Genomic DNA, 57,671 nt, shown 5'->3' on the forward strand with positions numbered 1-57,671 from the left:
TCGACTTCATCGACATGGAGGAGAAGCGGAACAATCGCGCCGTCGAGAAGAAGCTGAACGAGTGCCTGAAGAACGACCGCGCCCGCATCCAGGTGGGACGCATCTCGCCTTTCGGCCTGCTCGAGATGTCGCGTCAGCGCATCCGTACGGGCGTGCTCGAATCCTCCTCCGTTCCCTGCGCCCATTGCGCGGGTACGGGCTTCGTCCGCTCGACGCCGTCCGTTGCCCTGCACGTGCTGCGCTCGATCGAGGAAACCCTCATCAAGAATGCCGGCTACAACCTCATCGTCCGGACCCGGATGGAGGCGGCCTTCTACATCCTGAACCAAAAGCGCGTGCATCTGCGCGAACTGGAAAGCCGCTTCGGTGTCGCCATCACCGTCATGGCGGATGACAGCCTGACCGGCACCACGACCTATATGATCGACCGCGGCGAGCCCGCTCTGCGGCTGGAACAGAAATCCGCCGCCACCGGCGTCCAGATCGACGCGATCATGCCTGTCGACGAGGCCCCCGAAGTCGAGATTGAAATCCCGACGGAGGAAGAAGACCAGGTCGAGGAAGCGCATGCCGGCGAGGAGCGCGAGGAGGAAGGCGAAGGCGAAGGCGGTGGACGCCGCCGCCGCCGTCGCCGCCGCCGCCGGGGTCGCGATCGTGAGACCGCCCGGGGCGAACTCCATGCCGAAGGCGCGGCCGGCGAGGCTCTCCAGGAAGCCGAGGGCGAAGAAGGCGAAGAAGGCGAAGAAGCAGCCGAGGCAGGCGAAGCGGTTGCCCGCGAGGCGGCCGAAGCCGAAGCCGATGGTGAAGACCGGGCCGGTCGTCGCCGTCGTCGGGGCCGTCGCGGCGGCCGCGGCCGCAGCCGCGACGAGGCTGTCGAGTTCGCGATCGAGGAAGGTTTCGTCACCCCCCGCGAAGAGGAAGCTGAATCTGCTCCCTCCGAGCCCGCTCCGACGGAAGCGGCACAGGTCGTCGAGACGATGGATCGCATCATTGCCCCGCCGTCTCAGCCGGCCGATGAACCCGCAGCCGAGGCCCCGGAGCCGGTCATTCCCGAGCCGGAACCGGTCGCCGTCGTCCTGACGCCTCCTGATCCGAACCGCCCCAAGCGCGCCGGCTGGTGGTCGAAGGCCAAGTCGGTTCTCGGCGGGTCGTAAGAGCGCCGAACCCGGACTGACGGAAGTTATTTCAACCAGGTCGCGAGGCGGGCAACCGTCTCGCGACAGTCGTTTTCGGAGCCCGCGAAGGACAGGCGCAGGTAATGCGAGCCCTCGATGGGGTCGAAATCGAGGCCGGGGGTTGCAGCCACACCCGCCTCTTCCAGCATGCGCCTGGAAAAGCCGATGGAATCGTTCGTGAAGCGGGCGATGTCGGCATAGATATAGAAGGCGCCGTCCACCGGATGCATCTCGGTGATGCCGAGCCGGGGCAGCTCTTCCAGAAGCAGCGCGCGGTTGCGGGCGTAGCCGGCCTTGACGGCTTCCAATTCGTCGATGGCATCGAAGGCTGCCAACGCCGCCACCTGGGAGAGATAGGGCGGCGAGATATAGAGATTCTGCGCCAGCCGCTCGATCGGTCGCACCAGACGGTCCGGCACCACGACCCAGCCGATGCGCCAGCCGGTCATGCAATAATATTTGGAAAACGAGTTGATCACGACCGCATCGTCGTCGGTGGTCAGGGCGGTTGTCGCGGGCTCGCCATAGGTCAGGCCGTGATAGATCTCGTCGGAGACGAACCAAAGCCCCAGGCGGCGGCAGGTTTCGCCGAGTGCGGCCAGAGCCTCGCGGCCGATCATCGTGCCCGACGGGTTGGCCGGGCTCATGGCGAGGATGCCGTGAAGCGGCCTTTCCGCATGCGCCTTCTCGATGGCCCGGGCCGTCATGATCCAGCCATCCGCCTTCGACAGCGGAATGATGACGGGCTCGAGATCGAGTGCCTCGAGGATATTGCGATAGGCCGGGTAGCCAGGCGCGGTGATCGCAACCCGTTGACCGGGATCGAAAAGGCTTAAGAAAGCCAGCACGAAGCCCGCCGACGAGCCGGTGGTCACGACGACCCGTTCGGGGGCGAGGCTCACCCCATAGGTGTCCCGGTAATGCCGTGCGATCCGCTCGCGTAGGGCAGCCATCCCGAGCGCCTCCGTATAGCCGATACGGCCGAGATCGAGGGCGGCCTTGGCGGCCTCACGGGCGGCCCGCGGCGCTGGGGCGGAGGGCTGGCCCACCTCCATATGGATGACGCTGTCCCCTCGCCTTTCTTTTGCCGCGGCCGCGCTCAATACATCCATGGCCAGGAAGGACGAGACGCGGTCCATGCGGCGCGCGACGACGGGCAGGTGAAGTTCGGGAAGAGCTTTTGTCATGAATGGGCTCGTAACCGCTTGAGGGTTAAGCCTCAAGGATCTTCATGCCAACGAAGCCGTGAATTGACGCTATGCACCCAAACTCGTAACTCTCGCCCCATATATCATCGTCCCGTCATTCGCACGCGAACGGCCTGAGGACGAAGGCTATTTTATCATCTGCCTTGGGGACCGCTTCTCCGGGCACGATCCAAGCTCCCGCAAAGGACCGTCCATGCGCTTTTCGCTCCTCAAATCCTGTCAGGCCGCCATTCTGCTCGGCGCCATGGCATTCGGTCCGTCCGCCATGGCACAGAAGGCCGAGTTCTCCGATCAGCAGCGCCAGGCCATCGGCGAGATCGTGAGGGATTATCTTCTGAAGAACCCGGAGCTGCTGCAGGAAGTCATCGCGGAGCTGGAAAAGCGCCAGGCGGAGAGCCAGCGCGTGGCGCAGGCCAGCGCCTTGAAGGAAACCCGGCAATCCCTTCTCAATGCGCCTCATTCCCTGGTCGTCGGCAATCCCTCCGGCGACGTGACCCTGGTCGAGTTCTTCGATTACAATTGCGGCTACTGCAAGCAGGCGCTCAACGACCTGCAGACACTCGTTAAGAGCGATCCCAAGCTTCGTGTGGTTCTGAAGGACTTCCCCGTCCTCGGCCCTGACTCCGTCGAGGCGAGCCGGGTAAGCTTGGCCGTGAAGAACCAGCTCCAGGGCGAGAAGCTGTTCGACTATCACGTCAAGGTCCTGGGCGCCCGTGGCCGGGTCAACGGCGAGAGGGCCATGTCCGTAGCCAAGGAGATGGGGCTCGATATGGCCCGGCTCCAGAAGGACATGGCGGGCCCCGAGGTGCTCAGCGCCCTTCAGGAGAATGCCGGTCTCGGCGACAAGCTCAGCCTTACCGGGACACCGGCCTTCATCATCGGGGACGAGGTCATTCCCGGAGCGGTCGGACTCGAGCCCCTCAAGCAGGTCGTCGCCAATGTCCGCCGGTGCGGCAAGGCCAACTGCTGATCGGGCAAGCGCCGATAGCGGCGCACCTTTCCCTATCGTCAGACTCCCGGGGAGCCGTCACGACCGCCAAGGGCCAAGCTAAGCTTTGGAAAGGCTTGGTTTTCCCCTTCCCCCGGGATCGCCTTTTGGCTAAGACGGCGTTTCGGCTCCACATCTCGGAGCTCTTTGGAACGCTCCATACGCGATGATCACCGTCCACGTCCTCAATGGACCCAACCTCAATCTGCTCGGCCGCCGGGAGCCGAATGTCTACGGCAGCATGAACCTGCCTGAAATCGAGCAGCTTGTGCGCGAGAAGGCTGATGCCTTGGGCGCGTCGATCACGTTCCGCCAGTCGAACCACGAAGGACATCTGGTCGACTGGATCCAGGAAGCGGGAGTTCAGGGAGCCGGCGTCGTCATCAATGCCGGCGCCTATACCCACACTTCGATCGCCATCAGGGACGCCATAGCCGGCAGCGGCGCCCCGACGGTCGAGATTCATCTATCGAACGTTCATGCTCGCGAAGGCTTTCGCCATCGCTCGTTTATCGCCCCGGTCTCCGTGGGCGTGATCTGCGGTTTCGGCCCGATGAGCTACCTGCTCGGCCTCGAGGCGATTCACCGCGTCATGGTCGAGCGAGCGCAGCAAGCCAAGCCCTCCACTCATTAGTTCCTCAAGAATAAGAGGTGAGCCCCATGGCCAAGGACAACCCTTTCGATCCCGATCTCGTGCGTGAGCTGGCGAACTTGATCGCCGACACCGATCTCACTGAGATCGAAGTGGAGAAGGGCGACCTACGCATCCGCGTGGCGAGAACCGTCACGGCTGCGGTGACCGTTCCCGTTGCGGCGCCTTCCCTTGCTGCCGCTCCCGCGCCGGTCGTCGCGCCTCCTCCCGTCGTCGCTGAGGCCGCGCCGAGCGCGAAATCCGCCGCCGCCCATCCGGGCGCGGTGCTCTCGCCTATGGTCGGCACTGCCTATCTCAGGCCCTCGCCGGATGCGAAGCCCTTCGTGGAGGTCGGCTCCAAGGTCCAGGCCGGCGACAAGGTTCTGCTCGTCGAGGCCATGAAGACCTTCAACGAGATCACGGCCCCCCGCGCCGGCACCGTGACGGCGATCTTCGTCGAGGACGGAACGCCTGTCGAATACGGCGAACCGCTGCTCGTCATCGAGTAATGGCGATGTTTGACAAGATCCTCATAGCCAACCGCGGCGAGATCGCCCTGCGCATCCTGCGCGCGGCGAAGGAGCTTGGCATTGCCACCGTCGCCGTGCATTCCACCGCCGATGCGGATGCCATGCATGTACGCCTCGCCGACGAGAGCGTCTGCATCGGCCCGCCCGCCGCCCGCGACAGCTATCTCAACATCCCAGCCCTGATCGCCGCCTGCGAGATCACCGGCGCTGATGCGGTCCATCCCGGCTACGGCTTTCTGTCCGAGAATGCCCGCTTTGCCGAGGTGCTGGAACATCACCACATCGCCTTCATCGGCCCGAAAGCGGAGCATATCCGCATGATGGGCGACAAGATCGAGGCCAAGCGCACCGCGAAGCGCCTCGGCATTCCCTGCGTGCCCGGCTCGGAAGGCGGCATCACGGACGAGGCCGAGGCCAAGCGCGTCGCCAAGGACATCGGCTATCCGGTGATCATCAAGGCTGCCGCCGGCGGTGGCGGTCGCGGCATGAAGGTGGCGCGGACCGAGGACGATCTCGTCCACGCGCTTGCAACCGCGAAGACCGAGGCGAAGGCCGCTTTCGGCGACGACGCGGTCTATATCGAGAAGTACCTCGAGAAGCCGCGCCACATCGAGATCCAGGTTCTCGGCGACGGCAAGGGCAACGCCATCCATCTCGGCGAGCGCGATTGTTCGCTCCAACGCCGCCACCAGAAGGTCTGGGAGGAAGGTCCCTCCCCGGCTCTCAATGTCGAGATGCGCGAGCGCATCGGCGGCATCGTGGCCAAGGCGATGCAGGACCTGCAATATGCCGGTGCCGGCACCATCGAGTTCCTCTACGAGGACGGTGAATTCTATTTCATCGAGATGAACACGCGCATCCAGGTGGAGCATCCGGTCACCGAGATGATCACCGGTATCGATCTGGTAAACGAGCAGATTCGAATTGCGGCAGGCGCGCCCCTCTCGGTGAAGCAAAGCGACATCAAGATCGAGGGCCACGCCATCGAATGCCGCGTGAATGCCGAGCATCACGCGACCTTCCGCCCCTCGCCCGGCACCATCAGCTATTTCCACCCGCCCGGCGGACTCGGCGTGCGGGTGGATTCGGCGGCCTATCAGGGTTACCGCATTCCCCCACATTACGACTCGCTCGTCGCCAAGCTCATCGTGCATGGCCGCACCCGCAACGAGTGCCTCATGCGCCTGCGCCGCGCCCTCGACGAGTTCGTGGTGGACGGGATCGAGACCACGCTCCCTCTCTTCCGCACTCTGGTGCGCAACCCGGAAATTCAGAACGGCCAGTACGACATTCACTGGCTTGAGAACTTCCTGAAAACGGGCGGCCTCGACAACGTCGAGCAGGGCTGACGCGGCACTCCCGCGCCAGTCCTCCATTATCGCCAGGCAGTGCCTCGGACTAACCCTTCAGGCTAGTCCTGAAGCAAGCTTAGCAATTCATCCGGTTAAGAGAAAAGGCTGCCAAGTTCAAAGCTTGGCAGCCTTTTTTGTCTCCGGCTGCGATGGCGTTCGGAGCGTTCAACGGGTCTTGAACGACGTGATGCTTGTGCCGCACACTACTTATTCATTCCGGCCTGACAACTTAACGCCCACGCCCTATTCTCTAAAGCTCACGCTGTCATCAGGTCTGGTTATGGATGAGTAGGGCATCTGATCGCGCTCTCGAAATTACCCCCGAGATCCTTCTCAGGGCCTACGCCGCAGGCATCTTTCCGATGGCGGAGGATGCGGACGATCCGTCCTTGTTCTGGGTCGAGCCGCGGGAAAGAGGCATCATCCCTCTCGAGGGATTTCATGTCGGGAAGCGCCTTGCCCGTACCGTGCGTTCCGATCAATTCGAGATCAGGGTGGACGAGGATTTCGACGCCGTTATTGCAGGTTGCGCCGCACCCGCTTTCGACCGGGAGAAAACCTGGATCAGCCGCCGGATCCGGGAACTCTACGGCGAACTCTTCGATGCGGGCTACTGCCATACGGTCGAAGTCTACCGGGACAATCGTCTGGTCGGCGGCCTCTACGGCGTGCGTCTGAGAAGCGCCTTCTTCGGCGAGAGCATGTTCCATGCCGAGCGCGATGCATCCAAGGTCGCGCTCGTTCATCTGGTGGCCCGCCTCCGGCGCGGCGGCTTCACTCTCCTCGATACCCAATTCGTGACGCCGCATCTGGCGCAATTCGGTGCTATCGAAGTGCCGCGTCGCAACTACAAGCAGATGCTCCGGAACGCCATGGAGTTCGACGCCGATTGGGATACCTGGCCGCAAGGCAAGATCGTCAGCGGCGAGGAAATCCTCGCCGAGATCCCGTAAACTTTTCCAGCCTTATCGGTCGTTGGAGCGGTTATTGCCGAGGATTGGCGTCGGTGGAGCGCGCCGGACCGGCTGTCGTGGCAAGGGAGCAACCTCGACCGGCGGCGGAGCGGTCTGCGCCGCAGCGGAGGGAGGGCTCATGATATCCCCGGGCCGGGTGGCTTCGACCGGCCGACGGGGATCGTGCTCGATGGGCGGCGGCTCCTCCGCAAGTTCCTTCGGCTCCGCGATGACTTCAGAGCCGCCTTTGCAGTCGACGAGCCAGATATCGTAAACCGGGTGCTCGACGCCGTGCAGCCCCGGGCTCGCGGCGAACATCCAGCCGGAAAAGACCCGGCGGGGCTTGCCATCGGTTCCCGTCTCGTCGACCTCGACGAAGGATGTGGTGTTGGGATTCTCGTTCGGCGGCTTGGTGAAGCAGACGCGCGCGGTCATCTGCAGGGCACCGAACTGCACAGTCTCGTCGATGCCGACTTCGAAGGAAACGATCCGCCCGGTGATCTTGTCGAGTCCCGAGAAGACAGCCGTCGGGTTCTTGATCCTGTCAGCCTGAGCCGCGCTTGCGCCGCCAATCACCGATGCGAGCACCAAAGCGGCCCGCGTCCAACCGAATTTCATATTGTTCGTCCACGCCGTGAATCAGCCGGCCAAGCGTGGCCGTCTTTGCGTTGCAGCCACGCGTTAACACGGTAACGGTGTTGGAAAAAGGGCAACGTGTCCGAAAGATTGGCTAGGGTCATGGATATCCTATAACCCGGCCCGACGGAAAAAATCCCTCGCGCATCCAATAGCCTATTCTCTTGCGATGGGTGCCGCCTATCGCCCGCATCTGAAAATCGGGTGGAGAGCGAATCTGCTCCGAGCCCAAGGACTGCGATAGATTTCCCGTGATTTTGTTCGTCGGCGGGATCGGTTGCACAGCATGGATTGTTCCCCCTCGGCCAGAAGTCCAGTTACGACCAGCTGCTGCCATCGCCGACGCAACAGGACCCATGACCGCCTTATCGACTTCCGAAAGAGGAAGAATGTCCCTAGACTGCGCCCTTGCCGATGGGCCTAGGAGTTTGGCCTTATCCGGCGCCTAAGATGCTCTGACATCGGCGATGCGACCGATATCATGGGGAATAGATGCCTCGCTTCCACGCGCGGGAAAATTAGCACTGTCGGATTTCGGATCGGCACGCGCCGATCCATCCTCGATGCAGACATGATGGAGCCCGAAATGAGAAAAGTCGTCTCCGCCGCTTTCGTGAGTTTGGACGGTGTCATGCAGGCGCCGGGCGGGCCGCCGGAGGACCCCACGGGCGGCTTTACTCATGGTGGGTGGACAGTCAACTATTGGGACGAGCCCATGGGGCAGTTCATGGGCGAAATCTTTTCAAGCCCCTTCGACCTCCTGCTCGGCCGCAAGACCTACGAAATCTTCGCCGCCCACTGGCCCTTCGTCGAGGGCGGCGATCCGACGGCGGAGTTGTTCAACGCCGTCACCAAATATGTCGCCACGTCCTCCACGGAGCCGCTCACCTGGAAGAATTCCGTCGCCTTGCGCGGAGACGTTGTAGCTGAGATAGCTCGGCTGAAGCAGGAGGACGGGCCGAACCTGCTGACCCAGGGCAGCAGCGTCCTGCTGCAGACCCTGCTCGCGCACGATCTGATCGACGAATTCCGGCTTTTGATTTTCCCGCTCGTCCTCGGCCCGGGCAAGCGCCTGTTCGGCCAGGGCACCAAACCGGGCGCGCTGAAGCTTGCCACAACCAAGGTGTCGACAACGGGTGTCATCATGAGCGTTTATGACCGTGCAGGCGCGATCAGTACCGGATCGTTCGAGCTGCTGCATCCCTCGGAGGCCGAAATCGCACGGCGGGAGCGAGTGAAGCGCGAGGGCTGAGATGCACTTCGAAGCGCCACGTGGTAGCGGTCGTTGTTTATGGGCTATCGTTTATGCCAGCGATTGCGGAGACTGCGACGTTGGCGCGTCGTAGGCCGTTCGGGAAGGTAAAGCCTGAATCTCCGCTTCCTGACGTGGGACTAATGTTTGCTGTTGGCGCGGAGCGGACTTCATAAGGAGGACGCTCAAGACCCGCACTAAGGATTGCCCGTGAAAACGATGTCGCCCTCCACTGCACCTGACGACTCCGTCCGGCAGCGGCTTGGCTTCCTCAGCCTGGAGGATACCGTCGCCCTGGGACGGCACGATATCGACATCCTCGACCCCTGCTCGACTCTGATATCGCCGGGAGCGAATCTGGGTCGGGGGGTCGTTCTCTGGCCCGGGACCGTGGTGCAATGCCCCCACGATTCCGGGGTCGCCATCGGCGATGGCACGGTGCTGTTTTCAGGAACCCGTATCGTTGCCATCGACGGATCCGTCCTGATCGGCGCGGGGGCCGAGATCGGTGAGGAAGGCGGCTTTACGATCAAGGCCGAGGCGGGAGCTTTGATCGAGATAGGCGACGGTGCGCGCCTGCTCGGCGGAGGATCGCTCACCCTGCCCAATCGAATCGGCCAGGGTGCTCAAATTCTCGGACCGATTCGGTGCCAGAACTGCCGCCTGGGCGACGGCGGCACCTATCGCGATTCGGAACCGGATGAACGGGGCGGCGTACTGAAAGGCGTAGGGATCGCTCGCAATATCGAGGTGCCGAAAGGCCACGTGATCCAGGCTTTCGGACTGTTCGCGGAGGCCCCGATGCACCGTCAATCCTTCTTCCACCCACTGGCGAAAGGCTGATCGATTCTCAGTCGAAGGGCGTCCGCCTCTCGAACGGGTCGGGCGCAGGCGCCGTCATCGGCGTGCCTTCCTTCTCCCGCCGGACGAAATGGGCCACGGAACAGACGGGCGAGCACAGGATTCCCCGATCCGACCAATAGGCCGCCCCCTTTTGAACCTGCCCTCCATAATAAGCAAAATCAGTGTGGCCGACAGGCAGGCCACATTCCACGCAGGCTCTGGGCTGGGATCTGGTCAACATGCCTTTGAGCGGAACAAGGCCAGGAAAGCCTTATTCTCCCGGGGTCCAGGGAACGTAATCGCCCGTCGCGGAAGGGCGCTTGCCGGTTGCGAGCATCGAGCCAGAAGGCCGATAGGCCAGAGGCGTACCCGTCATGTTGGGGACGAAAGGCTTTTCCCACTCGCGCGGCTGGTAAGGTTCCTCGCTCGGCGGCAGAGCGGAATTATGGCACATCCAGGCGCGCCAGCCGGGTGGCACCCGCGAGGCATCCGCATCGCCGTTATAGACGACCCAGCGGCGTTCGGGGCCGACGGAGCGATCGATCAGAGGGCCCAAGGCGCGATAATATTTATTGCCGAACTCGTCCGTACCCACGAACTGGCCACGGCGCCACGTGTAGAATCGGGTCCCGAGCGTCGTTCCGTTCCACCACGTGAAGAATTGAATCCAAAACTGTTTCATCGCTGCCGCCAAAGGGGTTCGTGAAGTCGCGCGGAATATGGCTTCACGCCCGCGCGAAGTCCAGCCTTACGCGCAAGGGATTCCGCGTCTGATTCTCTCTTGAGGCGCTGCCGGGCATCCGGTGCGGGATTTTCCTAGGATTATGGCCAATTTTGACGAAGGAAATCTCCCTGCGGCAAACAAGGATGCGATTTTCAAGCGTTTTGTGTCAGCAAAAAACTCCCTCTCTGTTTAGGGGGCTATTCACCTTAAAATTAAGCCGGCGAAGCTTGGCCGTCGTGACATCCGGATTTGGATTCTGAAAGGAGTCTCCGAGGCTTAGCGGAACGTCAGCCAGCTATCCACAATTTTCACAGGCCACACTATATATAGTTTGGAACCGCGCCCAACGACACAAGTTCTTGACGTAAGGCTCGCAACACGACTAGCTTGAGACAGTGCCGATCCGAGACCGGCAACCGGTCTGAAAAGGCCGGTCGTACATCCCTCAAGGACGAGCGTCAGAGCCACGCGGCAGCATTTCGCCGTGGGGCCGAATGGTGTCCGGGATGAAGCCGAACTCGGGCGTGTTGCGCGTGTGGCGGTCCGAAAAACGGACCGTGGGGGCGTCAAAAAATTGTGGGGCTGGGAGCTGCGAGGAAATTCGCAGCCCGGGGACTTATTGTCTCTAAATATAGGAATAGACTGATGCGGATCGAGCGGCGTTATACGAAAACCGGGCAGTCGCCCTACTCTTCCCTCGCCTTCCGGCTCGCCACGAGCGAGATTCGCAACCCTGACGGGTCTATCGTCTTCAAGCTCGAGAATATCGAGGTGCCGGAGACCTGGAGCCAGGTCGCATCCGACGTCCTCGCGCAGAAATATTTCCGCAAGGCCGGCGTGCCCGCGCGCCTGAAGAAGGTCGAGGAGAACGACGTTCCCTCCTGGCTCTGGCGCTCCGTGGCCGACGAGGCCGCGCTCGCCGAGGTACCGGAAGAGAAGCGCTATGGTTCCGAGATCTCCTCCAAGCAGGTTTTCGACCGCCTCGCCGGCTGCTGGACCTATTGGGGCTGGAAGGGCGGCTATTTCTCCTCCGAGGAGGATGCCCAGGCTTTCTATGACGAGCTGCGCTTCATGCTCGCCAACCAGATGGTCGCGCCGAATTCGCCGCAATGGTTCAACACCGGCCTGCACTGGGCCTACGGCATCGACGGGCCGAGCCAAGGCCACTTCTATGTGGATTACAAGACCGGCAAGCTGACCCGCTCCAAGTCGTCCTACGAGCACCCGCAGCCGCATGCCTGCTTCATCCAGGGCGTCGAGGACGATCTTGTGAACGAAGGCGGCATCATGGACCTGTGGGTCCGTGAGGCGCGCCTGTTCAAATACGGCTCGGGCACCGGCTCGAACTTCTCCAAGCTGCGCGGCGAAGGCGAGAAGCTCTCCGGCGGCGGCCGCTCGTCCGGCCTGATGTCCTTCCTCAAGATCGGCGACCGGGCAGCGGGCGCGATCAAGTCCGGCGGCACCACGCGCCGCGCGGCGAAGATGGTGGTGGTCGATGTCGATCACCCGGATATCGAGGCTTATATCGACTGGAAGGTGAAGGAGGAGCAGAAGGTCGCCGCCCTCGTCACCGGCTCCAAGCTCGGCAACAAGCACCTCAAGGCCATCATGAAGGCCTGCGTGAATTGCGAAGCGCCGGGCGATGCCTGCTTCGACCCGGAGAAGAACCCGGCCCTGAAGCGCGAAATCAAAATGGCGCGCCGGGTCATGATCCCGGACAACTACATCAAGCGCGTCATCCAGTTCGCGCGTCAGGGCTACACGGATATCGACTTCCCGATCTACGACACGGATTGGGACTCGGAGGCCTATCTCACCGTCTCCGGCCAGAACTCCAACAACTCCGTCTCGCTCACCGACGACTTCCTGCGCGCCGTGGAAACGGATGCCGACTGGCACCTGAAGGCGCGCAAGGACGGCAAGGTTCTGAAGACCCTCAAAGCCCGCGACCTGTGGGAGCAGATCGGCCACGCCGCCTGGGCCTCCGCCGATCCGGGCCTGCACTTCAACACCACCATGAACGACTGGCACACCAGCCCTGCCGGTGGCCGCATCCGGGCGTCCAATCCGTGCTCGGAATACATGTTCCTGGACGACACGGCCTGCAATCTCGCTTCCGCCAACCTGCTGCAGTTCTACAATCACGACACCAAGGCTTTCGAAGCGGATGCCTTCGAGCATGCCTGCCGTCTCTGGACGGTGGTGCTCGAAATCTCGGTGATGATGGCGCAGTTCCCGTCGAAGGAGATCGCGCAGCTCTCCTACGAGTACCGCACGCTGGGCCTCGGCTACGCCAATATCGGCGGCCTGCTCATGACCATGGGCCTGCCCTATGACAGCGAGGCTGGCCGCGCGCTCGGCGGCGCGCTCACCGCCATCATGACCGGCGTGTCCTATGCGACCTCCGCCGAGATGGCGGGCGAGCTCGGACCGTTCCCGAATTACAAGGCGAACGCGAAGCACATGCTGCGCGTCATCCGCAACCATCGCCGCGCGGCGCATGGCTTGGTCGAGGGCTACGAGGGCCTCTCCGTCAACCCGGTTCCGCTCGATCACGCCTCCTGCCCGGATCAGAGCCTCGTCGCGCATGCCAAGCGCGCCTGGGATCAGGCGCTCGAACTCGGCGAGAAGAACGGCTACCGCAACGCGCAGGCCACCGTGATCGCGCCGACCGGCACGATCGGCCTCGTGATGGATTGCGACACCACCGGCATCGAGCCCGACTTCGCGCTCGTGAAGTTCAAGAAGCTCGCCGGCGGCGGCTATTTCAAGATCATCAACCGGGCCGTGCCGGATGCGCTGCGCGCCCTCGGCTACCGTGAATCCGAGATCGCCGAGATCGAGGCCTATGCGGTCGGCCACGGCTCCATGAAGCAGGCGCCCGCCATCAACCCCGGCTCGCTCGCCGCCAAGGGCTTCACGGACGAGAAGATCGAGGCTATCGAGAAGGGCCTGAAGAGCGCTTTCGACATCAAGTTCGTCTTCAACAAGTGGACGCTCGGCGAAGACTTCCTGACGCAGAACCTCAAGGTTCCGGCGGAAAAGCTCAACGATCCGTCCTTCGAGATCCTTTCCTTCCTCGGCTTCTCGAAGGCCGATATCGAAGCGGCCAACATCCACATCTGCGGCGCGATGACCCTCGAGGGCGCTCCGCACCTGAAGACCGAGCACTACGCAGTGTTCGATTGCGCCAATCCCTGCGGCAAGATCGGCAAGCGCTATCTCTCGGTGGAGAGCCACATCCGCATGATGGCGGCGGCGCAGCCCTTCATTTCGGGCGCGATCTCCAAGACCATCAACATGCCCAACGACGCCACGGTCGAGGATTGCAAGAACGCCTACATGCTGTCCTGGCATCTGGCGCTGAAGGCGAACGCCCTCTACCGCGACGGCTCCAAGCTCTCGCAGCCGCTGAATTCCGCTCTCATCGCCGATGACGAGGAGGATGCGGATGATGCGGTCGAGACCCTGACCGCCCTCCCCGCCGCCGCGAAGGCTGCCCACCTCTCGGAGAAGATTGTCGAGAAGATCGTGGAGCGCGTGGTGGCGATCCGCGACCGCGAGAAGATGCCCGACCGCCGCAAGGGCTACACCCAGAAGGCGGTCGTGGGCGGGCACAAGGTCTATGTCCGCACCGGCGAATACGACGACGGTCGCCTCGGTGAGATCTTCATCGACATGCACAAGGAAGGCGCGGCCTTCCGGGCGATGATGAACAACTTCGCCATCGCGATCTCGCTCGGCCTGCAATACGGCGTGCCGCTGGAGGAATATGTGGAGGCCTTCACCTTCACCCGCTTCGAGCCCGCGGGCTTCGTGCAGGGCAACGAGCGCATCAAGAGCGCGACCTCGATCCTCGATTACGTGTTCCGCGAGTTGGCCGTGTCCTATCTCGGCCGCAACGACCTCGCCCATGTGGACCCGTCGGAAGCCGGCCCTACCACCATCGGCCAGGGCGAAGCCCAGTCGAAGGCGCCGGAAGCCGCCCCCGCCACGCCCTACATCTCCAAGGGCTTCGTGCGCGGCAACTCCGACCGCCTGATGCTGATCCCCGGCGGCGCCAGCCAGCAGCGCACCGGCACCACGGGCCTCACCATGGGCGCGACAGCGCTGAAGGAAGAGCCGCGTGAGGAAAAGGTCGGCGAAGCAGACCTCGCCAAACTCGGCTTCACCGCCCCCTCTATCGCCGACCGGCGCGCCGAGGCGAAGATGAAGGGCTATGTGGGCGAAGCCTGCCCCGAATGCGCAAACTTCACGCTGGTGCGGAACGGGACGTGTCTGAAGTGCGATACGTGCGGTTCGACGACGGGGTGCAGCTAATCCTCAGCTAACGATAACGGGGCAGCTTCAGCTGCCCCTTTTTTACCTCCCAACACCACTACAAGTTGATATTACAACATGTCGCTTGCGCAATTAAACGATTGGGAAGTTCGGTTGATCAAAGCATTCTGCGAGCACACCGATCTTAATGATCAACAGATTCTTGCTTACTTCACCCGCCCAAGCCGAACTATCAATCATCGAGTCATCGGCGGCTTACGCTTAAATAAGTATTTCCCAAAAGCAGAGGCTGCCTCAGAGGAAGAACTCGCACACTTTCGGGATAACTGGTTTCGTTACTCCGTCGCCAAAGGAGACGAAAAGCGGATTGAGGAGTTGATAAACAAATCGCGAGAAGGGATGCTCGCAGCGATTCAGACATTCAATAACCCGCAAGTTCACTTCCGCTCAGAGATATTTATTGTTCTATGCGTCATCGCATGGACCTATGCCCTACATGCTTTTTTGACGCAAGAAAGCATAGATATCGTTTACCGGGGCAAGGACAAGAAGCCAGTACTAACCCCTGGAGGCCAACCCAAGTACTGGGAGCTGTCGAAGTGCCTTTCTCATCCATTGTGTTCTCTTGACGCAGCAGAGAGGGCAAACCTCTTTTACTTGCTAGATATCCGTCACGAGATTGAGCATCGCTGCACCGGTTCAATCGACGCTAAAGTTGCGAGCCGCTTGCAAGCTGCTGCACTGAATTTCAACACGTACCTAACGACGCATTTCGGCGGGCAATATCGTATAGACACTGACTTTGGCGTCGCTATTCAGATGTCGTCGTTCTCCCATGATCAGGCAAAGCAACTCTACTCAGCAGTTGGCCTCGAAAGAAAAATTGAAGCTGTAATTGACGACTTGGATAAGCAGGTCGGCGAAGAAATACGAGCAAACACCAAGTTTGCGTTCAAGGTCATTTTTGTTGAACAAGCGTGCAATCACCCAGGTCAAGCTGACCAAGTGGTGAGCTTTGTACGCGCTGGAACCCATGAGGCAGAAGAGATCCAGCGCGTTCTGCTTCGAGAAATCGAGCGCCCAAAATACAAGCCAAGCCAAATCGTGATAGCTATGCAGAAGAAAGGCTTCAAGGAATTCAATATTCCTCAACACACGCTATTATGGCGCAAACACGATGCCAAGAACCCTAAGAAAGGTTTTGGCGTCATGCTGGCTGATAAGCAGTGGTACTACTATAAAGAGTGGCTCAAGATTGTTGAGGATGAGCTAATAGCGCAGGCACTAAACTAACGGTTTATAACATTTTGAACCGTCTCTAGCAACGGCGTGAACTTCCCTCATGGCTATGGCGTATCGTACATTACCTCTTTGCCATGATGCTTCTTCAGATCATGGCAATCGGTTTTTAATCATCAGCATTTTTGCTAGCTATAATACGATTTCTGACCTCAGCTTGATACGGTTGTCCTGCTTCGGAAAGCGTTTGCTCTAGATCTATCTCGCTGACATCAAAATCGCTGGGAATCGAAAACAGCAACTCATTGTGAATGAGAGCTTCAACAACATAATCATAGCCCACATGATCTTCATGGTATTCAATTGCACATAAATCAAAATGCTTCTTCAGCAGGGGATCGACATTCTTGTAGATGAATTCAAGCGATAAGCTTCCAAGAGAAGGATGCTCAGGCACGCAAAAATGCTGAATTGCGTTTCGCGCATTTCGAAGTTGCTCGAAAACATCTAAATTAGGAATACGGTCACCTGTGGTCACCCAGAGCAATTTGGGAAGATGTTCAAAATTGTAAGTCCTTCCCCTCTTTATCAAACTCTCAAGACTCAACTCATCATCGTTAACTCGCTCTATTTCGAATAGATCGCGAAAGATCAAAAGCGGATGCTCTTTTGCGATGATAGCCTTGATCATCAACTCCCCAGCTAAAGCTGCATTAAGAACAGACATGTTCTCCCGATATTCAAAACCCGGATCGCTAAATACAGCGTGCGTGTTCGCCTGCGCCAAAGCTGCTAAAGCCATATCCAATATTCGCTGGGGAATTTCTCTTAGAACTTTATGCATCTAGCGAATCCAAATATTCTCAGAGTTGATCAGAGCAACCCTAGTTATGACTGATGAAGCATTATCTTTTCGGAAAAGAATCAGTCTTCTTAATCGTGCCCCAGCCCATTAACCCCATGTGAAGCGACGATGGCCCACAAGAGCGACTTTAGACCCAACCTAAAGGTCTTTGGAATAAATCCGATCGATCCGGGTTGGATCTACATGATCAAGCATGGCGATCTTATCAAGATAGGTAAGAGCAAAAATCCAACAAAGAGAATATTGCAGGCAAAGACTTGGTTGCCCGCTCTTGAAGTAGTCGGAGTCAAACCCTTCTGGAACATTTCTGATGTGGAGCGACGCATCCACGAAGGGCTAACCCAATCTTGGTATGATCGTGAATGGTTCTCATTTAAAGACGACGAGTTCGGCCCTGTATTCATCGATGACTTTCAGGGTTTTTATGACGATGATCGCGACATGAACTCCGTTGATTTTATATATTGGTTTAATGGAAGTGGCATGGCTGAATTAGCAATGGAAAGGCATCAGCAGGGCCTCTCATTGCCTAAGTGGTTTAATCGAGAATCTAATAGCAAGCGAAAGTAGACACTAGTGGTTCTCTTGTGCCCCCTCACTCCCTCGGCCTCCTGAACGCCCCGTGGATCACTTGCCCCTGCCCGATCAGCTCCGGCGGCGGGTTGGTCCAGTCGACATCTTTCGGCTGGCGTCCGTGCCAGTAAATCCACCAGCGGCCTCGGGCGTCCTCATAGACGCCGTAGATCAGGTGGCCGTGCTCTCGGCGGCGGGAGAGCATGGGGACGATCTGGCTGAGGCCCCGCATCACGAGCCACGTCACGCCCAGTACCGTCACCGGCACGGCGATGAGCCAGAGGGCCTGGATGGGCTCAGACCAGGTGTGGAATTTCGAGAGCCAGTCGGCCCAGGCGCTGTACGGTTGATCCATCGCGAACTCCCCTGAATGAAGCGACCACCAGCGCCGCTGGTGGTCGGGGAGTTGAGAAGCCGCGCTAGGACGGCCGCGATGACCTTTAGGCTTTCGCCCTGGACATGCGCCATCGCCTCCCCGGCCCTAAGACAAGGGAGACATCGTTGCGGCCGATGCCGGCCGCCTAACGAGGGGTTCTCACGCCCCGGAACCGGATGCGTCCGGCTCCGGTGACGAGATAACACGTGAAGGGCGTGAAGGGTCAACAACCTTCGTTCTTTGTGACTGTCACGATAACTGTCACGGGCCTTCTGATTCCCGACGTCACGGGCGGGTTCAAGGCGCGGATGGCCGGGTCGCTCCCGGCCATGGCGGCGGAGGACGAGGGCCGCCTTCGTTGCGGCCATGGCGAGCGAAATTCTCTCGGCAACGCAGCGCCCGGTTATCCAGAATTTAACCAAGCCGTCGTTTAATCGCACGCAGTGAAATTGCCTTTTCGCGCATGGCGCGCCTCGATCGCTCGAGTGTTCGCTTCCGGCTCCAGGGATGGGTCATGCGCGGCCGAGTTGTTGCGTAGAGTTCGCCATGTTGCACCATGCCTATCCGTCACGCCGTCGCGCCCCGCGCCGAAACCGGGGGAATTTTTTTCTGATGGCTGCTCTCGTGGCGATCTCGCTGAGCCCCATCGCGTTCTTTGCCGATCTTAAGATTCCAGATGCCGTGCCATCCGTTGAATCGACAGGCAGCATCCCCGCGCGGGTGCAGGTCGCACAGGTACAGGTGCATAACGCTGCCGCGATCCCCTCAACCAAAACCTATGATCGGTCGCTGGTCGATCCCACGCCTGCATTGAAACCTCAAAGGTTCGGTTTCGCGCACGATGCTCCGCCCGCAGGCGCATTCACGCCGTTATCCGTGCAGCGTGAAGCCCGTGTCGAGCCGCCTGTGCCCTCCGTGCAGCAGGAGCACGCTCAGCCGTCCGCACCGTCACTGGCCGTGATGACGGCCCAAGCCGTTCAGCCGGTGCCTCTGCCGGCGCCGCGCCCTCCCGAATTCCGAACTCCGAGGGCGCCCGAGGCGCGGCAGATGGCAAGCGCGCCGGCTGCCACGCCCCTCAAGAGCGCGGCTCTGCCGAGCGCGCCGGCGAGCAATCAATCCTTCTTCGAGAAGTTCTTCGGCATAAAGCCCGCCTCCCCGCCCGAATCCGCCCTCAGCTATGCGTCGCTCGGCAACGGCAACGACAGCCTCGCGCCGAGTGGACGCTTCGGCCCCGCTCCTGCGTTGGAAGCGAGAACCGCAATCTATGACATCACCGCGAAGGTCGTCATCATGCCGAACGGCGAAAGGCTGGAGGCGCATTCCGGCCTCGGCGACAAGCTCGACGATCCGCGATACGTGCATGTGCGGATGCGCGGCGCGACGCCGCCGGGCACCTACACCATCACCGAGCGCGAAGCGCTCTTCCACGGCGTGCGGGCCTTACGCCTCAATCCGGTGGGCGGCAGCGCCGCTATCCATGGCCGCGACGGAATCCTGGCCCATACTTACATGCTCGGGCCGAACGGGGATTCGAACGGATGCGTATCCTTCAGAAACTATGACCGGTTCCTTCAGGCTTATCTGAGAGGCGAAGTGAAGCGCCTGGTTGTCGTGCCCGGACGCGGGCAGGATCTCCTGCCTCGCATCGTCAACAACCGGATGAGCCAGAGGGCATAGATGGATTCGGCCCGGGCACTGTAAGGTTGATCCATCGCGAACTCCCCGACCATAGCACCGCTGGTGGTCGGGGAGCTGGGAAGCCGCGCAGAGATCGCCGCAATGACCTTTGGGCTTGCGCCTGGACATGCGCCATCGCCTCCTCGGCCTAAGACAAGGGGGGACACGTTGCGGCCGATGCCGGCCGCTTCTGGTGGGGTTCTAGAGCGGTTTTCGTTTCGATGGGATCGAACTCCGCTCCCGCACGGGAGGGGATGCCGCATTTTCAGACGGAAAACCGGTTCCCACTTTTCGCTGACGCGGACCTTCGGTTCCTGAGAATGCTCTAACGCCCCGGAACTGGGTGCCGCACGGCTCCGATGTCGAGCCGGATCGCCTGTCTAGTTCACGTATCCAGAGGAAAGTCGGCGTTCAGCGGGAAAGTTTGGCGCGCTTCACAAGAGCGATGTTGTTCTGGATGATCGCATCGTCGGGGTTCGCTGAAAGCGCCTGCCGAAACAGCAGTTCAGCCTGCACTGAATCGCCCCTCAGGAGATAGGAATACCCGCGATTATTCAGCAATTGCGGCGTGTTTCCTTTGATCCCGGCTGCCTGCTCATAGGCCCTGTCGGCAAGATCGAACCGGCCGAGTTGATCATAACTTGCGGCAAGGCCCATCCACGACTCGCCATCCTGTGGCGTGCGCTCGACAGCCGCCTGAAAATATCGCTCGGCCAGCGCGTAATTCGCACGCGCAAAATGCTCCCGACCCAAGCGTTGCGGCTGGTCGGTGCTGACATATTGCTCCTCGGTGGCCGCGATCCCATCGACGCGAGCCCGCCCCGTCACATCCATCGATTGGCAGCCAGCAAGCAGGACGGTTGCCGCCAAAAGGATGAACTTGATAGAGGCTTTCATTATTTCCCCATCCTCAGAGTATTTCGACGGCTGTTGCGATCCCCATGATCATCAGCATCGCAGTGTCTATCAGAATGGTGGAGAAGTTGAAGGTACTGAATTGCAACACAAGCCCACCCTGCCATGAGAAAAGCATGTTTCAGCAGTCATTTTGCCCGCCCTGATCCTGCAGAGATGCTCCGTTGCCGTTCGGACTGCTTCCATTGCCATTGCCACCAGGAACGTTCCCGCACCGATAATTCTCAACAGCACGCTGCATCCGTTGACCATTCACCGCAAAATCCTTGTTGCGGGCATATACAGGCCATGGATCGGTGACATGAGTGACAATGTTGGTTTGCACCGCATTGCCTGCGCTAAATGCAATTGTCTCTTTCCGGTCGACATACTCAGCGCATCCGATCAGACCACACGCGGCAACAATGGAAACGAGCGCCGCTCGAGCCGTCGCAACATAAGCCATCATTGCATCACTCCTCGGTTGAGTGGAAGAACGATCACCGCATCATTCAGTTGATAGATGCGAACGTCGGAACATTTTCCTTAAAAACCCCGTTAGTACTTTGCAGTAATCGGCGCCGACGAACGGGCCGGCTTGACGCCTTTCCGCCGGACGACTGCTACCGGAGCAGTCGCAGGTTCTGTCAGAATATGTCCATACGGCCCTCCGATGATCGCGCCATTCGCCGTAATCCATTGTTGGGTCGGCGAAGCGGTGGAAGGATCGCGCGGCTTCTCGATTTCCGTCTTGCCTGCCAGAAACAGATCAAGGTCGTTCGCCGGCAATGTCGAGTCGAGCGGAGTAGCGATCAACTCGCCGGGCCTTGCCGGCTTGACGAGGTGCGGGGTCACGATGACGACAAGCTCGGTCTCGCGGGACCGGAATTCCGTGCTACGAAAGAGCGCCCCGAGAACCGGAATCGAGCCCAGCCACGGAAACTGCTCGAGATTGCGCTCGGTGACATTTTGCAGGAGGCCGGCCAATGCAAAGCTTTGGCCGTCACGAAGCTCAACAGTCGTTTTTGCTCGGCGCACGGATAGGCCTGGGATTGAAACACCGCCCGTTCTGATTGACACGGTCGGATCGATATCGCTGACTTCCGGCTCAAGTTTCAGATTGATAAGGCCGTTGGACAGGACTGTCGGGGTGAAGTTCAGTTTTACACCGAACTCCTTATACGTAATCGTGATAGTTGGGACGCCGGATTGAGTTGTCGACGCAATCGGGATCGGAATCTCACCGCCGGCACGGAACTCGGCGCTATCGCCTGACATGGCGACCAGATTCGGCTCAGCAAGGCGACGAACAAGCCCCTTCGATTCAAGGGCGTCGATGGTAACGTCGAGCATGCGCGAATTGCTGGCGAAGCGGGCCAGAATATGCGCAAATGGCAAGGATGTACCGATAAGCGAGCTCAAGCCGTCATGCCCTACATTTGCAACATCGCCTGTCTTCTTGTTTAGGTAATCCGAGCGAATTCCGAACTCGCGGCCCGCATTGCGGTTAACCTCAATAAAACGGACCTTCAACATCACCTGCTGCGGTGAGGCGACGCGGGTTGCGTTGATAACGCCACCTGGCGAATTCGCTCTCGCGATCTCCACCGCCCGGTCGACCGTCGGAGCGTCGAGGGCCGTTCCTTCAAGAATGACCTGATCACCGCTGCTCCGGACCCGAATTCCGCCGGAGCCGGCCCCTGCGGCAAGCTTCTCCGCGACGCTGCCCGTGTCCGGCCCAACCTCGACATCGACCACGCCGATGACCCGTCTCGAATTGTCAAGAACCGAAATATTGGTTGTGCCGGTCTTCTTGCCGAGGATGTAGAGGCTCTGATCGCTCAAGGGAATGACGTCTGCGATTTCCGCGGATCCGACGAGGACATCCGTGAAGGGATACTCAAGACGGAGCGCCTGGGATTTATTCGCAGACACCCGAACGCGCAGGAGCTTCGCCCGAGGTGCCACAGTTCCGGTCTGAGCGATTACAGGCGCGATGAATCCGACGCCCGACGTCACCAATGGTGCGTTTCCGAGTGCCAGAATGGCGAAGGCTGCCGCCAGCGCCAACGTTCTCGACCCAGCCATATCGCCCCCAGCGAAAACCCTTAGCTTCCGTTATGATTAAAAGTGGTTACCGAAACATTATGGGCTCGAAAAAGATCCGCTGGGGCTCCCATCAAAGCGCGAGATTCAAGAGAACGGTCAGGGCAGGAACAAATCGTCATTAAGAATATATTAACACTACCAGGATCATCTAAACTGGACATAGGCACCAAACCTACCAATGCCAATTCGATCAAGAATGGGCGATCTTGACTTTGCGAAGCTTTCCAGCAACTCTTTATTTATACGAACGTTATATCGACTCAATAAAATCAGCAATAGCGTTGTGTACAACTGCCAAATTTTTCTAACCGGCACGGGACAATATGGTTCGCAGCACCATGCAGCCAGCAGCCACGATCATTCGTCTGAGTAAAGCTGACCCGTCAGAAGGGATTCTCCATGGCAAGCACCATTCGCATCGCACTTATCGCTGATGCTGACGTATACTTTCAAATGGCCGTCAGTGCTCTTCTGACCCATGAACTCGGCTTTTCCGAGGTAATCGAAGCGCATTCCTTTGACGAGGCGACGGAATATCTTCGCGAACGCCCCGAAGTCTCCATCGTTATTTTAAATTCCTCGATCCTGGGAACGAGGGCCGCAGCCGGTCTTCGGATCGTCCGAGAGTGTTTCCCGAACACCAAGGTGGCCGCCAGATCGGGGATGATCTCAAGACGAAACATCATTTCGTTTCTGGAATCCGGCGTGCATGGTTACTTGCCCAACGACTTAAGCATCGCAGAACTGACAGCAGCGCTCCGCCTCGTCCTTAATGGAGGAGTTTACGTGCCCCCATGCTTGGCCGAAGTATCGCCCAGGCTTCCGGAAGCGGTTAGCGAACCGCCAGAATCGTGCATCGCCCCTGATATAGCCACCCGAGACCCGCTGACTCCACGCCAGAGGGATGTTCTTGAACTATTGGTCCAGGGCATGCCGAACAAGGATATAGCGTCAGCTCTCCAACTCGGCAGGGGGACGGTAAAAATCCACATAGCGGCAATTTTTCGCCACTTCGGCGTGAGCAATCGTGCCGCCGCCGCAGCAGCCTGTACACGCCTGGGCTTCGGTCGCGCGCGCTCGCACCCGCCCCGCCCCCAGATCGACGGCATCCCAATCCATGCCAAGTGAACACGGGCGCATTCGGATGCCAGGTCGCGCATGGTCGTGAAACTGCCTGATGAAAGATTTTGGCATGGGGTGAGGCACAGATCGCCCGCACTCGGGATTGCCAGAACTACTTGCGAAACGTCTTCACGCTCCGGTCATTTATAAATTTCGGCAATCGGATACTATCGGCCTGCGCCAGCAAAGGCCTCGGATCGTCACTGTTCGCCAAAGCGGCGCGTAGACCAAGTTCTTCAATTGAACATAGCACTAGGCCATTCGGCAGGATTGTCTTCGGCTGGCAATTCGATACTATAATAGTAACGATATCCAAGCCGTCAGCTTTTGAGATTTGTTTAGAAGACAACGATGTTTCTGTTTTGTATAGTTTTTGTTCTATATAAAAACTCTACATCGGCGCCATGGAGTGACTGTTGAGGTCCGGGCTGCGGTCCGAAAACAAGGTTGCAATGACGATCATGCCACAGGGGCAGCAACATGAAATCGCTCTCTTTCGTTCGGTTGAAAACTGCATATGCAGCAGTTCGGCTTTCGATAAGAGCTTTCGCGGGTGATCGAAGCGGCGGCATTGCGGTGACGACCGCCTTGGCGATGCCTGTCCTGATTGGAGTCACCGGCCTCGGAATGGAAGTCTCCTATTGGTACCTCACCCAACGCTCCATGCAGAATGCCGCCGATTCCGCTGCAATCGCCGCCGCGACAAACGGGACCGCGAACTACAAAGCCGAAGCGAGAGCAGCCGCGGCGAAATATGGCTTCGTGGACGGGCAGAATACTATCACGGTCACCGCAACGAATACGGCGCCGTGTCCATCCGGTGGCGCCAATTGCTACAGTGCGACCGTAACGGGCTATGTACCGTTGTTCCTCTCCCAAGTGATCGGCTACACGGGCAGCGGAGTCATTGGAGGGAAACCTCAAACAATGCTCAGCGCGACATCTGTCGCGCGTCTCAACTTGTTGCCGAGAGAATATTGCATATTGGCGTTGGGCACGAATGGCATCGCATTCGGATCGAACGGTGCTCCGATGGCGAATTTGACCGGTTGCAGCCTCATGTCGAACGCTGGCGCGCGCTGCAATGGCAACAATCTTGGCGCCGACTACGGTGATGCAGCGGGGACGAATAATGGCTGCGGGGTCGTCCAACGATCGAACGTGCCGCCCCTCGCAGACCCCTATGCCGGGTTGCGGACGAACATCGAGTCTCATGTTTGCTCCGGAACTCCTCCCTACCCTCAGATCCCTGGGAAATCAGGCACTCCATTGCCGCCTACAAACCGATGGAGCGGCACTCTTTCGCCGACAACGCAATACGTTCACATTTGCGGCGACCTGCAACTGACCGGCGACGTCACGCTCCATACACCTTCTGGAGGCGTCGTCCTCGTCATCTGGAACGGACGGCTTGACACTGGCTCGTATACTTTGCGCACAGATAGCGGCTCTGCCCTGACAATCGTTTTTACAGGAACCAATGCCGCTGGCTACATTCATGCTCCGACCGGAAAAGGCACCCTGGACTTCTCTGCACCGACCACCGGTCCCTGGAAAGGCATCGCGATTTACCAGGATCCGAATCTGACCTCCGGCGTCGACATCTCCGAAGCTGGCAACAGCCCGACCTGGAAGCTCTCCGGGATGGTCTATCTGCCGCACGCAAGCGTCACGATGAGCGGCGCAATTAACAAGTCGACCAACGGGGCATCCTGTTTTGGCCTGGTCGTCGACAACCTGACCATCAACGGCACGGGTGCCATTCTGGCACATAGCGCATGCGCCGAGGCAGGGCTGGATTTGCCGACAGGAACCGCCCCTACGGGCCGCGGAGCGCTGGTCCTGTAAATGAAGCATTCGATTTATTTGCATGCGGGTCTGGCGTCATGAGCTGCAATCCGGTCACGCGCAAAAGCAGTCGCAAGGGAGTCAGCTGGCGTTTCCGGTCCTTCTTGGATGACCACCGTGGTGTAGCTGGAATCGAGTTTGCTCTCGTTGCCGGTGTCCTGTGCATTCTCTTGCTGAATGGGATTGAGGTGGCTCGCTATGCCTATACCGTGATGCAAGTGCAAAACGCCGCCCAGATGGGGGCGCAGGCAGCATGGAAGGCATGTGACCCGGTCAAGGAATTGCCGGCCACCACCAGATGTGCGCGCCTAAGCACTGCTATTGCCGCAGCGATCAAGAGCACCACGCTCGGCGACAACGTCAAGCTGCAGACAGGCTCACCCTCGGAAGCCTATTATTGCCTCAACAATTCGAACGCCCTAATACCGGCGGGCGGCATCTCTCTTGCGAATAAACCATCCAATTGTAATGCGGTTGCAGGTGCCCAAGCCGGACAGCCTGGGGATTACATCAAACTTGATGTAACCTACGCATACCAACCCTTGTTTCTCGACTTTACAGTGGGACGTTTATTCAACCGGACCATTACCAAGACAACCTACATGCGATTGCTATGAGGATGGGTCAAGGCTGGGCAAAAGGATTGCGGGCCGACGATAGTGGGGCGACTGCGATAGAGTTCGCGCTGATAGCGCCTGTCTTCCTGGCGCTGATCCTCGGCATATTTCATCTTTCGATGCTCGGCTTCACTCTTGCGAACCTGAATTATGCCGTCGAGAAAGGCGCACGGTGTAGCGCTATCTCGACGAACTGCCCCGATGTCGAGACGTACTACTACGCGCCCAACCCTGCTCCTGTATTCACGGTCGATAAGACTGCGGCGTGCGGTACTTCCGTGCGTGCGACAGTGACTTACCAAGTGAACGTGCTGATCTATCAGGCATCGATCCCCCTTTCAGCATCGGCGTGCTTCCCTTAGAAGGTCGGCTGTGTTGATCAGCGGCTCTTATTCAGAAGCTGTTTCTTCTAGACCTGCATCATCTGGATCACCGCAGGCGCGATAATGATGGCAAACAGAACGGGCAGGAAGAACACGATCATCGGCACAGTGAGCTTGGGTGGCAGAGCGGCAGCTTTCTTTTCAGCTTCATTCATCCTCATATCCCGGTTCTCCTGCGCTTGAACGCGAAGGGACTGGCTGAGAGCAGTGCCATATTTCTCCGATTGGATGAGGCCGGTTACGACTCCCTTGACGCCGTCGAGACCTGTCCGTTCAGCGAGATTTTCATACGCTTTGCGACGGTCTTGCAGGTAGGACAGTTCGGCTGTCGTCAAGCCCAGTTCTTCCGCAAGCTCGACCGATTGGGAACCGATTTCCGCGGAAACCTTGCGAAGCGCGCCTTCAATTCCCATACCGCTTTCCACGCAGATGAGCAAAAGATCGAGAGCGTCCGGCCATGAACGGCGGATCGACGTCTGTCGCTTCGTGATCTTGTTCTTTACATAGAGAGGCGGAGCATAGTAACCGAGGCTGGCAGCAGCCATCACGATCGCCAGTTTCACGAATAGCGGGTAATCGAGCTGCAGAACGACAAAGACGTAAAAAGCCGCGAGAACAGCCATGCCCAGAGGGGCGAGTTGACGTATGGCAAGATAAGCCGTGATCGGGCCCTCGCCGCGATAACCTGCCATCCGCAGCATCTTGACCGTCTCGTTGCCCTCTGTTCCAGCGAGATTGAGACGATCGACGATAAGCTTGTAAAGCCGCTTTGGCTGGGTCCGGAGCAATATCTGGTTCGCTGGAGCGTTCAGACGGTTGCGCTCGCGCACTCGAATGCGCTCGCTTTCGTTAGCAACTTGAAGCATCCGCTCAGCAAGGTGATCGCGGACAAAATACGGCCAAGCGACGACTAAGATTGCGGCGATAACGGCGACAGCCGCCGACAGCGCGATGAACATGTCTATGTTGGCGGTAAGCAGGCCGATATTCATCGCGATCCTCAGAAATCAAAATTGATCATTTTACGCATCATCAGCACGCCGAAGCCCATCCACATGGCGCAGCCAGCAAGGACCACCTTGCCGATGAGGGTAGTGAACAACAATGAAATGTAATCGGGCGCGGTAAGGTACAACAGACAGGCGACCACCACCGGAAGGGACCCGATGATGCCAGCGGAGGCCTTCGCCTCGGAGCTCATCGCCCGGATTTTCCCCTCCATTTTCTTGCGTTCCCGCAGAACCCGGGAAAGGTTTCCGAGCGCCTCGGAAAGATTGCCTCCCGAGCGGCTCTGAAGGGCGATAACGATGGCAAAAAAATTGGCCTCGGCAACCGGGACACGCTCGGAGAGCCGCTGCACAGCCTGATCCATCGGCACGCCCAGTGTCTGATCCTCAAGGATCGCTTTGAACTCGCTGCGCAGCGGCTCTTTTGCGTCCGCCGCGATCGCCCGCAAGCAGTCGACGAGCGGTAAACCCGATTTGACGCCGCGCACGATCACATCCACGGCGTTCGGAAACTCACTAATGAAATCCTTGAAACGACGCGCGCGTTTTCGGCTGACATAGAGATGTGGCAGGAGGAGGCCGCCGGCCAGGCCAAAGCAGAGAGCAGGCAGCAGGCCTATGCCGAAAATGGTGAGGGCAGCAATAAAGGAAATGCCGCCCGCAATGAAACAAGCGACAAAATAAGTATTTCTGCTCCAATCCAGACCGGCTTGACGGATCCTGATTGCGAGGGATGGCTTCACTCCCCTCCTCGCCTTCTGCTGTTCTTCAAGGTCGCGCAGAGTGGTTTCGATCGAGCGCTTCCGACTTCCTTCGTCGGACACTGCGGCGCGGCCGGTTGGGCCATCCCAACCTGCGATCGCAGCGAGCCGCTTGTCCGCCTCCGAGCGCCCTCCCACGCGAGAATAGAACACAGCAACAACAACGCCGCTCACACAAAGCGCGCCGAGCAGGGCAGCGAAAAGGGGAGCAAGCTCCGGCGACAGCATTCATTCAACTCCCGAACGTGCAGGCTTCACAGAGCAACCTTCTCGGCGGCATCGAGCGCCGCAGCGAGGCGTTTTTCCTCACCATAATAGCGTGCCCGATCCCAGAAACGGGGTCGCCCAACTCCGGTCGAGCGGTGCTGTCCGATGATGTTGCCCTGTGGGTCTTCGCCTAGAATATCGTAGATGAAGAGATCCTGCGTGGTAACGACATCGCCTTCGAGTCCAAGGACCTCGGTAATATGCGTGATCCGGCGCGAACCGTCTCTCAGGCGCGCGGCCTGAATGATAACGTCGATCGAAGACACGATCATTTCGCGAATTGTCTTCGACGGCAGCGTGTAGCCACCCATCGTAATCATGGACTCCAGACGGGAAAGCGCCTCGCGTGGAGAGTTTGAGTGAAGGGTGCCCATCGACCCGTCATGGCCCGTATTCATCGCCTGGAGCAGATCGAAGGCCTCCGGGCCACGCACCTCGCCGACGATGATGCGTTCGGGGCGCATGCGCAAACAATTCTTGACAAGATCGCGCATTGTAACTTCACCCTCGCCTTCGATATTGGGAGGGCGCGTTTCCAGGCGGACGACATGCGGCTGCTGCAACTGAAGCTCCGCTGCGTCCTCGCACGTGATCACGCGCTCAGATGGTTCAATGTAGGCGGTCAGGCAGTTCAGCAATGTTGTCTTGCCCGAGCCGGTGCCCCCAGAAATGAGGACATTGCAACGGACGCGCCCCATGATCCGCAGAATTTCGGCGCCCTCCGGCGATATGGCGCCGAATTTGACGAGCTGATCGAGGGTAAGCTTATCTTTCTTGAACTTGCGGATCGTCAGGCTCGGGCCATCGATCGCCAGCGGAAAAGCAATGACGTTCACGCGCGAGCCGTCGGCGAGGCGTGCATCGCAAATTGGACTGGATTCGTCGACCCGGCGGCCGACCTGACTCACGATGCGCTGGCAGATATGGAGCAGCTGCGCGTTATCGCGAAACTTGATGTCCGTCCTCTGCACCTTTCCCCCGACCTCGATGTAAACCGTGTCGGCGCCATTGACCATGATATCGGCGATGTCGTCGCGAGCAAGCAGCGGCTCGAGGGGCCCATAGCCGAGGACGTCGTTGCAGATGTCCTGGAGGAGGTCATCCTGCTCCGAGATGGACATGGCGACCTTCTTCGCCGTCACAATATCGGCGACGATTTCCCCGATCGCGTCGCGAGCTTGAATGACATCCATTCTTGCCAATTGCGAAACGTCAATCATCTCGATCAAAGCTGCAAAAATCTGGCCTTTGAGCAGGTAATACTCGTCGGATTTCGCTGCCTGTGAACGAGATGCGGCACCGGCATCCGAGGATCTGGGCACCGTTGCTGTGGAATTCCCCACGCGTGGATGCGCGCTCGATGCGGATGGCGCAGTTGGCTTTCCTGCCGTCTCAATGTGGGACCGATCCAATAGTTCGACGCCAGATGCCCGCTCAAGCACCGAGATCGGGTCCGGCTTCTCACTCCGGAAGTTTCTTTTGCCAAACATGTCGGGAGTTCCCCTCGCTACTTGCGCGTTGGCGCAACCCGGCTTCGCCGGTTAAAGGCCGCAGTTTATGCGCTCTTTGAACCGAACTTCATTTTTTTGATCATCGAACCGAGATTGAATGGCGTCTTGCGCTGACGCCGTTGCTGCGGTGAGATGACGCCTGCTAGTTCGGCGAAGATCTTGGACGCAGGCGCATTTGCGGACACCTCGGCCACCATCCGACCCTCATTGGAAGCCTTTCCGAAGAGATGTGGATCAAAAGGAACGCAGGCAAGCAACTCAAGCTGAACAGCTTTGGCGAAGTCTGCGGGTTTGATCTCCGGTCGCTTCGGCATTCCGACTTGGTTCAAAATGAGCTTTGGCGGCGGATCATGAGGACGAGCCTGTTTCAGGAAGGATATAAGACCCTTGGCATTCCGGAGATTGGGAAGATCCGGAACGGCCGTGATGATGATATCGTCGGCGCTGACCAGCACTTTCCGGGCCCATGAATTCCACACATGCGGCAGATCGAGAATGAGAAACGGCACATTTGATTGCGCGAGCTCGATCAGCGGGTCGATGGCATTCTCAGCCAAGTCATAACACTTGTCGAGCACACCGGGCGCGCGAAGCAGACTAAGATGGTCGTCGCATTTGGTGAGCAGGCGGTCGAGCAGTACCTCGTCCAGGCGTGTCGCATCTGCAATAGCTTCCTCGACCCCCTGCCCTGCATCGAGCTTGAAATCGAGGCTCGCTGTGCCGAATGCGAGATCCAGATCCGCAATCACGACCTCAGACCTCGCTTGGCGAGCGATCGTCCAGCCCATGTTATGCGCAATGGTCGAAGATCCAACTCCGCCTTTGGCACCCATGAAAGCGTATGCCTGTCCGAGCTTTCCCGAGGCAGGCTCACTATAAATGCCCGAAATGGCGGCGATGAAAGATATTGGATCAACGGGTGCGAGGAGATAGTCGCTGACGCCACGCTTTGTCAGCTCGCGGTAGAAATAAACGTCGTTCGCATGCCCGATCGCCATCACCTTGGTGCCCGCGTCACAGACCTCGGCCAGTCTATCGAGTTGAGCGAGAAATGCGTCGGGAGTCGACCGGCTCTCGATCACGATGAGCTGGGGTGTCGGCTGTCCCTGGTAGAATGATGTCGCAGCAGCTATTCCGCCCTCATGAACGGTGACATGAGCCCGCATCATGAGACGATCGGCGGCGGCACTCCTGATCACTGCCGCAATATCGGAACTATCGCAAAAAGCTTGGATCCGGATATGAGGGATTCGTGTCGCCTCTCGACGGTGCAGGTCTTCAGGGAATGACGTCCTGAGCGCATCGAATAGCGGCGCAGCCGACCGTGTCTCATCTACGTTAGCATCGAAAGACTTGGCTCTTAATGCCGAAGCGAGATCAGTCATCTACGCTCACCCGTCCCATGCCGGCACCGTCCGCGCCGTTCGTCATTGAATGATCGTACCTTCGCTGCGGACCTTGACATCTTCACTCTTGCCCGCGCGGAAAACGCGCACGTTAACGCTGCTCTCTTGGGCCACGATCGGCTTCTCATCGAGGTCTGCGATGGAGCGCAAGGCAAGGGAAAGGGTGCCGGCAGCCTGGGCCGCTGTGATGCTTTCCGCTTCAGCGGGGCTCACTTCCAGCGTTGCCGTCTTGCCCACGGTGGCCAATTGACCCTTTGCTTCCTCGGCCTTCTGATCCACAGCCAGCACACGGACATTTCGGAGAAGCGTGCGGCTTCTGTTCTCGGGCTTTCCCCCCTCCGAACTGGAGACATTCTGAATCACGTCGACCCGGTCATTGGGCAGGATGAAACCGCCAGCTGTACTTTCCGCAGAGACGCGGATTGCGACGGCGCGCTTTCCGGGCGGCAGCATGGTGGCCAGCATGCCCGCGGGGCCGCGAGAAAGCTTTTCTTCGCGGATCGGCTCACCGGCAACGAAATGGCTGCGCACGAGCACGCCATTAAGTGAGGTCAATGCGTCCGGCTTGGCTTCACGGCTGATAAATCCGGAATCCACGGCATCTTTTGGCCAGCGCTGCCAGCGCAGATTTTTCTCATCAAGCGCCTGACCCTGAACCAGATCGCCGGCGGCGACCAGCACTTCGGCCATGGTCTGCGCAGCCGGCGCAACCGGTGCGACAGCAGCCTCACGTGACCGCGAGGAAAGAACGAGCCAACCGGCCATACCGCCGGCGCCAATCGCGATCAAAAGAACTATAACACGAAGCATGGTCGAGACCCCCCATCGCTGATCAGGGAAGGAAATTCATGGCGGCGTTACTTCGCGCGGTCACATCAGGTCAGAGCTTTCATCCAATGCGTCCCCGGGAAGATGAAAAGCGCCGCACTTGCAATTGCGACCCCGTAAGGGACGCCGGTCTCCGGAGCATGCAACCGCATGATCCAGGGCACGTTGAGGCATTGTGCAGGCAATACCATTAAGCGAAACTGAAGAAGTGCGATCGTCAGGATCCCGCCGAACAGCGCCGTGTAGAGAACGTAGGCGAGAGCATGATCCGCCCCGAGCCACAATGCGATCACGGCCGCGAGCTTGGCGTCACCGCCACCGACCCAGCCGAACCCGAACAAAATGAACATGCCGACCAGAATGCCGGCGGCAATCGCGACGCTCCATCCGATGTCCACCCAGCCAAGCCCGGAGAGCGGAGCCAGAGCAACGTAACTCGCAAGAAGAAAAAGAACGAGTTCGTTCCGAATCTTCATCGTCACGAGGTCAAAAGCACCCGCCCATAATAACAACGGGATGAAACACAAGCTTGCAGCTATTGCAATAATTGGAGCGGTCATTCACAAGCTTTGTAACAAGCTTCACTGCCGTGATCGGCTTGGAGGCAACGAAGCGGATAGAGCTTCAGCATCTTCCGCCTCGTCGTCTGGAGTTAAACCCAATTATTACTGAGCAGGCGGAGTAGCCGGAGCATTCGGGAGCGCATTACCAATCTGCTCGAAAACCGACTTGAGCTTGGGTCCCGCGATATTCAATCCTGTTATAATTACGATTGATACGAGACCGGCGATGAGACCGTATTCGATGGCGGTTGCGCCGGATTCGTCCTTCACGAAACGCGTTACGAGGGACTTCATGATGCCTGATCCTTGACCTGGATAGAATTTCGCGGCATTACGCCGCAGATCCACAAGTCCTATGCCCTGGATCCATAGAAACCAGCGCCCCAGCTCTTGTGTTACCTTATCCTTTAGACATTTCGATACGTGAGTCGATTCGGCTTATTAGCCTAGGCTTTCCTTCACGTTACCCTCCCCCAAATGGCCTAGTCCACCCTGAAAGGCCTAGGCCCGCCGAAAGGGACATCTGCGATGCGGCAGAGATTCCAATGCAAGTTGCGACGGGAAAACGGCTGGGCCACGGAACGGAAACCGCATGCGCAATGGCGCCGGATATGCAGAAGCCCACGGAGCATTTAGGCAATAGATAAAAGCACGAGGCCCTAATCGTCGACATGGAAGCAGAGGCCTTCGAACCCATAGATACTCCCGAGGTTGCTATCGAGGCCCTGCAATCTGAATTGCATCGCCGCCCCGGATCGGAACGCGCGGGTCTCAGGTCCCTTGAATAGAACGATTTCAAGGCGATCAGGAGTTTTGCGAAGGATATTCAGGATTCCTCTCATCACTGAATCGTTGAAGGTGGTGCTTTCCCGGAACTCGAAACTGCCGTCGTCAAAAAAATGCACAGGCGGGTAAATCGGGAATAATGGATCCTTCTTGCCATGAAACCATCCACGAACGATGGCACGCCCGTGAGACGAGGCGTTTATGCTTGGGCTTCGAGGGACACCGCCGATCTGAAACCGCACCCGACGGACACCTCGCTCACAGGTCAGGATGAGCAATCCCTGCCGACCTTGCCGGTTACCTTGCTCAGGCACGACGACGTTCGTCCGAAGAAGAACAAAATCGCTGGACAGGCGCTCTATCTCCCATCCAGTTCGACCAACCTCAAAATCCTGCGCGCAGGCCTGACCTGCTGCGAGGAATCCGAGCAGAACCCATACATTCTTCATAATTTGGCCGATGGTGAGAGTATCGCAAAAGGGTAAGCTGGGATTAGATTTTTTCAAGCTTTTCCAACTCCCGTCGACCAGAACCGCGGCGGACAATTATGCATCCGATAGCCATGTCTTCGCACGACTGATTGACGAGCCCGCTCAAACCTCACACCGAGGTTAAGTCGTAAATTTGAAGTGAAGACGAGAAGGGGATGGAAAGCTTTATAAAACGTTCATGCAGCGAGCAGGTCGATTTGTTCAGCAGGCGATAGCTGCCTCTTGCGGACATATGTCGCCCGCCATTTCCTCATCATATGGACCATCTCGATGTCGTCGAGAATGGTGCGAGCGCCGTCCGCGCCTGGAAAACAGTTGGAAGCCAAGCATGGGCCGGATACGCTGATGTTCCTGGTCAATGCGCTTATTCAAGCAGTTGCTCTGCCGGATCCGCCTATGCGATCACAGAGGCCCCGGGCGAGAACATCGGACTTCTCGTAACCTTTACAATCAGACGATCGAGGTTAGGGCGCTGGGTCCGTGCGACAGGACTGTCGCCAGCAAGTCCAGGCCCCGTTCCAGGACTGTCCGGTTCGGAGCAGCCCCGAGAGAGACACGGATCGCATCGGGGGCAGGCCCCACCGCGAAGGCGTCACTCGACACCAGGGCGAGGCCCGACTGCCGCGCATAGAGGTTGAGATCGGCCCGGCGCCACCGCTCCGGCAGCGTCAGCCAGAGATGATGCCCTTCCGGATGTGCCTGGAATTCCAGTCCTTGCAGGATCCGGCGTGCGATCGCCTGTCGGGCGGCGCTTTCCTCCCGGATGGCTGTCGTGATGGCATCCAGGGTCCCGTCGAGAATCCACTTGGATGCCAAGGCTGCCATGAGTGGCGAGGCCATGAGGGTCATGGCCCGGATTTCCGCGGCAAGGCTCAAGGTATCCGCGAGTCCCGGCGTGACGACAAAGGCCGTCCGCAGGGCAGGTGTCGCGCATTTCGACAGCGTGGCGATGTGCCAGGTGATATCCGGCGCCAGGGCCGCGATCGGCGCAGGAACCTGCCGCGGCAATGCTCCGTAGGCGTCATCCTCGATGATCGCGAGCCTGTGGCGTCGGGCAATCTCGGCGATCGCCTCACGCCGCTTGAGCGACATGGTCGCCGTCGTGGGGTTATGGATCGTTGGAACGCAATAAACAGCTTTCGATTTCTCGCGCCGGCATACCTCCTCAAGCGCGGCGGGATCGAGCCCTTCGGCATCCATGGCCACCGGAACCAGGCGTATCTCGAGCTGCTCGGCAATCGCCCGCAGGCCAGGATAGGTGAGGAACGGAACGCACATGGCATCGCCTGGACGAAGCAGGGTTCTAACGATTCCGTAGAGAGCCGTCTGGGCTCCCCCGACCACCATGACGCGGTCGACCGGGGCCGCTCCCAACCGCCGCTCCAGCCAGCCCGCGGCCGCAGCACGATCCGGTCCGGCCCCCGCGCTCTCATGATAGTGCAGGTGCAGCAGGCCATGCGGCGAATTCAGAACTCCCGCGATGCCGTCTTGGATCCGCTCCCGCAGCTTTGCTTGCGGTGGCTGTGGAGGCATGTTCATGCTCAGGTCGATGATCGGGGACGTGGCAGGCGCGGCGCCGTCCCGCCCCGGTGCCTTTCCACCAACGAAACTCCCCCGCCCCGTATTGGCTTCGATCAGCCCCATCCGACGCGCCTCGTTGAAGGCCCGCGTGACGGTGGTCAGGTCGACCCCGAGTTCCTTCGCGAGCAAACGCTGCGGCGGAAGGCGATGGCCCGGCTTCAGCCGGCCCGCCTGGATGTCGGACAGCAGGGCCTCGGCGATGGCCAGATATTTGGGCCCACTTCCGCTCTCGATCTGCGGCATCCAGGACAGCACGGTTTCTTGACCCTCTTGTCTTTCGAATGTATGGCTCACACTTGACATACACGCCATTCGAAGCGGTTAAGATCAAGCCGTCATGTGACAGCTCAAGCTCTATCATATTCAAAGAATGGCTACTACATGATGTATGGATAATCAATCCATACACAAAGCCGACACCCTGGCAATCCAAGGAAGCAACTAGAGGATCCGACATGAGCACAAAACTGGCTGCGAAAGACTCTGTCCTCAAGTTCGGCCTCAAATGCCGCTGCCCCGAATGCGGCAAGGGCCGTCTGTTCAACGGCTTCCTGACGCTCGCGGCCCGGTGCGAGGCGTGCGGCCTCGATTTTTCCTTCGCCGACCCGGCCGACGGGCCCGCCTTCTTCGTCATGATGACGATGGCCGTCCCGGCAACGGCGTTCGGCGTATGGATCGAGCTAGCCTACGAGCCCTCGCTTTGGGTGCACTTTGCGACAACGCTGCCGTTCCTTCTGCTGAGCTGCGTTCCGCCGATCCGCCCTTTCAAGGGCGTGCTGGTCGCGAGCCAATACGTTCACAAGGCGGAGGAGGCCCGCTTCGAGATCCCGCAACAGGGTCGGCCCAAGAATGCGCCAGGACCCGCCGGAATCGCCGCGAACTGAGGCTGCGACCATCGTCGACACCACTCGTTTATCCGAAGGCTGCGCCCGCAACACCGCCCTCACCTGCCCGGCCGCAGCCGCTGGCATGCCCGACCTCGCATATGCCTCTATCGCGACGGATTTGCCGCGCCCCCCTTCCAGGATCCATCTCGATCCGTCGGCCTCCTGAACTGTATCTGCGAGCAAATCTTCGACCTTCTGCGTATCCCGTCATGCACGCTCCGGTTCGATCGCGCGGGCGACAGATGGATCGTTTACAGGATCGAGACTACGCTCGCTGCCCCCGACCCGATAGGAGACGGCTTTTACGGCGTCGCCCTCGAGGAGTCTGACGGGAAATGCTACCTCATCGAAATCAACGACAATCCGAACGTCGAGGCGGGAACGATGAAACCGATGGACGCATTCACGGGCTTCGGCGTCGAGATCGAATATTGCATCGTCGGGATCGATGACCTGGACTGCCGTCCGATCGCCGACCGAATACTGGCAAGTGCCGCCGGGCCGGGGGCGGACACAGTCGAGCGCGGCCTCCTCGGGTGGTCGAACGAGTTTGTCCTCCATATGCTGGAAGTTAAGAACCTCCTTCCAGCCGCCCGTTTGGAACATCTCGCGGAATCGTTTCGGAACGAGGTCGCCGCCATCAACGATGCCCTTCTCGGACACGGGGCCCGCCTGATCCCGACGGCCATGCATCCGTGGATGAATCCCCTCACCGAGACCCATCCCTGGCCGATCGACCCGCACAACATCTACCGAACCTACCGGCGCATTTTCGACACGAGGACGCATGGCTGGGCGAACCTCCAGAGCATGCACCTGAATCTCCCTTTCGCCGACGATGCGCAATTCGCCCGGCTGCACGAAAGCATTCGTCTCGTCCTGCCGATCATTCCCGCCCTGGCCGCGAGCTCTCCCATCGCCGACGAGCGCGCGACGGGCTGCAGAGATTTCCGCATGCAGGCCTATCGATGCAACTCGGACGCCTATCCGCTCGTCACGGGTCGCGTCATTCCCGATACCGTCACGAGCCGGGAGGCATATGAGGGAACCGTCCTCGAGCCGATGTACGCTGCGATGACCCGGGCCGATCCTCGCGGCGCCCTGCGGCACGAATGGCTCAACGCACGGGGCGCCATCGCCCGCTTCGACCGCAATGCGATCGAAATCCGGGTCATCGATACGCAGGAATGTCCGGAAGCCGACCTGGCGGTCGCGGCGGCGGTGGCCGCGACGGTGCATTTCCTGTATCGCGAGGCGGTCGGCCCGAAAAACCTTCTACATTCCATCGCGACCGAAAATCTGGTTCGCATACTCGAAACCTGCATCAGGGATGCCGAGGACGCGGTGATCGACGACGCGACCTACCTGGGCCTGTTTCGCTTTCCCGGGCTTCGATGCCGGGCGCGCGACCTTTGGCGACATATCGTGGGCCTCCTGGCCGACAGCGAGATCATCGACGCGTCCCGATGGGCGCTGCAATGGGAGGTCATGCTGGAACACGGAAGCTTGGCGCGCCGCATCGAGCGCGCGATCGGGTCGAACCGCTCACGCGAGCGATTGGTCTCCGTGTATCGCGACCTTTGCGACTGCCTCGGTAGCGGGACCATGTTCATTCCCGGTACTGACACTCATGCGTGTTCGGACACGCGGCGCTAAAGTCTCGACAGCCTGCGTCCGTCTTGATGCCAGCCTGAATGACGGCCAACGGGCCCGGGCCGGAGGGACACTTTAATAGCGCCATGGGGGCTTCGCTCCCCAACTGTCCGGCCAGCCATCCTACGACCGCACCGATGCGATGAAACAGGCCATGCCCAACGCCGGTCGGAATTCGCTCACGGTTTGAACGGACAGCCAAGCCGCCACGAAGATCTCGATAGATCTTGGCCCGTCTGGAACAGGACGCCTAGAGCATCGTGTGGCCCCGATTTTGCGGCCACACGATGCTCTCATCCAAGGAGAAAGCATCGATGATCCTAAAAGTGGAAGCCACTTTTAGGTCCGAGACTTTAGTCGATCAACGCGAACCGCCACCGAGAACCTTTGCGAGAACCTTTGCGAGAACCTTTGCGAGAACCTTTGACGAAACCATAAAATATTACGAGGTAAAACGAAATTTCCAACACAAACATTTCGAATTAATAAGACTATACTATGACATCAGGAACTATATTTTCAGAACGCAAGGTAACCTGCAATTAAACGAAAACTATGACCACCTTTCCACAAGATCAAGGAGACCTCGAAAGCCGCAACAATGTTATTTATTTTCATAATAATTTTGACGACATCGCCTAATTATAGTAAATTTTAGAACAAAATCGAGCGTTGAAATCACTTTTATAGTGAAGCTTACAACGATTATCAGAAGTAATTTCTGTGGAATTATTTAAAATTTTAAGAATAAAGACCTGGGATGATTTAAGAACCGAGAGGTACGCAGCTGATATGTTCGATGCAACCCTTGGCTCGGCAATTCATTCGCATCGTCTTGATTTCAGTCTGACGCGAGAGTTCGGTCTTCGCCGAAGCCGGACTGGAGTTCCTGGGGGATCGACGTTCCTGACCCAAGCAAGGGAGGAGGACGATGCCGGAGAAGCCACACGAGCGCGTTCCGACGCTGGAGATGCGAAACGTCTCTAAGACGTTCCCCGGTGTGAAGGCGCTGAACGGCGTCCAGCTTAAAGCTTGGGGCGGCGAGGTGCTCGCCCTGATGGGCGAGAACGGCGCCGGCAAATCGACGCTCATGAAGATCCTTTCCGGGGCCTACCAGCCCGATCCCGGAGCCGAAATCCTGATCGATGGCAAACGCGTCGACATCAAGGACCCCATTGCCGCCCGCAAGCATGGCATTGCCATCATTTATCAGGAGCTTGCTCTCGCTCCCAATCTGACAGTGGCGGAAAATATCTATCTCGGCTCCGAGATTCACCATCGCGGCCTGATCGACCGCAAGGCCATGTACGAGCAATGCCGCCCGGTCCTGCAGCGCCTCGGCGCGCCCTTCAGCTCAGAAACGCCGGTCGGCACCCTGTCGATCGCCGAGCAGCAGCTCGTGGAGATCGCCCGGGCGCTGCACGAAAAATCCAAGATCCTGGTGCTGGACGAGCCGACCACCGCCCTGTCCTCGCGCGAGACAGAGCGTCTGTTCACGCTCGTGCGCCAACTGCGCGCCGACGGCATCGCCATCATCTACATCAGCCATCGCATGGGCGAGGTCTATGAGCTCTCCGACCGCGTCTCCGTGCTCCGGGACAGTTCCTATGTCGGCACGCTTGACCGCGACGAGATTACCGCCGAGGCGCTGGTGAAGATGATGGTCGGTCGCGATCTGTCGACTTTTTACAAGAAGCAGCACGATCCGCATGCCAGCCGGGGGCCCGTCATCCTCGAGGTTAGGGGCCTGACCGACGGCGGCAAGCGGGTGAAGCCGTGCAGCTTCCAGCTTCATCAGGGAGAAGTGCTGGGGATCGCCGGCCTCGTCGGCTCGGGCCGTACCGAACTCGCGCGGCTGATCTTCGGCGCGGATCCCAAGGCCGGCGGCGAGATCCTGCTGGACGGCCGGCCGGTCACGATCAACGAGCCCCTGCAGGCGCTCGACCTCGGCATCGCCTATCTGACCGAGGACAGGAAGGCGCTGGGCCTGTTCCTCGACATGTCCTGCGGCGACAACATCAATATGGGCGTCATTCACCGCGATTCCCGCCCGGGCGGCATTCTCGATCTGGGCTCGGGGCGGCGCCGTGCGGAAGCCGCCTTCAAGACATTGCGGGTGCGAGCGGCAAGCCCCGTCGTCATGGTCGGCAGCCTGTCGGGCGGCAATCAGCAAAAGGTGCTGCTCTCGCGCTGGCTTGAGATCGGCCCCAAGCTGCTGATCCTCGACGAGCCGACGCGCGGAGTCGATATCGGCGCGAAGTCAGAGATCTACCGCATTATCGACGAACTCGCCGCCAGAGGCATCGGAATCATCGTCATTTCGAGCGAACTGCCCGAGATCATCGGCATCTGCGACCGGGTGCTCGTCATGCGCGAGGGACAGCTCCAGGGCGAGGTCGGTGGCCCATCGGGAAGAGCGATCACCCAGGAAAACATCATGGCCTACGCCGCCGGCGCCGCCGCGGCCTGAGCGGACTGGCAGGAACAGGGAGGGACGCCATGTCGGAGAACGAGACGCTCGGAACGGGCGCCGCAGGCGCCGCGGCCTCAGGCAGGGCCGGGCTGTCGGCGCGACAGGTCCAGATACGGAGCATCATCCAGGCCGTGGGCATGCTGCCCGTGTTGATCCTCCTCTGCATCGCCTTCCACTACATGACCGATGAGAGATTTTTTACGGCCCAGAACATTTCGATCGTGGCGCAGCAGGCCTCGATCAACACCGTGCTCGCCGCAGGCATGACCTTCGTCATCCTTACCGGCGGCATCGATCTCTCGGTCGGTTCGATCCTTGCCGCTTCGGCCATGGCCGCCGTGCTCGCATCGCTGATCCCAGGCTGGGGTCTCCTCGGTATTCCCGCCGGCATGATCACGGGCCTTTTCTTCGGTTTCCTGAATGGTGCGCTCATCGCCTTCCTGAAGCTCCCGCCCTTCATCGTGACGCTTGGATCGCTCACCGCCGTGCGCGGCATCGCGCGCCTGATGGGCAGCGACACCACCGTGTTCAACCCCGATCTTTCTTTCGCCTTCATCGGCAACGCATCCCTTTTTGGCGTCATTCCCTGGCTCGCCGTGATCGCGATCATCGTGGTGCTGCTCTCCTGGTTCATCCTGCGCCGGACGGTATTGGGCGTGCGCATTTACGCCGTCGGTGGAAACCCGACCGCAGCCAGACTCTCCGGCATCAAGGTCTGGGCCGTGCTGCTCTTCGTCTATTGCGTCTCCGGCTTCCTCTCAGGACTGGGCGGCGTGATGTCGGTGGCGCGGCTCTACGCCGCCAACGGCCTCCAGCTCGGGCAGGCCTACGAGCTCGATGCGATCGCGGCCGTGATCCTGGGCGGCACCAGCTTCGTCGGCGGTATCGGCACGATCTGGGGCACCCTGATCGGCGCTCTCATCATCGCCGTGCTCACCAACGGGCTGCTTCTGCTCGGCGTATCGGACATCTGGCAGTTCATCATCAAGGGCCTCGTCATCATCGGCGCAGTCACCCTCGACCGCATTCGACTCCAGGGCAGCGCGCGGACCTGACCGGCGCCGCTCTCCCTGCCGGCGGAACCGCCGGCACCTGGCTCCCCGTCGGCACGCTGGCCCGCCGCCGGAAGAGCTCAAACGGGGCCAGGGAGGAAATATCCGATGTTGAAGAAGCTGTTGTTTGCAGGTGCGGCACTGGCGATCGCGACCGGTGCCGCCTCCGCCAAGGAACTCAAGGCCGTAGGCGTGACATTGGGCTCGCTCGGCAATCCATTCTTCGTCGCCCTGGCCAAAGGGGCCGAGGCCAAGGCGAAGGAAATCAACCCGAACGCCAAGGTGACGGCGACTTCCGCCGATTACGACCTCAACAAGCAGTTCAACCAGATCGACAATTTCATCGCCTCCGGCGTGGATATCATCCTGCTCAACGCGGCCGATCCCAAAGCCATCGTGTCGGCGGTCAAGCGGGCGCAACAGGCCGGGGTCGTGGTCGTCGCGGTCGATGTCGCAGCAGCGGGCGCGGATGCGACAGTGCAGACCAACAATGTCCAGGCAGGACAGATCGCCTGCCAGTACCTTGCCGACAAGATCAACGACAAAGGCAACGTTATCATTGAGAACGGCCCGCAGGTCTCCGCGGTCATCGACCGGGTCAATGGGTGCAAGGAGGTTTTGGCGAAGAACCCGAACATCAAGATCCTCTCCGACGATCAGGATGCCAAGGGCTCCCGCGAGGGCGGCCTCAACGTGATGCAGGGCTATCTGACGCGCTTTCCGGATATCGCAGGCGTGTTCACGATCAACGATCCGCAAGCCATCGGCTCCGACCTGGCCGCGAAGCAGCTCGGCCGCAAAGGCATCGTCATCACCTCGGTCGATGGCGCGCCCGATATGGAATCGGCGCTCAAGAGCGATACGTCCATTGCGGCCTCGGCGAGCCAGGATCCTTACGCGATGGCGCAGCAGGCGGTCACGATCGGCTATGACATCATGAACGGGAAGAAACCCGAGAACACCATGATCCTCATGCCGTCGAGCCTGATCACGCGCGAGAATGTGGGTGAGTACAAGGGCTGGTCCTCACCGCGCTGAACTGCTTTTGCCCGGGGCCCTGCGCTCCGGGCCAACTTCACGAGAGCATTTTCAAGAAGAGGGAGCATTTTTCATGAACTCCGGTTCGTGAAAAATGCTCTAGCGGAGGAAAGGCGAAATGGCCGCAGTCGTGGCGTTCGGCGAGTTGCTCATCGACTTCGTGCCCACCATAACCGGCCAGGACATGGGGAATGCCGAGGCTTTCAAGAAAGCCGCAGGCGGTGCCCCCGCCAATGTCGCGGCCGGCCTTGCACGGCTTGGCGTGTCCAGCGCCTTCATGGGCATGGTCGGCGACGACGGCTTCGGCCATTTCCTGGCCGACACGCTGCGTAGTGCAGGTGTGGACGTGTCGCCCCTGCGCTTCACCAGGCAGGCCCATACCGCCCTCGCCTTCGTTTCCCTGCGCGCCGACGGCGAGCGAGAATTTCTCTTCTACCGCAGTCCCAGCGCCGACATGCTGATGATGCCGGAGGATGTCGACGAGGAGGCGATCAGGAACGCCCGCGCCTTCCATTTCGGCTCGATCAGCCTGATCGCGGAACCGGCGCGCGCAAGCACGCTTCATGCCGTCGATCTTGCCCACCGTCACGGCAAGATCGTCACTTACGACCCCAACCTGCGCCTGGCCCTCTGGCCCGACGCGGACGCGGCACGCGATGGGATGCAGCTCGGTCTGAAGGAGGCTCAGATCGTCAAAGTCTGCGAGGAGGAACTTGTTTTTCTCACCGGCAACCGCGACCCCATCGCTGCCGCCCGCAGTCTCTGGTCTCCCCGCTTGCAACTCATGGCGATCACCCGCGGGAGTGCTGGCAGCTATTGGCTGACGTCTGAAACGCAAGGGAAGGTGTCGGGTTTTCATATCGACGCGGTCGACACCACGGGAGCCGGCGATGCCTTCATGGCCGGCCTGATCGCCGGCCTCCTGGCGGAACCAGAGATACCGAAAGATCCGAAGCGTCTAGACGCCATCTTCCGCTTCGCCAACGCGGCCGGTGCGCTGACGGCCATGGGCCGCGGCGCCATCCCATCGCTGCCGAGCCGGGATGCGGTCGATGCCTTCTTGAGGAGCCAGCAATGACCACGCCACATTCCGGCGGAGCCATTCGACCTCCTTCGCCGCTCACGTCGGAAGCCTCACGCCCTGATCAACCGCAATGGAGGAGATCGGATGAGGACCATTCTCAAGCTCCTCGTGGCCGCCGCGATTGTAACAGCAGCATCTGGCGCCTCCGCCGACGAGCCAGTTGTTATCGGCTACGTCACGAAATCGGCGGCGAACCAAGGTTGGGCCCTCATCAATAAGGGGGCCGAGGATGCGGCTCGCGAAGCCAAGGTCAAGCTGGTTGTCGGCGGCCCCGGCACGCACGGCGCGCTCGAAGATCAGGTCAACGCAATCGAACTCGTCGCCGCGCAGGGCATCAAGGCGCTCGTCCTTGCCCCCATCGACTCCGTGGGCGTCGTCCCGGTCGTGCAGCGGGTTGCGGCGCGTGGCATCCCGGTCATCGCCGTCGACACGAAAATCGAGGATAGCAGCGCCAAGAGCTACGTCGCGACCGACAACGTCGCGGCTTCAGCAGCCCAGGCTGAATGGGTCGCCGGTCAGATCGCGGATCAAGCCGAAGTGGTGCTCGTCAACGGCGACCTCCACCAATCGACAGGGCGCGAGCGTCGCCAGGGTTTTCTCGAGCGCTTGAAGCAGCTCAAGCCGGACGCCACCGTCTACGAGGTCAACACATCCTGGGATGTCGAGGAAGCACGCATCGGCGTCGAAGAGACATTGAAAGCGCATCCCAAAGCCAGCGTTGTCGCCAATGCATGGGACGACGGCACCCTCGGCACTATCACGTCCCTGCGAACCCTCGGTTTCGAGCAAGGCCGCGTGCGTGTCATCGGCTTCGACGGCGCGCCCAATGCGCTCGCTCTTCTGCGCTCCGGATGGATTCAGGCCGATGTCGCCCAGATGCTGTACCGCCAGGGCTATGAGGGCGTGAAAACCGCTATCGCCGTGGCGAAGGGCGAACCGGTCCCGGCCCGGATCGACACGGGCTACCAGGTCGTCACCCCCGACAATCTCGAACGCTTCATCGCAGAAAACAAGCTGGCCGAGTTCATGCAATAAACGCGTCGCCCGGTCGGCTTGCCCACCAACAACAGTGGAGGACGCCAACGATGACCAGAGAAGAGAGGACTTTTACTAGGGAAGAGCGAGTTTCAGGCAATCTTTCGCGTGCATCCATGGCCTTCGTCCTCGCCGGCGGCCGTGGCAGCCGGTTGATGGAATTGACGGATCGGCGCGCCAAACCTGCCGTCTATTTCGGCGGCAAATCCCGCATCATCGATTTTGCGCTCTCGAACGCGCTCAATTCCGGCATCCGGCGGATCTGCGTGGCAACGCAGTACAAGGCCCACAGCCTCATCCGACACCTGCAGCGAGGCTGGAATTTTCTCCGGGCCGAGCGCAACGAGGGTTTCGACATCCTGCCCGCATCGCAGCGCGTGGCCGAGGACAAGTGGTATCTGGGCACAGCGGATGCCGTTACGCAGAACATCGACATCATCGAGAGCTACGACCCGGAATACATCGTCATCCTGGCCGGTGACCATGTTTACAAGATGGATTACGAGCGGATGCTCGCCCAGCATGTGGATTCAGGAGCCGATGTGACGGTCGGCTGCATCGAGGTTCCGCGCATGGAAGCGACGGGTTTCGGAGTCATGGCGGTGGATGAGACAGGCCGCATCATCGACTTCGTCGAAAAGCCCGCGGACCCTCCGGCAATGCCCGACAACCCGGATATGGCGCTCGCCAGCATGGGAATTTACGTGTTCCGGACCAAGACGCTGGTCGACCTGCTGCGCGAGGACGCCGAGGATCAAAGCTCGCTCCATGATTTCGGCAAGGACATTATCCCTCGTCTGGTCAAGCAGGGCAAAGCCGTGGCCCATCGGTTCTCGGACAGCTGCGTGCGCTCCGGCGCTGAAGTCGAGCCCTATTGGCGGGACGTGGGGACAGTCGATGCTTTCTGGGAGGCCAACATCGACCTGACCGACTTCGTGCCTTCACTCGACATCTACGACCGTAGCTGGCCGATCTGGACTTATGGCGAGATCACCCCGCCGTCGAAATTCATTCACGACGAGGATGGGCGCAGAGGCATGGCGACAAGCTCGCTCGTCTGCGATGGCTGCATCGTATCCGGCGCAAGGATCGACAAGTCGCTCCTGTTCACCGGCGTCATGGCCCATTCCTATGGATATTTGAGCCAGGCCGTCGTCCTTCCCTATGTCACGATCGGCCGCAAGGCCCACTTGAACAAGGTGGTCATCGACCGGGGCGTCGTGATCCCGGAAGGCCTGGTGGTGGGAGAAGAGCCGGAGGAGGATGCGCGCCGTTTCCGCCGTACCGAGAACGGCGTCTGCCTGATCACTCAGCCCATGATAGACCGGCTTTAGGTCTGTCCGGAGACATTGCTCCAGCCATCGCCGGACCCCGGAGGGCACTGGCCGGACAGCGCATGACGTCGTCGCCTATGCTGTTACTTGCGCTACCGGCCCGCATCGACGGGACCACTCTCCCGAAGCCAAGCAGAATAGAAGCCTATCGCCGCGCGAAGGCCTTTAAATTCAGAGATTCCAGTTATTACCGGGAAAGGAGACGGTCCGGCGCGGACGGTCGAGCTCCCGCATCCGCCATTCGAGGTCTACCCTGTCCTGGGCCTGCTCGAGATAGGCGAGACGGGCTTCCTGCTCGGTCAGGATGCCGAGATAGCGGCGCACATCCCGGAGAGCCACTGCAATTTTGGTACTGGTCATCATAAGCAATTGAATCATCGTTTTATCCTTTAATTTTCCCTTTTTCTGAACCTCCCTCGAGGCGTTCCAACCAAAAGTCGCGGATCGTCGAGCCCGCCGTTCTTGTGCAATGCAGCAAAATGCAACATACCACCACGTCCCTAGAATTCAACCCGATTATCGATCACGTGAGCGCATGCTTCCCATGCGTTTAACGACAATCTAAAGTCACGGCAAAAGTAAAATGGCACATGAGTTTAGGATCAACATCCCATATTCAGAAAAATTGCTCACTGAATCATTCAGATATTGGACATATGCTGAAAGGGTAAGCAGATTTTACTATCTCAGCTCCAAGCATCCCACGTTATTTTCATGCTTATGCCTATGATCTGCACATTACTCCGAAGCAATGGCGTAATGCCCTCCGAAGCCAGGCACGACATATTTCGCGGGGGTTGACGATGCGGATTAGCCCTCCCTCGCATGCGATGAAACCTTGCCCGCCGAGAGAGGCTCGCTAACTCTTTCCATAACCCTGGAGATCCGATGCGGCGGTTTCATAGGATGCCTTTCGGAGCCGAGACGACACCCGAAGGTATCCACTTTGCCCTTTGGGCCCCGACCGCGCGCGACATCCACCTTGTTCTCGACGGCACCGAGAGCCCCATGGAGCGGGACGGCAATGGCTGGTATCGCCTCACGGCGCCGGAGGCCCGCCCGGGAAGCCGTTACAGCTACAGGGTCGATGGCGCGCTGACCGTCCCTGATCCTGCCTCACGCTTCCAGCCCGACAATGTGCATGGCCAGAGCCTCGTGATCGATCCGAAGGCTTATGCCTGGTCCGATTCAGATTGGGCAGGAAGGCCATGGGAGGAGACGGTTCTCTACGAGGTCCATGTTGGCACGGCAACGCCCGAGGGCACTTATGCCGGCCTGGTGGGGAGGCTCGAAGCATTTCGTAATCTAGGGATCACCGCCATTGAGCTGATGCCCCTCGGCGCATTCGCCGGAAGGAGAAACTGGGGCTATGACGGGGTCCTGCCCTTCGCCCCTGCCGCCGCCTATGGATCGCCGGAAGATCTCAAGCAGCTGGTCGAGAGTGCGCATGAACTCGGACTGATGATCTTTCTGGATGTGGTCTACAATCACTTCGGGCCATCCGGAAATTATCTGCACGCCTATGCCGAGCCATTCTTTACCGACCGGCACAGGACACCCTGGGGCGCAGGGATCAATGTCGACGGCGACGGAAGCCGCACCGTCCGCGACTTCTTCATCCACAATGCCCTCTATTGGCTCGAAGAATATCATTTCGACGGGCTGCGTTTCGATGCCGTCCATGCCATTGCGGACGATAGCAGGCCGCATTTCATCGAAGAACTCTCAACCCGCATTCGTGACACGTTTCCCGGCCGCGAAATTCACCTGGTGCTGGAAAACGAAGCCAATGAAGCGCGTTGGCTCGGACGCGACGCGGCGGGCCATCCACGCCTCCACACGGCGCAATGGGCCGATGACATCCACAATGCCTGGCACGCCCTCCTCACCGGAGAGCGCGAGGGCTATTATGCAGATTACGCGGAGAAGCCTGTGGTGCATCTCTCCCGCGCGCTTGCAGAGGGTTTCGCCTACCAGGGTGAGCCATCGGAGCATGCAGGCGGCAAGCCTCGCGGCGAGCCTTCCTCCCATCTGCCGCCGACGGCCTTCGTCTCTTTCCTCCAGAACCACGATCAGATCGGCAACCGCGCATTCGGCGAACGACTGTCTCACCTTGTTCAACCGGCGCGTCTCTCGCTCGCGCGGAGCCTGCACCTGCTCGCGCCGCAGGTGCCGCTTCTGTTCATGGGGGAGGAATGGGCGGCTTCGACGCCATTCCTGTACTTCGTCGACTTCGAGAGCGAACCCGATCTCGGCCAAGCCGTCCGTGAGGGCCGCCGGGGCGAGTTCGCGCGCTTCGAGGCCTTCGCCGACCCCGAAACGTCTCTCCGCATTCCCGATCCTACCGACTGTTCGACTTTCATGCGCTCGAAACTCGATTGGGCCGAGATCGGCGGATCTCCGCACAGGAATGCCCTGTCGGAAACGCGGCGTCTGCTCAGTCTGCGCCGAATGGAGATCATACCGCTTCTGAAGAGCGAGCTCCACGGCGCACATCGTGCGCCACCGTCAGCGAGCATGATCGATGTCACCTGGTCGTTCACCACGGGGCAACTGCGACTGGTTGCGAATTTCGGCGATACGGTCTCGGTCAGGAAAAGCGATGCGGCAGCCCGTGTCGTCTGGTCGAGTCCGGGTGTTACGCTCAACGGCGAAAACCTCACCCTCCCATCCTGGACCGGCGCGATCCTGAAAGGCCCGCCCATATGAGCAGGTTGAACGCCCTTCTTGATCGCATGGCCGCACTCGTCGGCATCGCTCCTCGCTACACGGACGCCTTCGGCCGGAGCGTCGACATCAGCCTCGAGACACGGCAAGCCATGCTCGAAGGATTTGGCCTCGGCGTTCGGAGCGAGGACGAAGCGAGAGAAAGCTTCCTCCGCCTGAAACGCTTGAAAGGCGGCACGATTCCAGCGCTCGTTCCTGTCGAAGCAGGTGATCCGACAAGGCTTCGCCTGCGGAGCGCTCCACATGCGGCGAGCTGGCAGCTTATCGAGGAAAGCGGCACAACGCAGGAAGGGCATGTTCCGGACGAGGGTACACTCCATCTCCCTCCCCTTCCTGTCGGCTATCATCACCTCACGATCGGGGAGACCACGGCGACGCTCATCGCGGCCCCGAGCAAATGCTGGCAACCAGATATCTTGCAGGGCCAAAGCCGGTTATGGGGTGCCGCAGCCCAAGTCTATTCCCTGCGCTCGGAACGCGACTTCGGCATCGGCGATTACAGCGATGTAGCCTTGGCAGCAGAGCGCGTGGCCGCGCTCGGCGGAGCCTTTCTGGGGCTCAGCCCAGTCCATGCCCTGTTCGCGGCCGATCGTTCGAAGATTTCACCCTATTCCCCGTCGTCCCGTCTGTTTCTCGAGTCTATCCATATCGATCCGACGGCCATCGACGGCTTCAACGGCAGCGAAGCGGCACGCCTTTTCGATGGGCCCGAGATGAAGGAGCGCCTCGCCCAACTTCGAAAGGGCATATTCGTCGATCATGCAGCGGTGTGGCGGCTGAAGCGCCAGCTTCTCGATGCTCTTTGGGATCGCCATCGCGACCGGCAGGATCACTCCACCTTCGAGGACTTCCGTCGCGCCGGTGGAGAGGCTCTGGAGGCGCACGCCACCTTCGAGGCGCTCTCGGAACATTTCCGCGCGCAGGGTCTCCGGTGGCTGGGAGACTGGCCCGAAGCTTATCGTTCGGCTCGCTCGGACGCGGTGCATCGATTCCGGTCGGAGCATGCGGAGCGCGTTACCTTTCATGCGTGGCTGCAATGGCTCGCGGATCGACAACTCGCAAATGCAGCGGAACGTGCGCATGCGGCTGGCATGCCGATCTGCCTCTATCGCGACCTCGCCGTCGGCGCGGATCGCGGCGGTTCGGAGGTCTGGTCCGCGCCGGAGCGCTACGCGGCAACACTCTCGGTCGGTGCGCCGCCCGACCCGCTTGGGCCTCAAGGCCAGAACTGGGGCCTGCCGCCATTCAATCCTCTCGACCTCGAGACGCAAGGCCTCGCTCCGTTCCGCGAGCTCGTTGCGGCCAATATGCTTCATGCGGGCGCGATCAGGATCGACCATGCCTTTCAATTGCAGCGCCTTTTCCTGATCCCGTCCGACATGCCGGCAACGCAGGGCGCCTATGTGGATTATCCGTTCGAGGCCATGCTCGCTGTCCTGCGCGTGGAAAGCCATCGGGCGCGCTGCCTCGTGATCGCAGAGGATCTCGGCACCGCCCCAGAGGGTTTCTCGGATGCCATCATGGCCTCGGGCATCCTCAGCTATCGTGTGCTGCCTTTCGAGCGGGAGGAAGGCGGCGGATTCAAGCGACCGGAGCTTTATCCGCGCTCGGCCCTCGCCGCCCTGACCACCCACGACCTTCCCACGTTCGCAGGCTGGTGGCGCGGTCTCGATATCGACCTGCGCCAGACATTCGGCGTGTTCGAGCCGGAACGGGCAGAGGCGGAACGGGCGGCTCGCGCGGCCGACCGGATGCATTTTGCGAAAGCGCTCTTCGACGAAGGTCTCTTTCCTGGACCCGACCCGCCCAATGAAGTCCCTCTCGGAGGCGCCCTACGTTATCTCGTCCGAACGGAATCGCAGCTCATGGCCCTGCAGATGGAGGACGCAGCCGGCGAGTTGAACCAAGCCAATATGCCGGGACCGGATGCAGGCCATCCCAATTGGCGCCGGCGTCTTCCTATGCAGATCGAGGCCATGACGGCGCCCGGCAGCCGGTTTGCGAAACTGGCCGCTGCACTGGCGGAGGAAGGGCGGGATGCGCGCCCTCGCGCAGCGGCCCTCGCATCGCCCCCGCCACGCGCCACCTACCGCCTGCAATTCCACAAGGACTTCACCTTCGACGATGCGGCCGCAATCGTCCCGTATCTGGCGAAACTCGGGATCAGCCACGTCTATGCGTCGCCGATCCAGACCGCACGTCCCGGTTCGATGCATGGCTACGACATCGTCGATCCCGCTGCCATCAATCCCGAGCTCGGCGGAGAGAAAGGCTTCCGCCGTTTCTCGGATACGTTGAAGGCGCATGGATTGGGACTGCTGCTCGATATCGTTCCCAATCACATGGGCATCGGCGGCAAGGACAATCGCTGGTGGCTTTCAGTTCTCGAATGGGGCCGGCTTTCGCCGTTCGCCGAGGCGTTCGACATTGATTGGGAACGCGTTGGTGCACAGGGCAAGCTCGTCGTTCCGTTTCTCGGCGCATCATATGGGGATACCCTCGAAAAAAGCGATCTCAGGCTGGCCTTCGATCCGACCGAGGGAAGTTTCAGCATCTGGCACTGGGAGCATCGGTTCCCGATCAATCCAGCCACCTATCCGATGGTGCTCGACCAGGCGCTCGCCTCTCTGGAAAACCTCTCAGGGTCCTCTGAGCTTTCAAAGCTGACCGAGTCCTTGCAACGGATGGACACGAAAGCTTCGCCCGAGCGCCACAGGCACTTTCCAAGCGAGGCCGATAAGGCAAAGCGACGATTGGCGGACGCCGTTGCCACCCAGCCGATCCTAAAGAATGCCATCGAGAGGACCGTCGCCGCGATCAACGGCGCCCCCGGCATCCCAGAGAGTCACAACATTCTCCACCTCATTCTGGAAAAGCAGAGCTATCGTCTCGCCTATTGGCGTGTTGCGTCGAGCGACATCAACTATCGCCGCTTCTTCGACATCAACGACTTGGCAGGCCTCCGGATCGAAAACCCGAAAATTTTCGAACGGGTCCACGACCTGATTTTTCGTCTCGTCGATGAAAAATGGATCGACGGCCTCAGGATCGACCATATTGACGGATTGGCCGATCCGAAGAGCTATCTGCATGCGCTCCAGGACAGAATCGGTCCCGGTTTCTACGTTGTTGTCGAGAAGATCCTGGAGCCGGGCGAGGACCTTCGCCGCTGGCCCGTGGCGGGGACGACCGGATACGACGCTCTCAACCTGATCGACGGAGTGCTAGTCGATTCCGGAGCGGAGGAAACGCTCGATCGTCTCTATCGCAATGCATCGGGCCTCCATGATGGCAATGTGGCCCTGCTCAGATGGGCGAAGGGGGAGATCGTCGCAGCGAACTTCACAAGTGAGCTGGAGGCACTTGTCGCAGATCTCAAACGGATTGCCGATGCGGATCGCCGGACGCGCGACCTCACGATACCGCTCCTGCGGCAGGCCCTCGTCGATATCGTCGCAGCCTTCCCAGTCTATCGCAGCTATCTCGACAGGGACGAACCTGCACCCGAAGACGTGGAGCTGATCGCATCCGCCATCGATACCGCCAAAGGCGCAAGCTCCCTGCCTGATTGCACCGGACATGATTTCATCGCAGCCGTCCTCCTGGGGCGGATCGAAATACAGGCCGTCGATACTCCCGATGATGTCATCCGGCGTTTCACTCGCCGTTTTCAGCAATTGACCGGCCCCGTGATGGCCAAGAGCCTGGAGGACACGCTGTTCTACCGCTACGGGCGGCTGATCGCTCTCAACGAGGTCGGTGGAGACCCGTGCCGTTTCGGCCTCGGCCTGAGCGAATTTCATGAAGCCAACGAGGCACGCGCGCGGAACTGGCCGAATGGAATGATCGCCACGGCGACCCATGATACGAAGCGGGGCGAAGACGCCCGCGCCCGTCTCCTCGCCCTGTCCGAAATGCCGCAGGAGTGGGCGCAGGCTCTCGATCTCTGGCGTGAACTCGCCACCCCTGATCTCACCCAGGTCGGCGGCGCACTGGCCCCCGATGCGAACGACCGGATCATCCTGCTACAGGCACTTCTCGGCGCATGGCCTCTGGAACTGCTGGCGGACGACGATGAAAGCCTATCCGAATTTCGGAAACGGATGGAGACCTATGTCGTCAAGGCCCTCCGCGAAGCGAAGCGGCAGACGAGCTGGATCGCTCCCCATGCGGCCTATGAAGAGGCTGCCTGTACTCTCCTGGCGGCATTTCTCCAGCCTGAAAGCGCCTTTATCGAAAGCTTCCGTCCCCTCGCCCATCGCCTCGCTTTTCTCGGGGCGCTGAGCGGCTTGTCCCGCACGATATTGAAGGCCACTTTGCCAGGAGTGCCCGACATCTATCAGGGAACCGAGTCCTGGGATTTCTCGCTCGTCGATCCAGACAACAGGCGTCCGGTCGATTACGCGGCGCGTGCGCAGACACTCGATGCCGGCGTACCCCTTGCGACCCTGTTTGAGAATTGGCGCGACGGCCGCATCAAGCAGCATATCCTCATGCGCCTGCTGCGCGACCGCGCCGAGGCCCCCGCGCTTTATGCGAATGGAGATTACCGTCCCCTTGCCGCCGAAGGCTCACAAGCCTCCCATGTGATCGCCTTCACCAGACAGCACCGTGACGAAACCCTGGCCGTCGTCGTGCCGCGTCTCTGGGCTTCGCTTGCCAAGGATGGCCAAATACCCCTCCCGGGCGCCATATGGGGCGACACATCCATTGCATTGCCGGAAGGCCGTTGGCGAGAGGTGATCACAAGCCGCGATGTCACAATCGAGAATGACTGGACCGCGGCCGGCGAGCTGCTCGCTCCTCTGCCTTTCGCGGTCCTGAGACGGCTCGGATAGCATGATGGGCCAGCATGAAGGCGGCCCCACTCCAATGGCCAAGCCCTTTCCATTTCGAAGAGGAAAGATACATGGTTCATAATGAGGCCTTATATCGGTGAAATCGTGAGGCTTGGCCCGGATTTCAGAGACAGCTTCCAGACCAAGCGTTTTACGAACACAGGAATGGCGCATGATCAAAGATGCCGGTGTCGGAAAGATCCAGCACCGTGCTGGAGCGAAAGGGGCCGTGAAAAACAAAGCCCTGATGCCGTCTGGGGCCCGGCCCGCCGACGCGCTCATCCAGATCGTCGAACACGGCGATCCCTTCTCGGTGCTTGGTCCCCATGAAGTCTCATCCGGTCATTGGGAGATCCGGGCCTTTTTGCCTGAGGCCGATACCGTCTCGCTGGTTGCACCGGACGGGCGGACGATCCTCGCTCCCATGGAGAAGAACGGCGAAGGTCTCTTCATTGCCTCCCTCGCTGCATCCGAACGGCCGGATTACAGGTTCAGACTCGAGAATCATGGCCATGCGGAGATCCGGCACGACCCCTATCGGTTCGGGCCGGTTCTCACCCCTGAAGAGGTGGAGCAGCTTCGCGAGCCCGGCAGCGATGCCGTCTACGCGAAGCTCGGGGCACAGCGCAGGAACGTGGAAGGGGTCGATGGCTTCGCCTTCGCCGTCTGGGCGCCGAATGCCCGCAGGGTCAGCGTCGTGGGGGATTTCAACAATTGGGACGGACGGCGCCATGCCATGAGACGACGCCACGAGGGCGGCATCTGGGAAATCTTTATCCCCGAGGTCACACTGGGTGCGCGTTACAAATTCGAGATCATCGGCGCCGAGGGTCACACGATGCCACTGAAGGCCGATCCGGTGGCGTTCGAGGCCGAGCTGCCCTCGGCAACGGCGTCCGTCCTTCGCGGCGCGCCGGATTTCGAGTGGCGCGATGCCGCGTGGATGGCGAACCGCGCGGCCCAGATTCCGCGCAAGGCGCCGATGTCGATCTACGAATGTCACCTCGGTTCGTGGGCGCGCGTTCCTGCGGAGGGAAACCGCTATCTGACCTATCGCGAACTGGCCGAGCGGCTCATTCCCTACGTGAAGGATCTCGGCTTCACGCATATCGAGCTGTTGCCGATCACCGAATATCCCTTCGACGGGTCATGGGGCTATCAGCCCATCTCGCTTTATGCTCCGACGAGCCGCTTCGGAACGCCGGACGATTTCGTCGCCTTCGTTGAGGCTGCCCACGCAGCCGGCATCGGCATCATCCTCGATTGGGTGCCGGCACACTTCCCGAACGATCCCCACGGCCTCGCCTTTTTCGACGGCACGCATCTCTACGAGCATGCCGATCCCCGCCAGGGCTTCCACCAGGATTGGGGGACCTACATCTACAATTACGACCGGAAGGAAGTCACCAGCTTCCTCGTAGCCAACGCGCGGTACTGGCTCGAGCGCTATCACATCGACGGCCTGCGGGTCGATGCGGTGGCATCCATGCTCTATCTCGATTACTCGCGACGCCCCGGCGAGTGGATCCCCAACCGCTATGGCGGAAACGAGAATCTCGGCGCGATCGACTTCCTGCGCCGCATGAACGAGGTCGCCTACGCTTCCTCACCGGGCGCGATCACGATTGCCGAAGAATCCACCGCCTGGCCCGGCGTCTCGCAGCCAACCTATACTGGAGGGCTCGGCTTCGGCTTCAAGTGGAACATGGGATGGATGCACGACACCTTGCGCTACATCAGCACGGATCCCATTCACCGTCGGCATCACCATCACGACCTGACCTTCGGTCTGCTTTACGCCTTCTCGGAAAACTTCGTTCTTCCGCTCAGCCACGACGAGGTCGTGCACGGCAAGGGCTCCCTGATCGGCAAGATGCCGGGGGATCCATGGCAGCGCTTCGCCAACCTACGCGCCTATTACGGGTTCATGTGGGGTCATCCCGGCAAGAAGCTCCTGTTCATGGGCGGCGAGTTCGGTCAGGAGCGGGAATGGAACCACGACGCCAGCCTCGACTGGCATCTCCTGGACGACCCGCATCATCGAGGCCTGCAGGCGCTGATCCGCGATCTCAATCACGCCTATCGAACCATTCCCGCCCTGCATGAAAACGATTGCGAGGCGAAGGGTTTCGAATGGCTCGTGGCGGACGACCGGGACAACAGCGTGATCGCCTGGGCGCGCCGGGGCGAGAGCGCGAAATCTCTCGCCGTCGTGGTGTCGAACCTCACTCCGGTCCCACGAGAAAAATATCGCATCGGTGTGCCGCTATCCGGCTTCTACCGGGAGGCCGTGAACACCGATGCGGCATCCTATGGCGGAACCAATATGGGCAACCTGGGCGGGGTTGCGGCGGAAGAGACGACAAGCCACGGCCAGCCCTGCTCGCTCACCCTCACCCTTCCTCCTCTGGCGACACTCATTCTTGAGCGTGAAAGCCCATAGCGGACGGTCCGACGAGACTCCCACATGGCTCATGCGTTGAAGGACCCTGGATGCCGGTTCCAGTTTCACCTCCGAGATCTGCATGAACGGCAAGATCGAACCACGCCAGCCTCCGACCGGAGCAGCCCTCTCATCTCCGTTGATGCGCCGGTCGCGGGTGCGGGAAGGCTTACCGTATCCGCTCGGAGCGACCTGGGACGGCCTTGGCGTCAACTTCGCGCTCTTCTCCGCCAACGCTTCCCGCGTCGAGCTTTGCCTGTTCGATGTCGACGGCAAGCGCGAGATCGAGCGGATCGAGCTTCCGGAATATACGGATGAGATCTGGCACGGCTATCTGCCGGATGCGCGACCCGGCACGATCTACGGCTACCGCGTTTACGGCCCCTACGAACCTGCCGAGGGGCACCGGTTCAACCCCAACAAGCTTCTTCTCGACCCTTATGCCAGGCAACTTGCCGGCGGCCTGACCTGGAACCATGCCCTCTTCGGCTACACGGTCGGATCGCCCCAGGCCGACCTGTCTTTCGACAAGCGCGACAGCGCTCCCTTCATGCCGAAATGCCGCGTCGTCGAGCCTGCCTTCACCTGGGGCCACGAGCGGCGACCACGCACGCCGTGGGAGCGTACGATCATCTACGAGATGCACCTGCGCGGCTTCACCATGCGGCACCCAGGCGTGCCGAAGGCGCTGCGCGGCACGTTCTCCGGGCTCACGCATCATGAGATCATCGACTACATCCGGAATCTCGGAGTCACCGCGATCGAACTCCTTCCCATCCACGCATTCGTGGACGACAGCCATCTCATCGACAAGGGACTGACGAATTACTGGGGGTACAACACGATCAGCTTCTTCGCGCCGCAGCCGCGCTACCTCGCCACGTCTTCCGTGAACGAGGTCAAGGAGATGGTCAGCCACTTTCACGATGCGGGAATCGAGGTGATCCTCGATGTCGTCTACAATCACACGGCAGAGGGCAACGAGCTGGGACCGACCCTATCCTTCAAGGGGATCGACAACGCCTCTTACTACAGGCTTGCGCACGACCGCCGCTATTACGTCAACGACACCGGAACCGGGAACACGGTGAATTTAAGCCATTCCCGGGTACTGCAGATGGTGACCGACAGTCTTCGCTATTGGGCCCAGGAGATTCATGTCGACGGCTTCCGCTTCGATCTTGCGACGATCCTCGGCCGCGAGCCGCATGGTTTCGAGGAGGACGGCCGCTTTCTCGACGCCTGCCGACAGGATCCGACCCTCAGCCAGGTCAAGCTGATCGCGGAACCGTGGGATCTCGGCCCAGGCGGCTATCAGGTCGGTCGCTTCTCCCCCGGATGGGCGGAGTGGAACGATCGATATCGGGACACCGTCCGAGCCTATTGGAAAGGCGAGAACGGCAAGCTTCCGGAACTGGCTTCCCGCCTCACCGCTTCGGCGGATCTGTTCAACAAGCGTGGGCGCAGGCCATGGGCCTCCGTGAATTTCGTGACGGCCCATGACGGCTTCACGCTCAACGATCTCGTCACCTACAATCACAAGCACAATGAGGCGAATGGAGAGGGCAACAGGGATGGGCACGAGCATAATCTCTCCTGGAACCACGGCGTGGAAGGGCCGACGAGGGAT

At 60.0% G+C, this 57,671-nt stretch carries 46 protein-coding genes (2 of these 46 only partly in view); 28 read left to right on the plus strand and 18 right to left on the minus strand.

All coding sequences use genetic code 11. The features are described 5' to 3' along the window. Positions 1–1,154, plus strand: partial view of an Rne/Rng family ribonuclease gene (locus AB4Y97_RS07510; RefSeq protein ID WP_441998401.1) — the final stretch only. Its footprint begins 1,462 nt before the window's first position; the window shows 1,154 of its 2,616 coding nt (coding positions 1,463–2,616); its start codon lies off the left edge, out of view; it ends in the stop codon at positions 1,152–1,154. A 26-nt stretch (positions 1,155–1,180) separates the two neighbouring features. On the opposite strand, the gene AB4Y97_RS07515 is transcribed toward AB4Y97_RS07510, so the two are convergent. Then, positions 1,181–2,362 carry a pyridoxal phosphate-dependent aminotransferase gene (locus AB4Y97_RS07515; RefSeq protein WP_441998402.1) on the minus strand — a complete coding sequence of 394 codons (1,182 nt, stop codon included), beginning with the start codon at positions 2,360–2,362 and terminating at the stop codon, positions 1,181–1,183. 214 nt (positions 2,363–2,576) lie between these two features. Here AB4Y97_RS07515 and AB4Y97_RS07520 point away from each other — a divergent pair, with 214 nt between their 5' ends. From AB4Y97_RS07520 to aat, 5 genes are all read left to right on the plus strand, one after another. After that, positions 2,577–3,353, plus strand: coding sequence for a DsbA family protein (locus tag AB4Y97_RS07520; RefSeq protein WP_441998403.1), 777 nt, complete (start codon positions 2,577–2,579; stop codon positions 3,351–3,353). A 184-nt stretch (positions 3,354–3,537) separates the two neighbouring features. Further along, positions 3,538–4,005 carry a type II 3-dehydroquinate dehydratase gene (gene aroQ / locus AB4Y97_RS07525; protein ID WP_441998404.1) on the plus strand — a complete coding sequence of 156 codons (468 nt, stop codon included), beginning with the start codon at positions 3,538–3,540 and terminating at the stop codon, positions 4,003–4,005. A 26-nt stretch (positions 4,006–4,031) separates the two neighbouring features. Beyond that, complete coding sequence (gene accB / locus AB4Y97_RS07530; RefSeq protein WP_441998405.1) at positions 4,032–4,511, plus strand: acetyl-CoA carboxylase biotin carboxyl carrier protein; 480 nt, start codon at positions 4,032–4,034, stop codon at positions 4,509–4,511. Positions 4,512–4,516: 5 nt separating this feature from the next. Further along, positions 4,517–5,881, plus strand: coding sequence for an acetyl-CoA carboxylase biotin carboxylase subunit (accC, locus tag AB4Y97_RS07535; protein WP_441998406.1), 1,365 nt, complete (start codon positions 4,517–4,519; stop codon positions 5,879–5,881). Positions 5,882–6,168: 287 nt separating this feature from the next. Continuing rightward, the gene (gene aat, locus AB4Y97_RS07540; RefSeq protein WP_441998407.1) at positions 6,169–6,837 is read left to right on the plus strand and encodes a leucyl/phenylalanyl-tRNA--protein transferase; all 669 of its coding nucleotides are present in this window, start codon (positions 6,169–6,171) and stop codon (positions 6,835–6,837) included. A gap of 12 nt (positions 6,838–6,849) precedes the next feature. Here aat and AB4Y97_RS07545 read toward each other — a convergent pair whose 3' ends face one another. Beyond that, entirely contained in the window at positions 6,850–7,455 is a 606-nt protein-coding gene (locus tag AB4Y97_RS07545) for a DUF2155 domain-containing protein (RefSeq protein WP_441998408.1), read from the minus strand. Positions 7,456–8,059: 604 nt separating this feature from the next. Between AB4Y97_RS07545 and AB4Y97_RS07550 the strand changes: the two genes are divergently transcribed. Together AB4Y97_RS07550 and AB4Y97_RS07555 are read left to right on the plus strand one after the other, a co-directional pair. Then, positions 8,060–8,725 (plus strand): dihydrofolate reductase family protein, encoded by a 666-nt coding sequence (locus AB4Y97_RS07550; RefSeq protein ID WP_441998409.1) that lies wholly within the window; start codon positions 8,060–8,062, stop codon positions 8,723–8,725. A gap of 219 nt (positions 8,726–8,944) precedes the next feature. Then, on the plus strand, positions 8,945–9,568 hold the full coding sequence (locus AB4Y97_RS07555) for a hypothetical protein (protein ID WP_441998470.1): 624 nt from the start codon (positions 8,945–8,947) through the stop codon (positions 9,566–9,568). 271 nt (positions 9,569–9,839) lie between these two features. Here the strand turns inward: AB4Y97_RS07555 and AB4Y97_RS07560 are convergent, their stop codons facing one another. After that, positions 9,840–10,250: an NADH:ubiquinone oxidoreductase subunit NDUFA12 gene (locus tag AB4Y97_RS07560; RefSeq protein ID WP_441998410.1), complete on the minus strand. Its 411-nt coding sequence runs from the start codon at positions 10,248–10,250 to the stop codon at positions 9,840–9,842. A gap of 687 nt (positions 10,251–10,937) precedes the next feature. Here AB4Y97_RS07560 and AB4Y97_RS07565 point away from each other — a divergent pair. Further along, positions 10,938–14,612, plus strand: a complete 3,675-nt coding sequence (locus AB4Y97_RS07565; protein ID WP_441998411.1) for a vitamin B12-dependent ribonucleotide reductase — start codon at positions 10,938–10,940, stop codon at positions 14,610–14,612. A gap of 78 nt (positions 14,613–14,690) precedes the next feature. Continuing rightward, positions 14,691–15,866 carry a DUF3644 domain-containing protein gene (locus AB4Y97_RS07570; protein WP_441998412.1) on the plus strand — a complete coding sequence of 392 codons (1,176 nt, stop codon included), beginning with the start codon at positions 14,691–14,693 and terminating at the stop codon, positions 15,864–15,866. Positions 15,867–15,981: 115 nt separating this feature from the next. Here the strand turns inward: AB4Y97_RS07570 and AB4Y97_RS07575 are convergent, their stop codons facing one another. Next, entirely contained in the window at positions 15,982–16,656 is a 675-nt protein-coding gene (locus AB4Y97_RS07575) for a hypothetical protein (protein WP_441998413.1), read from the minus strand. A gap of 129 nt (positions 16,657–16,785) precedes the next feature. On the opposite strand from AB4Y97_RS07575, the gene AB4Y97_RS07580 reads away from it, so the two are divergent. Further along, positions 16,786–17,247, plus strand: a complete 462-nt coding sequence (locus AB4Y97_RS07580; RefSeq protein ID WP_441998414.1) for a GIY-YIG nuclease family protein — start codon at positions 16,786–16,788, stop codon at positions 17,245–17,247. A gap of 25 nt (positions 17,248–17,272) precedes the next feature. Here the strand turns inward: AB4Y97_RS07580 and AB4Y97_RS07585 are convergent, their stop codons facing one another. Then, a complete protein-coding gene (locus AB4Y97_RS07585; RefSeq protein ID WP_441998415.1) occupies positions 17,273–17,605 on the minus strand; it encodes a hypothetical protein in 333 nt (110 codons plus the stop codon). Between the two features lie 633 nt (positions 17,606–18,238). On the opposite strand from AB4Y97_RS07585, the gene AB4Y97_RS07590 reads away from it, so the two are divergent. Then, complete coding sequence (locus AB4Y97_RS07590; RefSeq protein WP_441998416.1) at positions 18,239–19,303, plus strand: tlde1 domain-containing protein; 1,065 nt, start codon at positions 18,239–18,241, stop codon at positions 19,301–19,303. A 411-nt stretch (positions 19,304–19,714) separates the two neighbouring features. Here the strand turns inward: AB4Y97_RS07590 and AB4Y97_RS07595 are convergent, their stop codons facing one another. The 3 genes from AB4Y97_RS07595 to AB4Y97_RS07605 all read right to left on the minus strand — a co-directional run bounded on the left by AB4Y97_RS07595 (position 19,715) and on the right by AB4Y97_RS07605 (position 22,285). Further along, positions 19,715–20,200 (minus strand): tetratricopeptide repeat protein, encoded by a 486-nt coding sequence (locus AB4Y97_RS07595; RefSeq protein ID WP_441998417.1) that lies wholly within the window; start codon positions 20,198–20,200, stop codon positions 19,715–19,717. A gap of 139 nt (positions 20,201–20,339) precedes the next feature. Next, positions 20,340–20,666 carry a hypothetical protein gene (locus tag AB4Y97_RS07600; protein WP_441998418.1) on the minus strand — a complete coding sequence of 109 codons (327 nt, stop codon included), beginning with the start codon at positions 20,664–20,666 and terminating at the stop codon, positions 20,340–20,342. 89 nt (positions 20,667–20,755) lie between these two features. Next, positions 20,756–22,285, minus strand: coding sequence for a type II and III secretion system protein family protein (locus tag AB4Y97_RS07605; protein ID WP_441998419.1), 1,530 nt, complete (start codon positions 22,283–22,285; stop codon positions 20,756–20,758). Positions 22,286–22,705: 420 nt separating this feature from the next. Between AB4Y97_RS07605 and AB4Y97_RS07610 the strand changes: the two genes are divergently transcribed. The 4 genes from AB4Y97_RS07610 to AB4Y97_RS07625 all read left to right on the plus strand — a co-directional run bounded on the left by AB4Y97_RS07610 (position 22,706) and on the right by AB4Y97_RS07625 (position 26,255). Continuing rightward, positions 22,706–23,434 carry a LuxR C-terminal-related transcriptional regulator gene (locus AB4Y97_RS07610; protein WP_441998420.1) on the plus strand — a complete coding sequence of 243 codons (729 nt, stop codon included), beginning with the start codon at positions 22,706–22,708 and terminating at the stop codon, positions 23,432–23,434. A gap of 474 nt (positions 23,435–23,908) precedes the next feature. Further along, positions 23,909–25,276 carry a TadE/TadG family type IV pilus assembly protein gene (locus tag AB4Y97_RS07615; RefSeq protein WP_441998421.1) on the plus strand — a complete coding sequence of 456 codons (1,368 nt, stop codon included), beginning with the start codon at positions 23,909–23,911 and terminating at the stop codon, positions 25,274–25,276. A 38-nt stretch (positions 25,277–25,314) separates the two neighbouring features. Next, positions 25,315–25,893: a TadE/TadG family type IV pilus assembly protein gene (locus AB4Y97_RS07620; RefSeq protein WP_441998422.1), complete on the plus strand. Its 579-nt coding sequence runs from the start codon at positions 25,315–25,317 to the stop codon at positions 25,891–25,893. A gap of 2 nt (positions 25,894–25,895) precedes the next feature. Further along, positions 25,896–26,255, plus strand: coding sequence for a TadE/TadG family type IV pilus assembly protein (locus AB4Y97_RS07625; protein WP_441998423.1), 360 nt, complete (start codon positions 25,896–25,898; stop codon positions 26,253–26,255). A 47-nt stretch (positions 26,256–26,302) separates the two neighbouring features. On the opposite strand, the gene AB4Y97_RS07630 is transcribed toward AB4Y97_RS07625, so the two are convergent. The 9 genes from AB4Y97_RS07630 to AB4Y97_RS07670 all read right to left on the minus strand — a co-directional run bounded on the left by AB4Y97_RS07630 (position 26,303) and on the right by AB4Y97_RS07670 (position 35,732). Beyond that, positions 26,303–27,268: a type II secretion system F family protein gene (locus tag AB4Y97_RS07630; RefSeq protein ID WP_441998424.1), complete on the minus strand. Its 966-nt coding sequence runs from the start codon at positions 27,266–27,268 to the stop codon at positions 26,303–26,305. An 8-nt stretch (positions 27,269–27,276) separates the two neighbouring features. Continuing rightward, positions 27,277–28,272: a type II secretion system F family protein gene (locus tag AB4Y97_RS07635; RefSeq protein ID WP_441998425.1), complete on the minus strand. Its 996-nt coding sequence runs from the start codon at positions 28,270–28,272 to the stop codon at positions 27,277–27,279. Between the two features lie 26 nt (positions 28,273–28,298). After that, positions 28,299–29,801, minus strand: a complete 1,503-nt coding sequence (locus AB4Y97_RS07640) for a CpaF family protein (protein ID WP_441998426.1) — start codon at positions 29,799–29,801, stop codon at positions 28,299–28,301. Between the two features lie 65 nt (positions 29,802–29,866). Next, positions 29,867–31,207 carry an AAA family ATPase gene (locus tag AB4Y97_RS07645; protein ID WP_441998427.1) on the minus strand — a complete coding sequence of 447 codons (1,341 nt, stop codon included), beginning with the start codon at positions 31,205–31,207 and terminating at the stop codon, positions 29,867–29,869. Positions 31,208–31,249: 42 nt separating this feature from the next. Beyond that, positions 31,250–32,038 (minus strand): Flp pilus assembly protein CpaB, encoded by a 789-nt coding sequence (gene cpaB / locus AB4Y97_RS07650; protein WP_441998428.1) that lies wholly within the window; start codon positions 32,036–32,038, stop codon positions 31,250–31,252. Between the two features lie 65 nt (positions 32,039–32,103). Continuing rightward, a complete protein-coding gene (locus AB4Y97_RS07655) occupies positions 32,104–32,616 on the minus strand; it encodes an A24 family peptidase (protein ID WP_441998429.1) in 513 nt (170 codons plus the stop codon). A gap of 105 nt (positions 32,617–32,721) precedes the next feature. Next, positions 32,722–32,913, minus strand: coding sequence for a Flp family type IVb pilin (locus AB4Y97_RS07660; RefSeq protein ID WP_441998430.1), 192 nt, complete (start codon positions 32,911–32,913; stop codon positions 32,722–32,724). A 365-nt stretch (positions 32,914–33,278) separates the two neighbouring features. Next, entirely contained in the window at positions 33,279–33,950 is a 672-nt protein-coding gene (locus tag AB4Y97_RS07665; protein ID WP_441998431.1) for a hypothetical protein, read from the minus strand. Between the two features lie 396 nt (positions 33,951–34,346). Continuing rightward, positions 34,347–35,732, minus strand: a complete 1,386-nt coding sequence (locus AB4Y97_RS07670) for an aminotransferase-like domain-containing protein (RefSeq protein WP_441998432.1) — start codon at positions 35,730–35,732, stop codon at positions 34,347–34,349. A gap of 200 nt (positions 35,733–35,932) precedes the next feature. On the opposite strand from AB4Y97_RS07670, the gene AB4Y97_RS07675 reads away from it, so the two are divergent. The 8 genes from AB4Y97_RS07675 to glgC all read left to right on the plus strand — a co-directional run bounded on the left by AB4Y97_RS07675 (position 35,933) and on the right by glgC (position 46,033). Next, complete coding sequence (locus AB4Y97_RS07675; protein WP_441998433.1) at positions 35,933–36,361, plus strand: DUF983 domain-containing protein; 429 nt, start codon at positions 35,933–35,935, stop codon at positions 36,359–36,361. Between the two features lie 396 nt (positions 36,362–36,757). After that, positions 36,758–38,020 carry a carboxylate-amine ligase gene (locus tag AB4Y97_RS07680; RefSeq protein WP_441998434.1) on the plus strand — a complete coding sequence of 421 codons (1,263 nt, stop codon included), beginning with the start codon at positions 36,758–36,760 and terminating at the stop codon, positions 38,018–38,020. Between the two features lie 928 nt (positions 38,021–38,948). Beyond that, a complete protein-coding gene (locus AB4Y97_RS07685; protein ID WP_441998435.1) occupies positions 38,949–40,487 on the plus strand; it encodes a sugar ABC transporter ATP-binding protein in 1,539 nt (512 codons plus the stop codon). Between the two features lie 29 nt (positions 40,488–40,516). Beyond that, a complete protein-coding gene (locus AB4Y97_RS07690; protein ID WP_441998436.1) occupies positions 40,517–41,545 on the plus strand; it encodes an ABC transporter permease subunit in 1,029 nt (342 codons plus the stop codon). A 105-nt stretch (positions 41,546–41,650) separates the two neighbouring features. After that, entirely contained in the window at positions 41,651–42,580 is a 930-nt protein-coding gene (locus AB4Y97_RS07695) for an ABC transporter substrate-binding protein (protein ID WP_441998437.1), read from the plus strand. Positions 42,581–42,698: 118 nt separating this feature from the next. Then, entirely contained in the window at positions 42,699–43,658 is a 960-nt protein-coding gene (locus AB4Y97_RS07700) for a PfkB family carbohydrate kinase (RefSeq protein WP_441998438.1), read from the plus strand. A 90-nt stretch (positions 43,659–43,748) separates the two neighbouring features. Next, complete coding sequence (locus AB4Y97_RS07705) at positions 43,749–44,699, plus strand: sugar ABC transporter substrate-binding protein (RefSeq protein WP_441998439.1); 951 nt, start codon at positions 43,749–43,751, stop codon at positions 44,697–44,699. Positions 44,700–44,749: 50 nt separating this feature from the next. Further along, positions 44,750–46,033, plus strand: coding sequence for a glucose-1-phosphate adenylyltransferase (gene glgC / locus AB4Y97_RS07710; protein WP_441998440.1), 1,284 nt, complete (start codon positions 44,750–44,752; stop codon positions 46,031–46,033). A 171-nt stretch (positions 46,034–46,204) separates the two neighbouring features. Here glgC and AB4Y97_RS07715 read toward each other — a convergent pair whose 3' ends face one another. Beyond that, positions 46,205–46,411, minus strand: a complete 207-nt coding sequence (locus tag AB4Y97_RS07715; RefSeq protein ID WP_441998441.1) for a DUF3563 family protein — start codon at positions 46,409–46,411, stop codon at positions 46,205–46,207. Positions 46,412–46,921: 510 nt separating this feature from the next. On the opposite strand from AB4Y97_RS07715, the gene treZ reads away from it, so the two are divergent. The 4 genes from treZ to glgX all read left to right on the plus strand — a co-directional run. Continuing rightward, on the plus strand, positions 46,922–48,742 hold the full coding sequence (gene treZ, locus AB4Y97_RS07720) for a malto-oligosyltrehalose trehalohydrolase (protein WP_441998442.1): 1,821 nt from the start codon (positions 46,922–46,924) through the stop codon (positions 48,740–48,742). Then, positions 48,739–53,598 (plus strand): malto-oligosyltrehalose synthase, encoded by a 4,860-nt coding sequence (locus AB4Y97_RS07725; protein ID WP_441998443.1) that lies wholly within the window; start codon positions 48,739–48,741, stop codon positions 53,596–53,598. The genes treZ and AB4Y97_RS07725 overlap by 4 nt, the downstream gene beginning before the upstream one ends. A gap of 247 nt (positions 53,599–53,845) precedes the next feature. Beyond that, positions 53,846–56,041, plus strand: a complete 2,196-nt coding sequence (glgB, locus tag AB4Y97_RS07730; RefSeq protein ID WP_441998471.1) for a 1,4-alpha-glucan branching protein GlgB — start codon at positions 53,846–53,848, stop codon at positions 56,039–56,041. A 142-nt stretch (positions 56,042–56,183) separates the two neighbouring features. Further along, positions 56,184–57,671: the 5' portion of a glycogen debranching protein GlgX gene (glgX, locus tag AB4Y97_RS07735; protein WP_441998472.1), read on the plus strand. 633 nt of this gene lie beyond the right edge of the window; only the first 1,488 of its 2,121 coding nucleotides appear in the window; it begins with the start codon at positions 56,184–56,186; its stop codon lies off the right edge, out of view.

The organism is Microvirga sp. 2TAF3 (assembly GCF_052114965.1).
Lineage (GTDB): Bacteria > Pseudomonadota > Alphaproteobacteria > Rhizobiales > Beijerinckiaceae > Microvirga.

Excerpts from the sequence above, each read along its gene's own strand:
- AB4Y97_RS07550 (WP_441998409.1), top strand. The coding sequence starts at position 8,060 with ATGAGAAAAGTCGTCTCCGCCGCTTTCGTGAGTTTGGACGGTGTCATG.
- aat (WP_441998407.1), top strand. The coding sequence starts at position 6,169 with ATGAGTAGGGCATCTGATCGCGCTCTCGAAATTACCCCCGAGATCCTT.
- AB4Y97_RS07575 (WP_441998413.1), bottom strand. The coding sequence starts at position 16,656 with ATGCATAAAGTTCTAAGAGAAATTCCCCAGCGAATATTGGATATGGCT.
- AB4Y97_RS07725 (WP_441998443.1), top strand. The coding sequence starts at position 48,739 with ATGAGCAGGTTGAACGCCCTTCTTGATCGCATGGCCGCACTCGTCGGC.
- AB4Y97_RS07600 (WP_441998418.1), bottom strand. The coding sequence starts at position 20,666 with ATGATGGCTTATGTTGCGACGGCTCGAGCGGCGCTCGTTTCCATTGTT.
- glgC (WP_441998440.1), top strand. The coding sequence starts at position 44,750 with ATGACCAGAGAAGAGAGGACTTTTACTAGGGAAGAGCGAGTTTCAGGC.
- AB4Y97_RS07590 (WP_441998416.1), top strand. The coding sequence starts at position 18,239 with ATGGCTGCTCTCGTGGCGATCTCGCTGAGCCCCATCGCGTTCTTTGCC.
- AB4Y97_RS07695 (WP_441998437.1), top strand. The coding sequence starts at position 41,651 with ATGTTGAAGAAGCTGTTGTTTGCAGGTGCGGCACTGGCGATCGCGACC.
- AB4Y97_RS07515 (WP_441998402.1), bottom strand. The coding sequence starts at position 2,362 with ATGACAAAAGCTCTTCCCGAACTTCACCTGCCCGTCGTCGCGCGCCGC.
- AB4Y97_RS07580 (WP_441998414.1), top strand. The coding sequence starts at position 16,786 with ATGGCCCACAAGAGCGACTTTAGACCCAACCTAAAGGTCTTTGGAATA.
- aroQ (WP_441998404.1), top strand. The coding sequence starts at position 3,538 with ATGATCACCGTCCACGTCCTCAATGGACCCAACCTCAATCTGCTCGGC.
- AB4Y97_RS07615 (WP_441998421.1), top strand. The coding sequence starts at position 23,909 with ATGAAATCGCTCTCTTTCGTTCGGTTGAAAACTGCATATGCAGCAGTT.
- AB4Y97_RS07715 (WP_441998441.1), bottom strand. The coding sequence starts at position 46,411 with ATGATTCAATTGCTTATGATGACCAGTACCAAAATTGCAGTGGCTCTC.
- AB4Y97_RS07630 (WP_441998424.1), bottom strand. The coding sequence starts at position 27,268 with ATGAATATCGGCCTGCTTACCGCCAACATAGACATGTTCATCGCGCTG.
- AB4Y97_RS07625 (WP_441998423.1), top strand. The coding sequence starts at position 25,896 with ATGGGTCAAGGCTGGGCAAAAGGATTGCGGGCCGACGATAGTGGGGCG.
- AB4Y97_RS07640 (WP_441998426.1), bottom strand. The coding sequence starts at position 29,801 with ATGTTTGGCAAAAGAAACTTCCGGAGTGAGAAGCCGGACCCGATCTCG.
- AB4Y97_RS07605 (WP_441998419.1), bottom strand. The coding sequence starts at position 22,285 with ATGGCTGGGTCGAGAACGTTGGCGCTGGCGGCAGCCTTCGCCATTCTG.
- AB4Y97_RS07660 (WP_441998430.1), bottom strand. The coding sequence starts at position 32,913 with ATGAAGTCCCTCGTAACGCGTTTCGTGAAGGACGAATCCGGCGCAACC.
- AB4Y97_RS07690 (WP_441998436.1), top strand. The coding sequence starts at position 40,517 with ATGTCGGAGAACGAGACGCTCGGAACGGGCGCCGCAGGCGCCGCGGCC.
- accB (WP_441998405.1), top strand. The coding sequence starts at position 4,032 with ATGGCCAAGGACAACCCTTTCGATCCCGATCTCGTGCGTGAGCTGGCG.
- AB4Y97_RS07555 (WP_441998470.1), top strand. The coding sequence starts at position 8,945 with ATGTCGCCCTCCACTGCACCTGACGACTCCGTCCGGCAGCGGCTTGGC.
- AB4Y97_RS07645 (WP_441998427.1), bottom strand. The coding sequence starts at position 31,207 with ATGACTGATCTCGCTTCGGCATTAAGAGCCAAGTCTTTCGATGCTAAC.
- AB4Y97_RS07585 (WP_441998415.1), bottom strand. The coding sequence starts at position 17,605 with ATGGATCAACCGTACAGCGCCTGGGCCGACTGGCTCTCGAAATTCCAC.
- accC (WP_441998406.1), top strand. The coding sequence starts at position 4,517 with ATGTTTGACAAGATCCTCATAGCCAACCGCGGCGAGATCGCCCTGCGC.
- AB4Y97_RS07655 (WP_441998429.1), bottom strand. The coding sequence starts at position 32,616 with ATGACCGCTCCAATTATTGCAATAGCTGCAAGCTTGTGTTTCATCCCG.
- AB4Y97_RS07700 (WP_441998438.1), top strand. The coding sequence starts at position 42,699 with ATGGCCGCAGTCGTGGCGTTCGGCGAGTTGCTCATCGACTTCGTGCCC.
- AB4Y97_RS07675 (WP_441998433.1), top strand. The coding sequence starts at position 35,933 with ATGAGCACAAAACTGGCTGCGAAAGACTCTGTCCTCAAGTTCGGCCTC.
- AB4Y97_RS07565 (WP_441998411.1), top strand. The coding sequence starts at position 10,938 with ATGCGGATCGAGCGGCGTTATACGAAAACCGGGCAGTCGCCCTACTCT.
- AB4Y97_RS07705 (WP_441998439.1), top strand. The coding sequence starts at position 43,749 with ATGAGGACCATTCTCAAGCTCCTCGTGGCCGCCGCGATTGTAACAGCA.
- AB4Y97_RS07560 (WP_441998410.1), bottom strand. The coding sequence starts at position 10,250 with ATGAAACAGTTTTGGATTCAATTCTTCACGTGGTGGAACGGAACGACG.
- AB4Y97_RS07620 (WP_441998422.1), top strand. The coding sequence starts at position 25,315 with ATGAGCTGCAATCCGGTCACGCGCAAAAGCAGTCGCAAGGGAGTCAGC.
- AB4Y97_RS07610 (WP_441998420.1), top strand. The coding sequence starts at position 22,706 with ATGGCAAGCACCATTCGCATCGCACTTATCGCTGATGCTGACGTATAC.
- AB4Y97_RS07545 (WP_441998408.1), bottom strand. The coding sequence starts at position 7,455 with ATGAAATTCGGTTGGACGCGGGCCGCTTTGGTGCTCGCATCGGTGATT.
- treZ (WP_441998442.1), top strand. The coding sequence starts at position 46,922 with ATGCGGCGGTTTCATAGGATGCCTTTCGGAGCCGAGACGACACCCGAA.
- cpaB (WP_441998428.1), bottom strand. The coding sequence starts at position 32,038 with ATGCTTCGTGTTATAGTTCTTTTGATCGCGATTGGCGCCGGCGGTATG.
- AB4Y97_RS07595 (WP_441998417.1), bottom strand. The coding sequence starts at position 20,200 with ATGAAAGCCTCTATCAAGTTCATCCTTTTGGCGGCAACCGTCCTGCTT.
- AB4Y97_RS07685 (WP_441998435.1), top strand. The coding sequence starts at position 38,949 with ATGCCGGAGAAGCCACACGAGCGCGTTCCGACGCTGGAGATGCGAAAC.
- AB4Y97_RS07570 (WP_441998412.1), top strand. The coding sequence starts at position 14,691 with ATGTCGCTTGCGCAATTAAACGATTGGGAAGTTCGGTTGATCAAAGCA.
- AB4Y97_RS07680 (WP_441998434.1), top strand. The coding sequence starts at position 36,758 with ATGGACGCATTCACGGGCTTCGGCGTCGAGATCGAATATTGCATCGTC.
- AB4Y97_RS07520 (WP_441998403.1), top strand. The coding sequence starts at position 2,577 with ATGCGCTTTTCGCTCCTCAAATCCTGTCAGGCCGCCATTCTGCTCGGC.
- AB4Y97_RS07635 (WP_441998425.1), bottom strand. The coding sequence starts at position 28,272 with ATGCTGTCGCCGGAGCTTGCTCCCCTTTTCGCTGCCCTGCTCGGCGCG.
- glgB (WP_441998471.1), top strand. The coding sequence starts at position 53,846 with ATGCCGTCTGGGGCCCGGCCCGCCGACGCGCTCATCCAGATCGTCGAA.